Origin of the sequence: Mycobacterium sp. ACS1612 (assembly GCF_001667505.1) — a bacterium.
Classification (GTDB): Bacteria; Actinomycetota; Actinomycetes; order Mycobacteriales; family Mycobacteriaceae; genus Mycobacterium.
Window position 1 is genome coordinate 173,015 of record NZ_LZHZ01000022.1, and the last position, 41,613, is coordinate 214,627.

The following is a 41,613-nucleotide window of genomic DNA, read 5'->3' on the forward strand; positions in this document are numbered from 1 at the left end:
GTTTCGCCACCGTGCTGCGGACCGGCACCGAATTGCTATTGCGGGGCACCGACGCGGGCGCGCCATGCGTCATCGTTCGCCGCGGCGCGTGTACCCGATTCCTCGGTGCCGCCTATCACGCCCAGGACGAGGCAGACCTGTTGCGCCTTGCCGAGGCGACCGGGGCCCATGCCGAGCCTCTGCCCGAAGCCATCGGCGGATTGACCGTCGATCTGGTCGACCCCAGCGGCGTTCCGATCCATGTCGTAGCCGGCATCCACCCACTCGACTCGCTGTCGCCGCAGACTCCGCACACCTACAACGTCGGACACGAACTGCGACGGGTGAACGCGACGCAGCGCCCGCCCCGTGAACCCGCGAAGGTGCAGCGACTGGGACACCTGGTGCTGCAGACCACGAAATACCTCGAGACGTTGAACTTCTACCTCGACAACCTCGGCATGATCGTCAGCGACTTCCTCTATTACCCCGGGCAGCGCGACCGCGGACCGACAATGAGTTTCATCCGCTGCGACCGCGGCAGCGTCCCCGCCGACCACCACACGCTTGCCCTGGCGCTCGGGCCTCAGAACCGATACGTGCACTCGGCCTACCAGGTGTGCGATCTGGACGCGCTGGCCGCAGGCGGCGAATACCTCCGGGAGCGCGGCTATTTCCGATCTTGGGGCATCGGCCGGCACATCCAGGGCAGTCAGTTGTTCGACTACTGGCGCGATCCGGACGGCTTCATGGTCGAGCACTTCGCCGACGGGGACATGTTCGACTCATCGCTGGAGCCGGGCTGGGCGCCGTTCACCGCATCGGGCTTGGCCCAGTGGGGGCCGCCCGCGAGCAAGGACTTCCTCGGTAGCAATCCCAAAGCCCTTCCCGATGAGGCGCGGTCGATGATCGCCGCGCTGCGTGGGGACAACGAATTCGATGTCAACCGCCTGATCGGCCTCCTGAAAGTAGTTCGTTCATGACCATTTCCGTCCTTCGCACCGCTGATGCCTGGTGGGTCCAAACACCCACGGGCGCAGCCAAAATCGATACTGCTGCGACCACGACTGGTGAGCTGCTGGGCGACCGAGCCGCGATCGATGCCGCGGCCCACAGTTCCGGCACCGTCCCCGTCGACGGCCTCGATCTGCTCTCCCCCGTCACAGCTCCATGCCGTGTGGTAGCCCAGATGACGAACTTCGTCTCACACGTCGAGGACGCGGGTATGGATCCAAAGACGATCCCACTCACCTTTTTCCGTAAGTCATCCGCCTCCATCAGCGGTCCGTTTGATGACATCGTCAAACCGCAGCACGTCAAGTTCCTGGACTACGAAGTGGAGATCGGTCTGGTCGTCGGTCGGGACATCCCGGTCGGAACTGAGATCACCGAGTCGAACCTGGCTGATTACATCGCCGGCCTCGTCGTGACGAACGACGTGTCCGCCCGCGACATCCAGTTGCCGCAAACCCAGTTCTACGAGGCGAAGTCATACCCGACGTTCACGCCTGTCGGCCCCGCCCTGGTGCTCGTCGACGCCGACGAGCTCAAGCGGTTCGGCGATCTCCGGCTGCAAACGCGCGTCGGCGGCGAACTGCGACAAGACATGCTGGTCGAGGGCGACATGATCTACGGACCGTTGCAGGCTCTGCAGTCGCTGTCGCGATTCCAGGACTTGAGGGCAGGCGATCTCATCTTAACGGGCACGCCCGTCGGCACCGCGCTCAGCGCTCCACCGAAGGTGATCCAGATGATCTCTTCGCTGTTGCCACCCCAAGTGAAGTGGAAGGCGTTCTTCAAGCAGCAAGCCAAGAACGACAAGTATCTGCAGCACGGCGACATAGTCGAACTGTCCGTCGCGACCGACGACGGCGCCATCGACCTCGGCACCCAGCGCACCAGGGTGAAACACGCGTGACCGATCTACTATGGCCGAGCTACGCCGCGCCGGCCGACCTCAAAGACATCGAGTCGATTCCGTTGGAGCACAGGGGCTTACCTGAATCCACCTACGCGCTGCTGACAAGGGCGGCCACGCTGTGGCCAGAGCAAACCGCAGTGACAGTACTGCCCGACGCGACCCGCTGGGACAAGCCGGCGCATCGGACCTTCAGTGAGTTGCTCAGTGACGTGCACAAGACGGCCAATTTCTTGCGGGGCATCGGCGTGGGCCGAAACAATGCCGTTGCGCTGATCTCCCCCAACTGCGACGCGCTGCTCACCGCCACCTTGGCTGCTCAGCTCGCCGGTATCGCCGCGCCGATAAACGGCGGCCTGTCTTCGGAGCACGTCGCAGAGCTTCTGACACGGTCCGGTGCACGAGTGCTGATCGCCGCTGCACCCGAACTGGACGCGGCCAGTTGGGAAATGGCCGAACAACTCGCGACTGCCGGCGTTGTCGACACAGTGCTGGCGCTGCCTGCAACCGGCGGAATCCGTCAGTCGGCGATGTATGACGGGTCAGCTTTCCGCGGAAAGCTACCGGCCCCCGGCGATCTGGCTGCGATCTTCCACACCGGCGGCACGACTGGCGCACCGAAGCTGGCCGCACATACCCATGCCAACGAAGTAACCGACGCGTGGATGATCGCGGCCAACTCCGTCCTCGACGAGAACGCAACGATCTTCGCAGCGTTGCCGTTGTTTCATGTCAACGCGCTTGTCGTCACCCTGCTGGCACCGATGATGCGGGGTCAGCGCGTGATCTGGGCAGGCCCGCTCGGTTATCGCGATCCGGCGCTCTATGCCAACTTCTGGAAGATCGTTCAGCGCTACGCCATCACCTCGATGAGCGCGGTACCGACTGTCTACGGCGTTTTGGCGCAGTGCGCTGTCGACGCCGACATCTCCAGCCTGCGCTTCGCTCTGGTCGGCGCCTCAGCGCTGCCCGTCTCTGTGCGACGGGATTTCGAGGCGCACACCGGCATCCGACTACTCGAGGGCTACGGGCTGACCGAGGCGACGTGCGCAAGCGCGCGCAGCTTCCCCGATGACCAGCGCCCAGGATCCGTCGGGCAACGCCTCCCGTACCAACAGGTCAAGACCGTACGCATTGACGCCGACGGTTTGTGGCACGACCTTCCCACCGGCGAGGTAGGCCACTTGGTCATCAGCAGCCCGACGGTGTTTCCCGGTTACGTGACCGCCGGTGGCAGTGATGGTTTCGTTGTCGATGGCCAGGGCAAGCTCGTCGACGGCTGGCTGGATACCGGTGATCTGGCGCGGATCGACTCCGATGGCTTCATTTACCTGACGGGCCGCGCGAAGGATCTGATCATCAGAGGTGGTCACAACATCGATCCGGCCACCATCGAGGACGCGCTCCTGCAGCATCCCGATGTCACCGGTGCGGCGGCGGTGGGCAGACCCGACACTCATGCCGGGGAGGTCCCCGTTGCCTACGTGACCCTCAGGTCGGACTGCGCGGTGACGGGCGATCAACTACGTGCATGGGCGAGCGAGCATGTCGCCGATAAAGCGGCCGCGCCGAAAGTCGTCACCATCATCGACACGCTGCCGGTCACCGCCGTCGGCAAGCCGTACAAGCCGCCGCTACGTGCTGACGCCGCACACGCCGCAGCCACCGACGCCCTAGCCGACCAAAACGGAATCGAATCCATCGCCGCCGCAGTCGAAGACGGTTCACCTGTGGTCACCGTCACGCTCAATTCACTAGCCGACCACGTGGCTGTCGAGGAGGCCCTCGGCCGCTACCCCATGACATCGCGGGTGGAGAAGACGCCATGACGACCGTCCCCGTCGTCATCGTCGGTGCCGGCCCGACGGGTATCGCCGCGGCCACCTTGCTGGCGCAGTACGGCGTCGAATGCGTCGTTCTGGATCGGTGGGCCAGCGTGTATCCCCAGCCTCGCGCTGTCCACCTCGATGACGAGATCTACCGAATCGTGGCGCGTCTCGGTATTGCTGAGGAGTTCGCCGCGATCTCCCGCCCGGCACTGGGCTTGCGGTTACTCGACAACACCACACGAGTGTTGGCCGAGTTTCAGCGCGATCCGGCACGCAGCGTGCACGGCTTCCCGCAGGCGAACATGTTCGATCAGCCCGACTTCGAGGCGCTGTTGCGCACGAATCTCGGGCGCTACCCGTCTGTGGAGTTTCGTGGCGACGCCGAGGTGACGCACATCGCCGACGAGGAGAATGGCCGAATCCTGGTCACGTATGGCGATCGCGCGAGTGGCGCAGAGCATGTCGTCGAAGCGAATTACGTGCTCGGGTGCGACGGCGCGAACAGTGTCGTGCGGTCATCCATCGCCGCATGCATGCGCGACTTGAAGTTCGACCAACGGTGGCTGGTCGTCGACATCGCCACAACCGCGGACCTCGGTCAGTGGGAGGGCGTACATCAGGTGTGCGACCCGGGCCGCGCCGCGACCTACATGCGCATCGGAAACGCCCGTTATCGCTGGGAGTTTCAGTTGTTGCCCGGCGAGACCGCCGAGGATTTCGGCACGCTGCATGCGCTGCGGTCGCTCATCGCCCCGTGGGCCGGCCACGTCCCTGGGGCGGACCTAACGCTGGTGCGCGTGGCGGAGTACACCTTCCGAGCCAAGTTCGCCGATCGGTGGCGACGGGGAAACGTATTCCTGCTCGGTGACGCGGCCCATCTCACCCCACCGTTCATCGGCCAAGGGATGGGCGCAGGGTTGCGCGACGCGATGAACCTCGCGTGGAAGCTTGCCGCAGTACTACACGGCGACCTTCCTCCGAGTGTTCTCGACACGTATGAGCAAGAGCGAAAACCGCATGCCCGCTTCATGGTCGGGATGGCGCTGAGCATAGGTTGGGCGATGACTGCGGGCGGGGACCTCGGCAACGCCATCCGCCGACTGGTCGTCCCGCGGCTGCATCTGGTCCCCGGCTTGCGTGACAAGCTCGTTGAGGGTAGGACACCTTCGCTGCACCGTTCTGCGTTGATCCATAAATCGCGGCGGTCGCGGCAATTGGCCGGCAGACTATGCCCGAATCCCGTTGTGGCAGACGGAAAGCGTCTCGACGCGGTGGTGGGGACTGGCTTCTCGCTCGTCACCACCGCCCGACCGCTCGCATTCCAGCAGGCCGCGCTCGACGAGCTGGGCGCTGTTGTCCACGTCGCCGAACCGGGCAGCGAGTTGGCGCGCTGGCTTCGCCGCGGGCGCGCAACCGCCGCGATCATCCGGCCCGACCGCACCGTCATGTGCGCGGGCCGCGATGTTTCTCGGTTGTGCGCCATGATGCCCAAGTTTTCGGCGGTCGTTGCGACCACCGACGCTCCGAAATGCTGAAAGGACGACCGATGCGTCGTAACACCGCCCGTGTCCCGGTCTACAAGCCAGACATCTACTCCGTCGAGGCCATCCTCGATCCTTATCCCCACTACCAGCGGCTCCGCGACCTGGGTGCCGTGGTGTGGTTGTCGAAACAAGAGGTGTATGCGCTGCCTCGCTACGCCGAGTGCAAGGCGGTGCTGCGTGACGACGAAACGTTCCTGTCGGGAGCGGGCGTCGCGCTCAACCGCATCACCAACCGGCTGTCCCGCGGCACGACGCTGAATAGCGATGGAGCCGAACACGATCAGCGACGTAAGCAGGTGGCGCATCGGATGTTGCCGCGTGCATTGCGCACGATCAGCGACACCGTTGATGCGACAGCCGCCGCGGTCGTCGATGCGGCAGTCAACAAGGCTGAGATCGATGGTGTTAACGACCTTGCCGCGGCGCTTCCGCTTGCCGTAGTGCCTGATCTGATCGGCTGGCCCCGCGACCAACGCGATCACCTCATTGCTTGGGGTGGGGCGACCTTCGACGTCCTCGGGCCACTGAATTGGCAAGCCATCAAAGCGGTGCCGGGCACAGTGAGGATGCTGCGCTTTGCCCGCCGCGTCGTACGCGAGCGCAACGTAATCGAGGGCAGCATGGCCCACGAACTGCTGATCGCCGCCGACGAAGGCAAGTTGAGCCACGAGGAGTGTCCGCCGCTTATGGTGGACTATCTCGCCCCGTCGATTGACACCACCATGAGCGCTATCAGCAATGCGCTGTACTTGTTCGCCATACACCCGGAGCAGTGGGAGTTACTCAAGAACGAACCCAAACTCATGCCGAACGCCATCAATGAAGTCGTTCGGTACGAGCCGCCGTTGCGGGCATTCGCTCGCTGCGTGCGCAGTCAGACCGAAATCGGTGGCGCCCGCGTGATACCCGGTGACCGAGTCCTTGTGATGTATGCCTCGGCCAACCGTGACGAACGCGAGTGGGACGAACCTTCCGTATTCGACATTCGCCGTGACGCCGGCCGACACATCGGCTTCGGACAAGGGGCCCATGCCTGCGCGGGTCAGGCCCTGGCTCGTTTGGAAACCGGAGCCATCCTGCGCGCGCTCATCGAACGGGTGGACCGCTTTGAACTCACCGGCCCGCCGACGTGGGCGATCAACAACGTTATCCATCGTCACGAACGCTTGCCACTCAAACTCATTGCCGCCTAGGGCTATCCACCTTCCCCCATTGGAGTGTCATGCGTATTGCATTCATCGCTATGTCGGTCCTATTGGCACTGGAGATGGCCGTCACTGGCGCACCAAAGTTCGTACAGATCAGGGCGGCTCGCACGGCCGCCGACCATCTAGGCATCAGCGTCGCCCTGGACAGGGTGATCGGCACAGCCCAGATAGCCGCTGCCGTCGGTCTCTTACTCGGAATCGCATTCCCAGCGCTGTCCGTTGTCACCGGTGCCGCGGTGTGCCTGTTGATGTGCGGCGCCATCGGCTATCACGCCAAGGCCAGAGACAGATTGCTCGCCATGGCTCCGGCCGTACTCACCGCAGCGCTCGCAGTCGCGGTCGTCGTACTTGCCGCCAACGCCGCACCGATCCCGATCCTCTAGCCCTTCCCCCAACGATTGAGAGAAGCGTCGCAATGACGGACCGGCGATGTCGATCGTCTATTACGTACCCACCCAAGACGACGAGATATTGGTGTCCACCATGGCCGGACGTGCCAAGGCGAAAGCCGTGGCGCAGAATGGGAAAGTGAGCCTCTGTGTGCTCGACGAGCGGTGGCCGTTTTCCTTCCTGCAGGTGTACGCGGACGCGGTCATCGATCGTGATCCCGAGCTCGTCGTCGACGTGATGTTGGGTGTCGGCTGGCGGATGTCCGGACAGCAGGCCGGTGATGAAGCCCGACCCTTCGTCCGTGGGATGGCCGAACGGGAGGACAGGCTGGTGATCCGCTGCCGTCCCTATGCGACGTTCGCCACGCCGCCGCGTCACCTACACGCCAACGACGAAGCAGGCGAGCTGACGCACTGGGGATCGTCCTCGGTCGCCTGGAATGCCCCGGACCCGGTCGTGCGTGTGCTGTCAGAGGAAGAGAAGCATTGAAGCAATGGCGGCGCTGCGCACAACCTTTCTGAAGCTGATCGCCGCGGACCTACAGCGCGACGGCGCCGTAGGAGCCGATGCGGCCGATCAGCGTGCGCAGTTGATCGTCAGTGGTGCCCAAGGTGTTTCCGATGGCGGTGAGCCGGGCGGCGTAATGGCCGACCGGGTATTCGGCCGTCATCCCGATACCGCCGTGCAGTTGGATGGCTTCCTGTGCGATGTGTCGTCCCGACCGTCCGATCTGCAGCTTGGCCCGTGCGGCGATCACCGGGTCGAAGGTGCCGTCGGCGATCGACATCGCCGCGTAGAAGTTCATGCTGCGGGCCAACTCGAGCGAGACGTACATGTCCGCCGCGCGTTGCGTCAACGTCTGGAACTTGCTCAGCGTCACCCCGAATTGCTTTCGGCTGGTGAGGTATTCGGTGGTCAGCCGCAGCGCCTCCTCCATCGCCCCGACAGCCTCTGCGCACAGCACCGACTGGTAACGGATCACCGCCCGCACGATGTGTTCGCCTGCGTCTCCGCCATCGCCGAGCGGTTCGGCGGCGGTTGAATCGAGGTGGATGTCAGCGCCGCGCTGGCCGTCGAACGTTCGATAGGCCCGCCGCTGCGCGCTCGCCCCTTCGACGAGGAACAGCCCGACGCCGCCGCCCGGCAACTTCGCGCTGACGATCACCACGTCAGCGCAATCACCTGCCAGCACAGGGTTTTTGCGGCCCGTGATCGTCCACGGGTCAGAACGCTGCGCCGTGCTGCCGATCTCGTCCGACGGCTGACGCATTCCGGGCTCCAGATGCGCAAACGCCAACAACGTGCCGCCCGACGCGACGTCGTCGAGCATCTGCTTCTGCTGCTCGTTGCCCAACTCAGCGATGAGTGCACCGGGGACCAGCGCGGCGTGTGCCACCGGTTCCGGGGCCAACCGCCTGCCGATCTCGGTGGCGACGACCATGATCTCGATCTGCCCGGACTCACTCGGGTCGAAGCCAAGGCCGAGAATCCCCACCTCGGCGAGTTGGTTCCACACCTCACGGCTCCAGCCGAGGTCGGTGTCGGCCACCTTGTTGAGGCGCTCGATATCGTAGCTACGCGACAGCAATTCACGAGTCGTGTCCCGCAACAGCTGCTGCTCTTCGGTCAGGTCGAAGTCCATGCTCTCGCTCACAATCCCAGAATCGTCGACGCGATGATGCTGCGTTGCACCTCGTTGGTGCCGCCGTAGATCGACGTTTTGCGGAAGTTGAGATACCTCGGCGCGGCTGCCTGCGCCCACACCGGCGTGTCGATGTCGTCACCGGCTTGAAACGGCAGCGCATCGGGTCCGGCCACCTCGACGAGAAGCTCCATCGCCGCCTGCTGCAGTTGACTGCCGCACAGTTTTAGGATCGACGACGCGGGGTTCGGCGCGCCGTCGGCCGAGGTGCGTGTGACGCGCATCTGCGTCAACTCCAGCGCAAGCAGTTGGTTCTCCACTTCGGCGACCCTGGCCGCGAAAAGCGGGTCCTCGAGCAGAGCGCCCGCGCGTTCCTTCACCTGCGCCAGCCACACCTTGGTGGTGCCGATCCTGGCGATGCCGGTGCGTTCGTTGCCGAGCAGGAACTTCGCGTACGTCCAGCCCTGGTTCTCCTCACCGACGAGTTGGTCCGCAGGCACCCGCACATCTTCGAAAAACACCTCGTTGACCTCGTAGCTGCCGTCGATCAGCTTGATTGGTCGCAGGGTGATGCCAGGGGTGGACATGTCCGCCAGCAGGAACGAGATGCCTGCCTGCTTCTTGGGGGCGTTCGGGTCGGTCCTGGCGAGCAGGAAGATCCAGTTCGCGTACTGGCCGAGCGTCGTCCACGTTTTCTGGCCGTTGACGACGTAGGTGTCTCCGTCGCGCACGGCGGTGGTGCGCAGTGAGGCAAGGTCGGACCCAGCCTCCGGCTCGGAAAAGCCTTGGCACCACCAGATGTCCAGGTTGGCGGTCGGCGGCAGAAACCGCTGCTTGAGCTCCTGCGAGCCGAACTGGGCGATCACCGGGCCGACCATCTTGGCGTTGAACGCCAGCGGTTCCGGCACGCAGGCCAGTTGCAGTTCGTCCATCCAGATCTGCCGCTGCAACGGAGTCCAGTCCTTGCCGCCCCATTCCACCGGCCAGTTCGGCACGGCCAGCCCGTGGGCATTGAGGATCCTCTGGCTGGTCACCATGTCATCGGGAAACTGCGGGTGGCCGGCCCGCACCCGGTCCCGGATCTCGGCCGGTATCTCGGTGGTGAAAAGTTCGCGCAGTTCCTCGCGGAAGGCAGCATCTTCGCTGCTCAACGCCAGTTTCAAGGTAAACCCCGATCTATCGCGGACGTGCTGGGCAGTCTCCTTTGATTGTGCAGGGCGTGTTTCCTGTCAGTGACGCCGGGCTATGTTCAGCCGCCCGCCCCGATGACCGACTTGCCGAACCGTTCGATGGTCTCCAGCGCATGTGCCAGGCTGTCCCCCGGCAAACCGACTTGCAGCCAGGTAACGCCCAGTGCGGCAAGCTTTTCCATGCCACTGAGATAAGCGTCGGCGTTGAAGTCGTCGGCGCCGGGACTTCCGCCCTCCGCATTGGTGAAGCAGACGTCGACGGTCAGGGGATCCCGGGCCGCCGCCTCCAGACGACGGCGCAGATCGTCGATGCCGCCGCCGAGGGTGCCCGAATCCATCGGGGCAGTGCGCGCCGTCTGCGCCAACACGGCGGGCGCCGGGAACGGGCACCAGCCGTCGCCGTGGGCGGTCACCCGCCTGCGCGCCGCAGCGGTGTTGCCGCCGATCCAGATCGGCGGGTGCGGGTCGCTCACCGGCCGCGGATGTGCCGTGATTCCCGTGGCGGTGAAATGCTTCCCCTCGTACGCATAGTCGTCGGTGGTCCAGATGCCGCGGATCACCTCCAACGCCTCGTCGAACAACTCCGCGCGCTCGTCGAAATCCACACCGAGCGCGGCGAACTCACGCTTGAGGTATCCGACTCCGACACCGAGGGTGAACCGGCCGTCCGACAGCAGATCCAGCGTGGCGCCCGACTTCGCCACCACGAACGGGTTGCGGTACGGCAACACCACGATGTTCGGAATCAACCGCAGCGTCGTCGTGTGCGCCGCCGCGAAGCCCATCGCCACGAACGGGTCGACCGCGTCGTGCCCGCCCGATGCCAGCCACCGCTGCGTCGGCGCGGGGTGATCGGTGAACCCGAACCCGTCGAACCCTGCCGCCTCCGCCGCCGCGGCGACGGTCGCGATTCCTGACCCGGTGACCAGCTCCGGGTTGTACGGATGGCTGTGCATCGGGTGTGTGAACGTGAACTTCATCCGGGTGCTCCGCCTCAGAACAGTCTTCTCGATTACTGAGAATGTCGTTACCATGCGGATCACCGAATGTACAGAGTGCAGGCACCGAAAGGGGTGACGGGCCCATGACCAAGCCGGAGATCGGTGTCTACCTGCCGCAGATGGGTTTCACCTACGAGCAGATCCTGCACCGGGCGCAACAGTGCGATGCGCTCGGCATCGACTCGCTGTGGCTCTACGACCACCTCTACGGGCCCGGCGCTCCCGGATACCCGTCGATGGAAGCGTGGACGTTGGCGACCGCGCTGCTCAGCCGGACCGACCGCATCCACGTCGGGCACATGGTGTTGTGCAACCAGTTTCGCCATCCCGTGGTCCTGGCGAAGATGGCGACTACCCTCGACCAGATCTCGGCGGGTCGGCTTCGACTCGGCATCGGCAGCGGGTCGATCGACGACGAGCACATCAGGGCCGGACTCGGGTGGGGATCGTTTCGTGAACGCTCGGAGAAACTGGGTGAGACGTTGGAGATGCTGCATCAGGCCTTCGCGAACGAGGTAATCGACTTCACCGGTAAGCATTTCACCGTTCGCGACATGCCGATCAAACCCGGGGCCGCTCAGCAACCGCGGCCGCCGATCGTCGTCGGCGGGGTCGGCGAGAAGTTCACGCTGCCGCTGGTGGCGCGTTACGCCGACGTATGGAACGTGCCCACGTACGCGTTGGGTGAACTCGAGCGCAAGATGTCGGTGCTGCGCGCGCTGTGCGACGACGTCGGCCGCGACCCGGCGAGCATCGTGCTGTCGGTCGAGGCGGTGATGGCGCTTGCCCCCGACGACGCAGCGCTGCCCGCGGTTCGCGAGCTGGCCGAAAAGCGGTTCGGCGTACCGGCATTCGGTCTGCACGAGGGCGGGCTGATCGGCACGCCGTCCGCGATCGTCGACCGCCTGCATCAACTACATCGCATGGGCTTCGGCCAGATCGTGCTGTTCACTCACGACCGCGGATCCGACGAAACACTCGAACTACTGGCGGCCGACGTGATCGCTCAGCTGTAGCGCGGCCTGCCCAACCCGAGCGCGTGCTGGGCGATCATGTTGCGGAACACTTCCAGTGTGCCGCCATAGATGCCCGTCGGCCCGGCGAGGCGGAAGATGTACTCGGCAGGCTCATTCGACAGCGCCGCGGCCGTGCCCATGATGTCCATCAGCTCCGGTGCGACGTCGCGCATGGTCTGCGCGATCGCCACCCGGCCGAACATATCCGGAGTGCTCATCGCCGCCTCCATCCTCGCGATGCTGCGGCCCAGCCGATAATTCACGGCGTCGTCGTCGCCGGCGCGGGCCGCCACGTGGTCGACGGCGTCGGCCAACAACAGCAGATGTTCGGTCATCGCGGCGAGCTTCTGCAGGCCGTCGTCGCCGCGCTCGACCGTGCCGTGCTCGTCGTTGAGCGCGTCCCGCAAGACGGTCCACCCGCTGTTGACGTCGCCGACGCGATACTTGTCCTCGATGCGGACATCGCTGTAGTAGGTGATGTTGGTGCGGTCGCCGTCGACCGTGCGGAGGGGTTGGATCTCGACCCCAGGGCTGCCGAGTGGGACAAGGAACATCGTCAAGCTCTTGTGTTTTGGTGCATCCGGGTCGGTATTGGTGATCAGGTAGACATACTGCGCGTTGTGTGCGTTCGACGTGAACATCTTGGAGCCATTGATAACCCAGCCCTCGTTATCGCGCACCGCGCGTGTCTTACAGGTCGCCACATCAGATCCGCCCTCGGGTTCGGTATAGCCCAGGCACAGCCGCACGTGGCCGGACAACACCTTCGGCAGCACCTCCTCCTTCAGTTCTGGCGAGCCGTAATGCTCGACCGCCCGCGCCACCATCGCCGTGATGCCCCAGTGGAACCACGGTGTGTGCGCCCGCCCGATCTCGAGATTCCAGATGCGGCGACGCAGCCTGCTGAAGCCGCCGTCGGCTTCGTCCTTGAAATCGGCAGCCAGATATCCGGCGTCGCCCAGCGCGAGATGTACGCCCTCATCGAAGTTCTCGCCCGTCTCGCGATCACGAGCGATGACGTCGTCGGTCACGATGGCGGCCAGGAACGCCCGGAGCTCATCCCGAAAGGCCCGGTCGTCGTCGGACAGTTCTACACGCGCGAAGTCCAACTCGGCTCCCTTTCGTGCAGTGCTCGTCGCAGCGCGGCACCCTGTAGTTCGAATAGCCGCTGGCTTGTTTCCCAGTCCGGTAGCAGCGAGTCAAATCCGTGGCATGTCCCAGGGAAGACATGCAACTCGGTCGCGACGCTCGCCCACATCAGCCGCAGCGCATAGTCGATCGCCTCGTCGCGCAGCGGGTCGAGCTCCGAGCATGAGACGAAAGCAGCTGCCACGCCTGATAGTTCGTCGCAGCGCGCCGGAACAGCGTCGGCGGGCACCGCGTCGTCGGCAAGGTAGTGCTGCCACATCTGGGTCACGGCGGGACTGTCGAAGCCCGGTGTGGTGAGGAATTCGTCCTTTGACGGCGTCGGCCGGTCGTCGAGCACCGGCTGGTGTAGCAGTTGGAACACGACGGGGACCGTCCCGCGTTGTGCCAGCAACGCCGCCAGCGCGCCACCGGCGCTGCTGCCCGCGACCGCGAGACGCGTCGGGTCGATGCCGAGGTTCGTCCCGTTGTCGGCCGCCCACGCCAGCACGGCGGCCGCATCGTCGAGTCCGGCGGGATACGGCTCGTCGGGTGCCAGCCGGTAGTCCACGGATATCACCGTGCACCGTCCGCGCCTGGCGAACTCGACGCACTGCCGATGGTCGGTGTGGAGGTTCCCGAGGACGAACGCCCCTGCATGGCAATAGATCACCGCGGGCGCGGGTGCTGCTACCCCACGGTAGATGCGCACGCCGATCGAGGCGGCCTGCCGTTCTTCGATTTCGACACCGACGGTGTTGACGTGCCGGGCGGCCTCCGCCCTGCGCTGGTTGAGCGAATCACGCACGACGCCGAGCACGCTGGCGGACAGATCGATGCGGGCCGCCGCGAACTGTCGCAGCGCGGGGTCTAGGCGGTGCTCAACCATGCGTGGTTCACCTCCTGCACGGGCTCGAACACAAAGTCGGCTGGTTTGAACCTGCGCGTCATCGCCCAGAAGACGCGGGCACTGCGCGGCCACTGCGTGACCACCCGACCGTTGGCGGCACGGAAGTAGTTGCTGCACCGGGTCAGCCACACGGTGCCCCGCATCCATCCGTCGATCTTCGCGATGAAGTCGGCCATCGCGGCGGGTCGCACGGCGACGTAGCGTGTGCGCTTGCGCCGCAAACATTTCAGCGCCCGCACGATATAGCGCGCCTGCGCCTCCAGCATGAAGATCACGCTGTTCGACCCGACATTGGTGTTCGGGCCGTAGAGCATGAAGAAGTTGGGGAAGCCGGGCACCGCCATGCCCAGATAGGCGTATGCGCCGTCGCGCCACGTTTCCCGCAGGGTCATTCCATGTTCGCCGACGACGTCGATCTGGCCGAGGTAGTCGGCCGCCGCATAGCCGGTGGCGCACAACACGACGTCGACGTCGAGTTCGGTGCCGTCCTCGGTCACCAGCGACCTGGCCCGCAGTGTTCGGGCCGGACTCGACACCACCTCGACGTGCGGTTGTGTCAACGCCTGCAGATAGTCCGTCGCGAAGACGAGTCGCTTGCAGCCGAACGGATGATCGGGAGTCAGCTTGCGGCGCAACGTCTCGTCGGGCACCGTCGTCTCCAGCGTCCGCAGCGCGATGGCTTTGAACTCCTGCGTCTTGTCGCTGCCGTTCTCGATCACGGCGATGTTGGACTCGCTGCGCAGCCACAGTCGCGTGCGGTAGAGCCTCTTCGCGAACGGCACGTGGGCGAAGATCCACTTCTCCCGGTCAGTGTAGGGCCGGTCGGGTTTCGGAAGGATCCAGGTGGGTGAGCGTTGCACGGAGTACACCTGCTCGGCCACCTTGGCCACCTCGGGCACCAACTGCGCGGCGGTCGACCCGGTGCCGAGGACGGCGACGCGGGCACCGCGCAGGTCGACGCTGTGGTCCCAACGCGCCGTATGCATCAGCGTGCCGGTGAACGGTTCGGTCTCAACGAGATCCGGCAGCACCGGCTGGGTGAACAGGCCGATCGCCGACACCACGACATCGAAGGTGAACTCCTCGCCGCTGCTCGCCGTCAGCTGCCACGCCGTGCCGTTCCACCGCGCGGCGGTGATCTCGGTGGCCAGTCGCAGGTTCGGACCGAGCCGATACCGCTGAGCGCAGCGCTCGAAGTACGCCAGAATTTCTGGTTGCGCCGACCACAGCCGCGACCAGTCGGCGTTCAGGTCGAACGAATAGGAATACAGGTGCGATTTCACGTCGCACGCCAGGCCGGGATAGGTGTTGATGCGCCACGTCCCGCCAACGCCGTCCTCGCGGTCGAAGATGGTGAAGTCGCGAAAGCCAGCCTTGCGTAACAGGATTCCGAGCGCCAGGCCGCCGGGGCCCGCGCCGATGATGCCCACCGACAACCTCATCCGATCTGAAGGCATTGGCCTCCGTCCACGACGAGTTCGGATCCGGTGATGAAGGACGCCTGCGCGGACACCAGAAACGCGACGGCGTCCGCGATCTCCATCGGCTTGCCCAACCGTCCCATCACCGACCGCTCGGCGAGTCGCGTCTGCGTCGCGTCGTCGAGCATCGGCGTCGCGACGGGCCCGGGGAACACCGCGTTCACCCGGATACCCGATGCCGCCAACTCGGCCGCGGCGACCTGCGTCAAACCGCGCAGCGCCCACTTCGCCGACCCGTAGGCCGCATGGTTCGCAAACGCGCGAATGGCGCCTGTGCTGCAGGTGTTCACGATGGCGGCGCCCTCGGCGTCGCGCAGATGCGGTAGCGCGGCGCGGATGCCGAGGAACGGTCCGAGGCAGTTGACCCGCCAACTGCCTTCGAAACCGGACGGCGTCTCGTCGTCGAGCGAGGCGCGGTGCAACACACCGGCGTTGTTCACCAACGTGGTCAGGGCGCCGAACCGCCCGACGGTCGCGGCGACGGCCGTGGTCCACTGGTCAGGGTCGGTCACATCGAGCGACAGCGCGATGACGTCGTCGTCGTCGACGTCAATGGTCAGCACGTCGCAGGCCGCGACGCAGTATCCGTCTGTGCGCAGGCGGTTCACGATCGCCGCGCCCTGACCGCGGGCGGCACCCGTCACCAATGCGATCCGATCCGTTGTCATGACTGCCCTGTCGCTTCGCCGAGATGGGCGGCGGCGCCGCGCCGCAGCACCTGCGATTCTGATGCCAGGGTGATCATCTGAAAACCCGCTTCCGCCAATGCTTTACCGCGAGTGCCAGTACTGGCATGAATGCCGGCCACCAATCCCGCCGCCGTCGCGGTTTTCTGGATGTCTGCGATGGCGGCGCTGACCTCGGCGTCAGTCCACACGTCGGCGAGCCCGACACCGAGCGAGAGCGCGAGGTCGGCAGGCCCGACGTAGACGCCGGTCAGCCCTGGCACAGCGCAGATCTCGACCGCCGCGGCCAATCCGGGAGCGGTTTCGATCATCGCGAACACGCTCACCCGTGACTCGAGCGCGGCGGGATCGAGGCCGAGGCTGGCCCGCAGCGGACCGAAGCTGCGTACCCCGGCCGGGGCGTACCTGGTGGCGGCGACCGCGGCCGCGGCCTGATCGGCGGATTCGACCATCGCGATAACGACCGCGTCGGCGCCGGCGTCGAGCACTCGGCCGATCGGCGCGGGGTCCGCCGACGGCAACCGCACCGCCGTGGCGATCGGGACGTGCTCCAACCGGCGCAGAGTCACGGCGACATCGGCATCGTCGAGATAGCCGTGCTGCACGTCGAATCCGACGTAGTCGTATCCCGCGGCGGCGAATTCCTCCGGTCCGATGATGGTCGGGCCGACCACCCAACCGCCCCACACCTGCGGTTTTGCGGCCAGCGCGTGCTGCAGTCTGCTCGGTGTCATGCGACGATCGCGACCTTGATGCGTTCGCGATCCGGCCTGCAGGCCAACTCGAACGCGGCCTGCACGTCGTCGACGCCGAAGGTGTGAGTGACATACGCGGCGAGCAACTCGGGGTGCTTACGCGCGAACCCGTTCGCCGACATCAGCATGCGCCTGCGGTCCAGCGTCACACCGGATTTCAGCGTCAGGTTGTTGCGCAACATGGTCCGCATGCTGATCGGGTAGCTGTCGTCGTCGGGCACGCCGAAGTAGAAGACGGTGCCGCCGAACGCCGCGGCCGCCACGGCGTGGCCCAGCGTCGCGACCTGATGGCCGACGGCCTCGATCACGATGTCGGGGCGGCCGCTGGTGTCGAGGTGGCTCACCCAGCGGTCGCTGGTGGCGCGCACGATGGTGTCGACGCCGAACTGCTTGCCGATCCCGTCGCGGTCGACCGGATCCACGCCCGTCACATGGCGAGCCCCGAGAGCCTTTGCCGCATACGAGAACAACAGCCCGATTGAACCCTGCCCGATCACCGCGACGTGGCTGCCGTCGAGGGTGGGAAGTTGTTCCAGCGCGTAGAGCACACATGCCAGTGGCTGCAGGGCGACGGCACGTTGCGGGGGCAGTTCCAGCTCGAACGGGGCCAGGCCGTCGCCGTCGGTGACGACATATTCCATCAGCCCGTCGAAGCCCGACGCCCACCCGACAACGCGATCACCGACGGCATGGTCGCGGTGCCTACTGGCGATCACGTCACCAACCACCTCGTGGACCGGGAAGCCGTCCATCTCCGCGGCGCTGACCCCGGTGTCGCCGGGCAGCCTGCCCTTGGCGCCGCGGAACGCGGGCAGGTCGCTGCCGCAAACCCCCGCAGCAAGGAACCGCAACAAGACCTGACCGTCGCCGAGGCTTTCCGGTGCCTTGTCCGGAATATCGGATCGCTCAAAGGTGTACGGCGCGACGAGCCGGTATGACCACACCGTCAGACCTCCACCGGAAGGGTATTCCAGCCCCACTGGAAGCTCGACGGTGGCCGCGACGCGGCGTCCTCGTCGATCTGCCAGTCGTCGACGCGGTTGAGCCATTCGGTGACCATGATCGCGATCTCCATGCGCGCGAGATGGACGCCGAGGCAGAAATGCTGGCCGCGGCCAAAGGCCAGCAGCCGTTCGATCTTGCGGTTCCAGATGAACTCGTCGGGATCGACGTACTCGCGCTCGTCGCGGTTGGCCGACGCGAGCAGCGCGATGATCCGTTGGCCCGGTTGAATTGTGATGCCGTGCAGGTGGAACGGTTTGCGCACGGTGCGTGCGAACCACTGCGCGGGCGCGCAGTAGCGGATCATCTCCTCGCGCGCGACGGCCACGTTCGCGTCAAGGTCGGCGTGCACCGCGGCGAGTTGGTCTGGCCTGCGGCCGAGTTCCCACAGCCCGTGCGCGACGATCTTCGGGACGGTTTCCGTCCCCCCGATGAACACGCCGAGCATCTGGGTAGCGGCTTCGATGTCGTTGAACGCCGAACCGTCGGGCAGTCGGTAGCCGATCAGGTTGTCGGCGATCGATCCGTCGGAGGCCGCCGCGCGCCGCTGCTGCTGCACGATCGGGATCAGGTATTCGAGGTAGCCGGGCCTGGCGTTGGCCACTTCCACGCCGCTGCCCGGCTGCGCCAGGCTGCCCGCATTGACCGTGGCGAGCACCTCGGGCGCGAGATCGACCGGGAGGCCCAGTATTTCGCACACCACGGATGCGGCGACGATCCCGCCGTACTCCTGGGTCAGGTCGAATGTGCCGCGCGGCAGCAGTTCGTCGAGTCGTTCGTTGGCCAGGGTGCGGATGCGGTCGGCAAGCGCGGACACTGATTTCGGCCGGAACGGAGCCGAGGTGCAGCGGCGCACCTGGTCATAGATCGGGGCGTCGAAGTTCGCGTGGAACGGCATCGGGTGCAGCGGCGGATCGGGCACCGGGCCGTTGTTGTGCCGCGCCAAAACCGTTGCCGCGGGCAGTGTTCCCTCGGACGCGACGAACGTGCCGTCGTTGATCTCCAGTACCTGCCAGATGTCGGAGAACCGGGACAGCGCGTAGGTGTCCCACTTGTCGAGATAGTAAACCGGATGCGCGTCGCGCAGCCTCCGGTAGTACGGCAGTGGATCGGCCATCACCGCCGCGTCGAACGGATCGTACGAGAAGTCCTGCAGCGTCGGTGCGTTCATTGCAGCGGCGACGGTGGCAGGGCAGCCAGAATGGAGTCTTCCCAACCGTCGCGCAGGGCGGGCGCGACGCTCATCCAGGTGACGATCTCGGCGGGTGGGCTGTCCTTCCAGGACGGGTAGTGGTTCTCGAAGCAGTCCCAGTCACCGTCGAGCGCCCAGTAGTGGATCACCTCGTTGAAGCGGAAGGTGGTGATGAAGGAGCCGAGCCAGCGCTTGCCGGTGCGTTCCGACCACGGCACGTAAAGCCGCTCCAGTTCGCGAATGTAGTCGTCCTGGCGGCCCGGCTTGGTCTGCATGATCTCCTGGATCACCAGTCCGGCGGCGAAGTTCGACCGCTTCAGTTGGGCGAGCGTCTTGTTACTTGCGCCGGCGTACATGATGCGGCCCTCCCCCGACGCGCCGATCTCGGACAGGAACGTCGCCCACTTCACGGCGATGTCCCGGTGGCTTCCGCCATGGGCTTGTGCGCGGCCGATGCGGGCGTAGTCGGCGAACTCGTCGATCTCCCAGATGATCGTCACCTGCGGCCAGTGCCCGTTGTACGGCGTCGTCTCCCATATCGCGAACAGCCGCGCGCCGAGGTCTTCCATCATCGGGTGATAGACGTCGCCGAACACGTCGGTGAATCGCTCGCTGCGCCCGCTGCCCAGGTCGATGGTCTCGTGCAGATAGAGCAGCGTGTGGCCGTGATAGCGCTTCATCGTCACCAAACGTCGCAGGTGGTTGACAGTGGCACCTTTGGAGCGTGACACTTGGTGCGTGATTTGTAAAGGTGCGACGCTGACGCCGCTGGCCAACGGTTTCTGCTTCGGCGAGGGGCCGCGATGGTTCGAGGGGCTGCTGTGGTTCTCCGACATGCTCGGCGAAGCAGTGCACACGGTCAACCTGCACGGTGACATGACCAAACTGCCGCTCGCGGGGGACGCGCCGTCGGGGCTGGGCTTCCGCCCCGACGGGTCATTGTTGATCGCGTCGACCGAGAAACGTCAGGTGCTCCGCTACGACGGCGAAACCATCGCGGCCGTCGCGGACCTGTCCGATCTGGTGCCCGCGAACCTCGGTGACATGGTGGTCGACGCCGCGGGCCGAGCGTATGTCGGATCGCAGGCCCGTCAGGCCGGCGTCATCGCGCGGGTCGATGTCGACGGCGCCGTCGCGGTGGTCGCCGAGGACCTCGACTTCCCCAACGGGATGGCCATCACACCCGACGGCGCGACACTGGTGGTCGCCGAATCGACGGGCCGACGGCTGACGTCGTTCACCATCGCCTCTGACGGATCAATTTCGGGCCGACGGGTTTTCGCCGACGATCTGGACGGGCCACCCGACGGCATCTGTCTCGACGCCGAGGGCGGAGTGTGGACCTCGATGACGTTGGCGCACCGGTTCGATCGGATCGTCGAAGGCGGCGAGGTCACCGATCGCGTCCCGATCGGTGACCGTATCGCGATCGCGTGCACGCTCGGCGGGCCCGAGCGCCGAACACTATTCATGCTGTCGAGTACCAGCGCCTACCCGGAGCGACTGGTCGGCACGAGGCTGTCACGCCTGGATGCGACCGTCGTCGACGTTCCGGCGGCAGGCCTGCCGTGAGCGACTCCTATTACGAATTGATCGATGCGACAGACGAACTCGGGGAAAAATTCATAGCGACGGACATGGTCCGCAGTACGTGGTCGGCGGCGATTCAGCATGCTGCGCCGGTATCGGCGTTACTGGTACGGAGTTTGGAACGCTGCGAGCAACGCGACGACACCCGGTTGAGCCGCGTCATGGTCGACCTGTTGGGCGGCATTCCCGCTGAGGGCGGCCTGTGGGTGCGCTCACGAATCGAGCGGTCCGGCAAGCAGATTGAATTGGTCAGCGCGGACATGCTGGCGACAGGCCCCGACGGTGAGCCGCGGCCCGTCGCGAAGGCCAGCGGATGGCGGCTGAAGACACTGGACACCGCGGGGCTCGTCCATGCACCGGCACCACCGCTACGCCCGATCGCGGACGCGTGGAGCCGGGACATGAAGAAGGACTGGGACCCCAACTACGTGCACAGCCTGGATTGGCGGTGGCTGACCAAGCCGATGAGCGAGGGCCCCGGCGAATCCTGGATCCGTCCGCAGGTCGACCTGGTCAAGGGCGAGGCGATGACATCGCTGGAACGGCTGTTCGCTGTGGCGGACTGCGCCAACGGAATTGGCACGAAGATCGAAATCAGACGCTGGACATTCATGAACACCGACCTCATCGTCCACCTGCACCGAATCCCCGAGGGCGAGTGGACCGGCTTCCGCGCGGAGACCAACTACGGACCCGACGGCATCGGCACGACGATCGGCACACTGTTCGACGAGACAGGAGCGGTCGGCGGGATCCAGCAGTCGGTGCTTGTCCGCCCGATGAGGGGTCGCTAGTCGACCAACCGCAAAGCCGCTGCGGGGCATCGGGTCACGGCTTGCTGCATTCGTTCACGATCCGACTCGTCATGGTTGTGGATCAGCACGGTGCCGTCGTCCTGCACCTCGAACACGTCGTCGGCGATCGACTCGCAGATGCCGTGCCCTGTGCACTTATCGAAGTCGACTTCGACCCGCATGGTGTCTCCTATCGGACGAACGCAGGAACACGCTTGACGCCGTGCACGAAGCTGCTGTGCAGCAGGTCGGGCTCACCGAACTCGACCGTCGTGAGGCGGGTGAGCAACTCGCGGAAGAGGTTTCGCAGTTCGGTCCTGGCGAGCTGATTGCCAAGACAGAAATGCGGTCCGCCGCCGCCGAAGCCGAGATGCGGATTCGGCGACCGCTGCGGGTTGAATCGGTGTGGCTCGTCGAAGACCGCCTCATCGCGGTTCGCCGAACAGTAGAACAAGCCGACCTTGTCGCCCGCGCTGACCGGCTGCCCGTTGATCTCGGTGTCCTGGGTGACAAAGCGCGCGAACTGCAGTACCGGCGACGCGTACCGGACGAACTCCTCGACGGCCTGCCCGATCCGGTTGTCGAAGTCGTCCATCAGCCAATCACGTTGGTCGGGATTCTCGGTCAGAGCCATCATCGCGTGTGTGGTCGCCTGTTTGGTGGTGTCGTTGCCCGCCGACGCCAACAGGATCAGGAATGCGCCGATCTCTTCGTCAGTCAGCCGATGGCCGTCCACTTCGGCGTTGACGATGCTGGTCATCAAGTCGTCGCCGGGATTGTTGCGCCGGAACTTGGCCAACTCTTGTCCCGTGGTGTTGAGCAGCATGATCTCGTTGACGGTGTCCTGCGCGCGTTCCTCGAGCGAGCTGTACTCATCGTCACTGAGACCGAACAGCTTCTCGGCGGCCTTCGCCACCGCAGGCTGGTCGGCCTTCGGGACGCCCAGCATCTCCATGATGGTCACCATCGGAAGCCGTGCGGAACACGCCTCGACGAACTCGATGTTGCCCGCGTCGACGAGGTCGTCGACGATGCTCACCGCGTTGCGGTGGATCTGCTCTTCGATCTGGCGCACATTGCGCGGGGTGAACGCCGAGCTGATCAGGCGCCGATAGGTGGTGTGTTGCGGCGGATCCATGGTCAGGAAGAACGACGCGAAGCGCTGGATCTCGGCGGGCATCGGATCCAGCGCCACGCCCTGGGCCGACGTGAACAACTCAGGGTGCTGGCTGACGTAGGCAATATCGGCGCGCCGCGTCAACGCCCAGTAGCCCGGCTCCTCCATCGGGAACATCGACGGAAACGGCCGGTGCCAGGACAGGCCGGGACCCGCCCGAAGCCGGGCGAACGACTCGTCACGCTGCGCGAACGGCTGACTCCAGAAGTCGTGCGATGTGATGTCGATCGGGCTGTACTCACGCGCCTGCACCGCTGCCGCTGTCACGGAAACAGCGTGACACTTCGGTGGAATTTTGTAAAGCTATGACGATGCCGTCGGCAGACAGCTCCAGCCGCGAGCGGATCCTGGCCGCCACCGCCGAGGTGCTCGGCCGCCGCGGCATGTCGAAGCTGAGCCTGTCCGAAGTGGCGCTGCAGGCGCGCGTGTCACGGCCGACGCTGTACCGCTGGTTCGGCTCGAAGCGAGAACTGCTCGACGCGTTCGTGGTGTGGGAGCGGCAGTATTACGAGAGCGCCGTCGCCAGGGCCACCGCCGACCTGCCTGCGTCGGAGTGGCTGGATGCGGCGCTGCGAGTCATCGTCGAGTACCAGCAGTCCTACCCCGGGCTGCGGATGATCGACATCGAACCCGCCCAGGTCATCGGGCGGCTGGCGCGCGTCATTCCGGTGATGCGGGCGCGGCTGGAACGGCTGGCGACCGACGCGGATCCCGCGCTCGCGGTCGGGACCGCCGTGCGCGTGGCGGTCTCGCATTATCTGGTGCGCAGCGACGACGACGCCGACTTCCTGGCCCAGCTGCGACACGCCGCCCGCATCAAGCATTTCGCGCCTTGAGTTCGGCGAGCACTTCGTCGGTGTGTTCACCGAGTCGAGGCGCTGCAGAACGCGCCGCGCACGGGGTGCCGTGGAAGTCGGCGGGCGTTGCCACCATCGGTACACCGCCTTGCCCGTCGGGTACGTACACGATCCCGCCTGCGGCGTGAAACTGCTCGTCGGCCACCACGTCTTCGATGGAGTTGATCGGCGACCAGAAGAATTCGGGTTCTGCGGCAAAGACTTTCGCCCATTCTTCGAGCGGTTTGGTCGCGAAGATCTCGTCGAGCGCGGCGACGAGTTCGCCTGCGTTGGCGGCGCGGGCGTGCGCCGATTCGAACCGCGGATCGGTCAACCAGCCGGGTCGGCCGACGACCCGGCACAGCGATGGCCAGTGCCGACTGCCCTGCAGGCCGACGATCCAGAACCGCCGCCCGTCGCCTGCCGTGTAGTTGTTCATGCAGGGGTTGGCCATGTTCTCGCGCTGGCCGATGGCGATGGAATGGCCGGTCATCAGGAAGGTGTTGAGGTCGAAGCTGATCGTGTACGCGCCCTGCCGGTACAGCGACGTGCTGACCAGTTGACCTTTGCCGGTTCGCGTTCGCGCGACCAGAGCAGCGCACACCGCGGCGGCCAGGGTCATGCCCGCGGAGTGGTCGCCCATCCCGCCGCGCTGAAACGGCGGCGTGTCGCCTGGGCGAGTCAGCAAGTGCGCCAACCCCGCTCGCGCCCAGAACGCGGCGACGTCGTAGGCCGCCCGGTCGGCGTCGGGCCCGTCGCGGCCGTATCCGGTGATCAGGCCGTAGACCAGTCCGGGGTTGCGGGCGGCGACGGTGTCGAAGTCCAACCCGATCCGTGTCAACGCGCCTGGGCGGATGTTGGTCAGGAAAACGTCTGCGCCGCTGAGTAATTCGAATGTGGTGGCGCGGCCGTCGTCGCTGCCGAGGTCGAGCACGATGCCGCGTTTGTTGCGGTTGTCCATCTCGAACGGTGGGCTGCTGCCGTCTTCGATGCCGAGCATCCGACCGAAGGTGCGTGCGGGATCGCCGTCAGGTGGTTCTATCTTGACGACGTCGGCACCCCAGTCAGCGAGAATTCCTGCCGCCGCCGGACCGGCGACCCAGACGCCGAGTTCGACGACCTTGACTCCATCCAGCGGTCCGGACACGGTGTACAACGTATCGCCGCTGTGGCGCTTGTCGGCCGGGTTCGCTCATCGCGACCGATGCACCATTTAGGATGTGTGCACCACACGAGTGAGGTCTCCGACGTGAATGAACCGCTGCCCGACGCATCCGGCGCCGTCGAGGACACTTCGACGCGGCACCGGATCCTTGTCGCGACCGCGGAAGTGCTCGGCCGCAGCGGTCAGACCAAGTTGAGCCTCTCGGAGGTGGCGTTGCAGGCCGGCGTGTCGCGGCCCACCTTGTACAGGTGGTTCGCGTCCAAGGGTGAGTTGCTCGACGCGTTCGGTGTGTTCGAGCGCGAGATGTTCGACGGCGGCATCAGCCGGGCCACGTCGGGGCTGCGGGGCACCGAGAAGCTGGACGCGGCGCTGCGGTTCATCGTCGAGTACCAGCAGTCGTACTCAGGGGTGCGGTTGGTCGATATCGAACCCGAGGTCGTCATTGCCCAGTTGAGCCGGATCATCCCGGTGATGCGGGCCCGGCTGCAGAAGCTGATGCCCGGCCCGAATGGCGCGGTGAAGGCGGCGACGGCGATCCGGGTCGCGGTATCGCATTACATCGTGCGCAGCGACGACGGGGATCAGTTCCTGGCGCAGCTGCGGCATGCGGCCGGAATCAAGCAGAACGGGTGACACTTCGCCGATAGTTTGTAAAGCTGTCTGCCATGGCGGGAGTGCAGACGGAATCCGGCGTGCTGGCCGGCGACGAGCGGATGCTGATTGACGGCGAACTGCAGATCACAAGCAGCAAGGCGACATTCGACGTCGTTCATCCGGCGTCTGAGCAGGTCGTCGGCCAGGCGACCGATGGAACGGTCAGTGACATGGGGCGGGCCGTTTCAGCGGCCAAACGTGCCTTCGACGAGACAGACTGGTCGCGAGATCTGGATTTCCGTTATCACTGCCTGACGCAGTTGCACGAGGCGCTGGAGCGCAACAAGGAGCGACTGCGCCGAGTGCTGGTCACCGAGGTGGGGTGTCCCGTCACCGTCACGGGCAGTCAGATCGAGAGCCCGATCGCGGAGGTCAAGCACTGGGCCGAGCACGGTCGTGCGTTCGAGTATCTGGTCGACAACGGGGTACACGAGACGCCGCTGGGTCCGGCGCGACGCAAGATCCACTACGAGCCCGTCGGGGTGGTCGGGGCGATCACGCCGTGGAATGTGCCGTTCTATCTCAATGTGGCCGAGACGGTGCCTGCGTTGATGGCGGGCAACACGGTGGTCTTGAAGCCTGCGCAACTGACGCCGTGGTCGGGCAGCGAGTACGGCCGGATCGTTGCGGAGGAGACGGATATTCCGGCCGGGGTGTTCAACGTCGTGGTGTCGAATGCGAACGAGGTGGGCGCGGCGCTGTCGGCGGACCCGCGGGTCGACATGATCACGTTCACGGGTTCGACGGCGACGGGGCGGGCGATCCTGGCAGCGGGAGCGCCGACGGTGAAGAAGACGCTGCTGGAGTTGGGCGGGAAGTCGGCGCACATCGTGCTCGACGATGCGGACTTCAATTCGGCGCTGCCGCTGGCAGCGATGATGGCGTGCGTGATGTCGGGCCAGAGCTGTATCTTGCCGAGCCGAATCTTGTTGCCGCGCAGCCGCTATGACGAAGGTCTGGCGATCTTGAAGGGTGCGATGGAGAACTTCCCGATGGGCGATCCGTGGACGCCGGGGAATATGCAGGGGCCGCAGATCAGCGAGACGCAACGGCAGAAGGTGCTCGGGCTGATCCGAAGCGGGCTGGATTCGGGGGCGCGACTGGTGACGGGTGGCGGTGTGCCGGAGCACTTGCCGACGGGTTACTACGTGCGGCCGACGCTGTTGGCTGACGTCGACCCGGATTCGAAGGTGGCGCAGGAGGAGATCTTCGGGCCGGTGCTGACGGTGACGCCGTACGACGGCGACGACGAGGCGGTCGCGATCGCGAACAACACGATCTACGGGCTGTCGGGTGAGGTCAGCAGCGTCGACGTCGACCGGGCGTTCGAGGTGGCCAGGCGGATGCGGACCGGCAACGTCACGATCAATGGCAAGAGCCACTTCGGTATTGGCAGCCCGTTCGGTGGGACGAAGCAGAGCGGGCTTGGCTATCGCAACGGCGAGGAGGGCTACAAGGAGTACCTGGAGGCCAAGACGATCGGAATGCCGGATTGACCGACGAGGCCGAGATCGCCGCGTTGCTGTACCGGTCGGTGTTCACCGAGGACGCGTACATCGACTATTCGTCCGCGGGTGCGGTCGTGGGGAGCCGAGACGAGGTCGTGGACTGGTTCGCGGCGAATTTCGGTGTGATCGCGTGGAGCATGCACTACATCACGAACATCGAAAGCGTTGTCGACGGTGACACGGCGACGGCGCGGGCGATGTTCTACAACCCGATGCAGTTACCGGGGATGGCGTCGATGAGTTCGTGCGGTGGGTACTACCACCATGAGTTGGTGCGGACGCCGGACGGGTGGCGCAGTCGACGGTTGCGTGAGGAGAATGTGTGGTTTCTGAATGCGCCGGCGGAGCCTGCGCAAACCCACATGTAAAAATGCCCACGTACCGAGCGACAACGCCCGCTGGCACACACATCGACACCCAACGCTCCACAAGCCCACATCTGAAAATGCCCACGTACCAAGCGACAACGCCGGATCTGTCGGATGTGCGTGCCACGGTTCGGCAATGGAAACCAGGCACGTTCTGCGGGGCATAGAACTTCGGTATGCGCTGACGATGTATCTGTTGCAGCACGGCCCTACTACGGTCGACGAGCTCATCGAAGCCTTGGAGTGGCAGGGTTTCGAGATTCCGGGCCGTGCATCGAAGCAAGTGTCGGACGCGCTGCGGTGGGAGCGGCGGCGCGGCAGGGTCCGTCGGATTGCGCGGGGGCTCTATGGCCCGGGGTTCGTACCGCGCGGCACCGAGCACCGGATCTACACGCGTGTGATGACTATGCGTGCCGCGGCGAAACCCCTGTGGTTTCGAGGTTTCCGGCTATGAGCTCGAGTTGTCGCTCAGTACGTGGGCATTTTGAGAAGTGGGTCCAGATACCGGGCGCAACTGTCGCTCAGTACGCGGGCACTTGCGCAAGTCGGTCCGGAAAGCCCGACGCTCAGCCCTCGGCCGCCAACTGCCCACAGGCCGCCGCGATTTCGCGGCCCCGAGTATCGCGCACCGTGCACGACACCCCGCGCTCCCGCACCCGCTTCACGAACTCTCGTTCGGCCGGCTTCGGGCTCGCGTCCCACTCACTGCCCGGCGTCGGGTTCAGCGGAATCACGTTCACATGCGCCAGCGGCCCCAGCGCCCCGTGCAGACGCTTGCCCAAAAGGTCTGCCCGCCAAGGCTGGTCGTTGACATCGCGGATCAACGCGTACTCGATCGACACCCGCCGCCCCGTCACGTCCGCGTAATACCGCGCCGCCTCGAGCGCTTCGGCCACTTTCCACCGATTGTTCACCGGCACCAGTGTGTCCCGGAGTTCGTCGTCCGGCGCATGTAGCGACAGCGCCAACGTCACGCCGAGCCGTTCGTCGGCCAACTTGCGAATCGCGGGTGCCAAGCCCACCGTCGACACCGTCACCGAGCGCGCCGAGATCCCGAAACCCTGCGGCGGCGCCTCGGTGATCCTGCGCACCGCCGCCACCACCCTGTTGTAGTTGGCCAGCGGCTCCCCCATGCCCATGAACACGATGTTCGACAAGCGTGCCCCGCGCGCGGGGCGCGCAATCCCGTCCCCGTCACGGTCTCGCAACTCCACCGCCGCGGCGCGCACCTGCTCCAGGATCTCCGCCGTCGACAGATTCCGCGTCAACCCGCCCTGCCCCGTCGCGCAGAACGGGCACGCCATACCGCAGCCCGCCTGCGATGAGATGCACACCGTGTTGCGCTGCGGATACCGCATCAGCACCGATTCGAACGTCGTGCCGTCCAGCGCCCGCCACAGCATTTTCCGCGTCTCGCCTGCGTCGCACTCGATCTCCCGCACCGCATTCAACAGCCGAGGGAACAACGCCGACGCCACCTGATCGCGCACCCCCGCGGGCAGGTCGGTCATCTGCTGCGGGTCGGCGATCAGTCTCCCGAAGTACTGATTCGCCAGCTGCTTGCCCCGAAACGCCGGCAGACCCAACTCCGCGACGGCGGCCGCCCGGCCCGCGTCGTCGAGGTCAGCAAGGTGCCGCGGCGGCATCGCACGTCGCGGGGCATCAAAGACGAGAGGTAAAGACATGTACAGCCAGTATCGCATCAGCAACGGAGCGAAATTGATTGGCGATGGCAGGCGTTGATCGCAACCATGGGAACCATGCCCCTGCCCCCGATGCCGCTGCGCGCCGCGTCGAACCTCACGTTCTTCTATGCTCTGGGCTATCCCATTGGCGCACTTGCTGTTTCAGCGATGTCGCCGATGGCGGTACTGCTTTTCCGGTTCGGGCTCGCGGGCGCCATCCTCTCGACATGGGCCCTGCTCTCGCGTGTGACCTGGCCCACTGGCCGCACTCTCGTCCATGTCCTGATCACCGGTTTGCTCACCAACGCGCTGCAGTTCATCTGCCTGTACCTGGCCCTGATGCACGGCGCACCCGCGGTGCTCGGCGCCGTCGTCATCTCAATGAACCCCGTCGTCACCGCCGTGCTCGCGACGCTGTTCCTCGGTGAGGGCCTGACGTGGGCCCGAACAGGGGCACTGGTCCTCGGCGTCCTCGCGGTACTCGCCGCCTGCGCGGGACGGCTGATCACCATCGGCGGCGTCGACACCGTCGTGCTGCTGCTCCTCGTCGCGCTGCTCAGCCTCGCCGCCGGCGGTGTCTACCAGCAGCGGTTCTGCTCCGGGGTGGACTTCCGTGCCACCGCGGCACTGCAGAACGGCGTCGCTTTGCTGCCCGTCGCGGTGCTTGCCACCGTCACACCCTTCACCGTGACGAACCCGTGGAAGGCGGCAGGCGCGGTCGCCGCCGTCATCCTCCTCAACGCCACGCTCTGCATGACCCTCTATGTGCGCGCGATCAACAACTACGGCGCCGCGGCGGTCGCGATGCTGTTCGCGGTCATCCCCGCCGTTGCCGGCCTGCTGTCCTGGCTGATGCTGGGCCAACGACCGGACATCGGAATCGCCGTCGGGCTAGTGGTCGGCGCGGCCGCCTGCTGGCTCAACGCCCGGGTGTCACGCCAGCAGCGTCAGAACGATCCAACCGGCGACGGCGGACGGCAGCATCGCGTCGATCCGGTCCATGATGCCCCCGTGACCGGGTAACAGCGTGCCCATGTCCTTGATGCCGAGGTCGCGCTTGACCTGCGACTCGACCAGATCGCCGAGCACCCCGGTGATCACCAGCATCAGACCCAGCGGCACGCCGACCCACGCGGGCCGGTCGAGCAGGAACGTCACCGACAGGACTGCGGCGGCGATGCCGAACACCAGCGACCCGCCCAGTCCCTCCCACGACTTCTTCGGGCTGATGGCCGGCGCCATCAGATGCTTGCCGAACAGCACGCCGGCCACATAGCCGCCGATATCGGCGAACACCACCGTCGCGATCACGGTGAACGTCCTGCTGCCACCGTGGTCCTGGAAGATCAACAGCGCACTGAAGCCGGCGAACAGCGGTACCCACGTCGCGAGCAGCACGGTGGCCGACATGTCGCGCAGATAATTCACCGGCTGCTCGCGGAGTCCCTGGCCGAGCAACCGCCACACCATGCACACGACGATCGTCCCGCCGTAGGCGCCCAGCAGCCCGGCCGGGCCGAACCACGTCAGCCAGATCATCGCCAGCCCGCCGAGCAACAGCGGTATCGCCGGAAGGTCGTAGCCCGCCTCGCGCAGTCGCCGGATGACCTCGTGTGTGGCGATCGGAATGAACACCGACAGCACCGGCAGCCAGCCGATCGGCGCGAACAACAGCACCGCGATCGCCAGGCCGCCGAGCACGACGCCGACGCCGATCGCCGCGGGCAGATCTCGGCCTGCGCGGGATGTCTTTTTGGGCGGCTCGGTCGGGCCGGCGTCAGTGTCTGCCACGGGAGTCGCGTGCTGTTCGGTCACTAGACCTCCAGCAGCTCGCCTTCTTTGTGCTTGACCAACTCGTCGATCTGAGCGGTGTAGGTGTGCGTGGTCTTGTCGAGGTCCTTCTCGGCGCGGGCCACCTCGTCCTCGCCTGCCTCGCCGTCCTTCTTGATGCGGTGCAGTTCCTCCATCGCCTTGCGACGGATGTTGCGGACGGTGACTCGCGCGTCCTCACCCTTGGCCTTGGCCTGCTTGACGAGGTCGCGTCGGCGCTCCTCGGTCAGCTGCGGGATCGCGACCCGGATGACGTTGCCGTCGTTGGTCGGGTTGACCCCGAGATCGGAGTTGCGGATCGCGTCCTCGATGTTGCGCAACTGGTTGGCCTCGTAGGGCTTGATGACGACGAGGCGGGCTTCGGGAACGTTGATGCTCGACAGTTGGGTTATGGGTGTCATCGAGCCGTAGTAGTCGACATTGACGCGGGCGAACATGCCGGGGTTGGCCCGTCCGGTGCGGATCGACGCCAGGTCGTCGCGCGCAACCGACACCGCCTTCTCCATCTTCTCCTCGGCGTCGAAGAGGGTTTCGTCGATCAAGGTGACTCCTTGTCAGGTGGTGACCAGTGTTCCGATCTTCTCACCTGCCACCGCCCGCGCGATATTCCCGTCGGTGAGCAGGTTGAACACCAGGATCGGCATGCCGTTGTCCATGCACAGACTGAACGCGGTGGCGTCGGCGACCTTCAGGCCGCGGTCGATGACCTCGCGGTGGCTGATCGCGGTGAGCAACTGCGCGTCGGGGTCGACGCGCGGGTCCGCGGTGAAGACCCCGTCGACGGCCTTGGCCATCAGCACCACCTCCGCGCCGATCTCCAGCGCCCGCTGCGCGGCGGTGGTGTCGGTCGAGAAGTACGGCAGTCCCATGCCCGCCCCGAAGATCACCACGCGGCCCTTCTCCAGATGCCTGCGGGCCCGCAGCGGAATGTAGGGCTCGGCGACCTGCCCCATGGTGATCGCGGTCTGCACCCGCGTCGCGATGCCTTCCTTCTCCAAGAAGTCTTGCAGCGCAAGGCTGTTCATCACGGTGCCGAGCATGCCCATGTAATCGCTGCGGCTGCGCTCCATGCCGCGCTGCTGCAACTGCGCGCCGCGGAAGAAGTTGCCGCCGCCGATGACGACCGCGACTTGCACCCCGCTGCGGACCACTTCGGCGATCTGCCGGGCCACCTGGTGTACCACGTCCGGGTCAAGACCCACTTCCCCGCCGCCGAACATCTCGCCGCCGAGCTTGAGCAGCACGCGGGAGTACATCGGCCGGATCAGAGATGGTTCGTTGCCGTTGGGGCTAGTCGGGTCCGCCATCCGACTCCTTCGAAATCCTCGCTGTGATCGCACCTAATCCTGCCCCATAGCGGCCCAAAAGCCGCTATGGGGTCGGCGGCGCGTGGCGGATCAGCTTTCGGGCAGGTGTGCGGTCAACAGGTGGGCGGGCACCGACTTGCGGCCGTTGCCCTCGTCGCGGACGTCGCCGAACGGCAGCGGAGCCCCCTCGAGATTCGGCAAGTTGGCGTGGATGCGGGCGGGCCGGATCTCGTCGATCGTCCAGTACTTCGACACCACCTCGCGCAGTTCTTCCTCGGTGACCGGGTTGGCGGGACCGTCGGGCAGGCCGGCACGGTCGAACACCAGCACGAAGTACGACGCTCCCGGTGCAGCGGCGCGCACGATGGACCGCTGATAGCCCTCGCGCAACTCGACCGGAATGGAGTGGAACAGCGTCGAGTCGACGATGGTGCCGAACCGGCCGTCGTAGCCGCCGAACGCGCTGATGTCGGCGACCTCGAAGCTGGCGTTGGTCAGGCCCCGCTTGGCCGCCTCGGCCTTGGCGAGTTCGATCGCGGTCGGCGAGAGGTCCAGTCCGACCGTGGTGAAGCCGCGTTCCGCCAGATAAAGGTCGACAGCCGCCTCGCCGCAGCCGACATCCAGCACGTCTCCGTGGAATTTGCCCTGCTCGATCAGGGCCGCGATCTCCGGCTGCGGTTCGCCGATGCTCCACGGCGGCTTGGCGCCGAGCCCGAGTTCCTCGGCCTCGCCCTTGTATGCGTTTTCGAAAAGATCTTGCGTCGGTTGGGTCATGCGGCCGGTATATCAACCAGATTGATATGTGTCAATATGGTTGATATGAGTGACCACCGCGAGGACGAACCACTGGGTTATCTGCTGCACCGCGTGCTGCTTCCGTTGAAAGCGGACGTGACGGCGAGCGTCCTCGAACCGTTGAACGTGGCGTTTCCGGAGTACCTGTGCATGCGGGTGCTGTCGAAGTATCCGGGGCATTCGAACGCCGAGTTGGCCCGTGCACTGAACGTGTCGCCGCAGGCGATGAACATGGTGCTGCGCGGCCTCGAGGACCGCGGGTTGGTGGTCCGGCCGGCCAGCGTGTCGTCGGGGCGCTCGCTGCCCGCGCAACTGACCCGCGACGGGGAGCGACTGCTCGAGCGCACCGACGACGGGGTGCGCGCCGCGGAGCTTCGACTGATGACCAATCTGACCGACGAGGAACGGCGCGAGTTCAAACGCATCCTCGTCGCGCTCGGCACCGACCCGATCTAGGACGGCGATGATCTACGTTTCCCGGCTGTTGACCGACCGCGCGATGGCGCATCTGCACTCGCTCGGGTTCGACGTGCGGGTGGGCAACGAGGATCCGCCGAGCCGCGCCCAACTGGAGGCGGGCATCGCCGGAGCCGACGCCGCCGTGATCACGCTCACCGAGCGAGCGGACGCCGCGCTGTTGGCCGCTGCGGGCGACCAGTTGAAGGTCATCGCGAATGTGGCTGTGGGCTACGACAACATCGACATCGCCGCCGCACGGGCCGCCGGTGTCGTCGTCACGAACACGCCCGGCGTGCTCGATCGCGCCACCGCCGATCACACCTTCGCGCTCATCCTCGCCGCCACCCGGCGGGTGGCCGAGGGTGACCGGTTCCTGCGCTCCGGACGGTCGTGGGTGTGGGGGCCGCGCATGCTCGTCGGCCTCGACATCAGCGCCGGCGCGACGCTGGGGATCCTCGGCTACGGCCGCATCGGACGCGCGGTCGCCAAGCGTGCCAAGGCGTTCGACATGACGGTCATTGCGTCGGCGCGCAGCCGCCAACCCGGCACCGAGGAGGACGGCGTCACCTTCGTCGACAACCCGACCCTGCTGGCCGAAAGCGACGTCGTCAGCGTGCTCACCCCGTTGACCCCCCAGACGCAGCACCTGATCGACGCCGCGGCGCTGGCAGCCATGAAACCCACTGCCTACCTGATCAATACGGCCCGCGGCGGCGTGGTCGACGAAGCCGCGCTCATCGAGGCGCTCACCGCGGGCCGGATCGCGGGCGCGGCACTGGACGTCTTCGAGGGCGAACCACACGTCAACCCTGCACTGCTCGATGCGCCCAATCTCGTCGTCACGCCGCATATCGCCAGCGCCGGCGAGGCGACACGTGACGCGATGGGCATTCTGGCCGTCGACAACGCCGCAGCAGTGCTAGCGGGCAACCCGCCGCTGACCCCGGTGAATTAGCGGTGGTGGCACGCCGCAGGAGGTGACGGCGGAATGTCGAGCGCCGGGTTGCCGTCGAAGAAGCCGACGGGCTTCAGATGGAATCCGGTGTACGCACACGGCATCACCGGCCAATCCTCAGGCCGCACCACGTGATGCGCGCCTACGGTGTACCAAAGCACCACGTCGGTGTCCTCCAACGGCGCGTCGTCGGCGATGTACTGCGGGAGGCCCTGCGCATCGGGCGACTGGTACATGTAGTCGCCCGCCGCGAACTTCTCCGCCGGGTCGTAGCGGGTCACCCACAGGTTGTGCTGCACGAACCGAGCGCGGTCGTAGATAAAGGAACCTTCCTGCACCATCACCGGCACGACGTCTTGCGGCGTCAGCTTGTACGCCACCGGACTGCCTAATTCGTTGCGCTTCGACGGGTTGGTGATCTTCCAGTAGCGGCCCTTCGACCAATCCCAGTCCCGCGCCCCGTCGGCCTCCGACGCGACCAAGGTGTCACGGGTGACCCACGCGTTGTGATGCGGGTTCAGGTCCGGATCCGGTTCGGGGATCGAGTCCACCTCGTAGACACTGTTGTTCGCACCGTCGACGCTCATGTCCAGCCGGAAGCTGAAGAAGTGTTGATGATTCGGGCCGTAGATGTTGGGCGCCACCAGCTTTCCCCACCTGGGCTCCTCACCGTCCTGCACCGCACCGGTGGTCAGCACGCCGGAGAGCTTGACCTCGACCTCCATCGACGCGTCGTTGTAGAAGTACCAGAAGAATCCGTACTCGTAGTTGCCGACCGTGCAGATCATCGAGATCACCAGCCGCCGGGCGCGGCGCACCTCGACCTCACCGGTCCGGAAATCGGTGTGCTTCCAGGAGATCCCGTAGTCCTCCTCATGCATGCAGATCGCATTCGGAATCGTGACCGCGTTGCCCGACGAGTCGTTGACCGTGCCGTCGAAGTAGTAGATCTCGCCGAGGCAGTCGCAGCCGAGCGTCAACGGGTTCGCCGAGAACCCCATGCCGACCTCGCCCATGTCGAAGACGTTCTTGTTCCAGTGTGTCGGCGCGGTATCGCCATACGGCACCACCATTTCCGACAGCGACGCCCGATAGATGATCGGGCGGGTCTGACCGCGGTCGGTGTAGGTGACCTCATGCAGGGTGATGCCTTCGCGCGGGTTGAAGCCCACCCGCATTGACCACTTCTGCCACTGCACCTTCCAGCCGTCGACGGTGAAGCTGGGACCGTCGGGCTGGGTGATCTCGATGGGCTTGACGTCGTCGCGGAACTGGGTGAACGCCGGGCGGTTGTTCGCGTCGAACATGAACTTCTCGGCGTAGTTGCCCGCGGTCGGCGGCAGCGGCACCACCCCGTGATCCTCGATGTCGATCACCTTCATGGCGTCCAGGTCGAAGGTGACGATCAGGCCCTCCACCGGTCGCGCATAGCCGTGCTCGGACGGCGCGGCACGCACGAAGGTCAGCGGCCGACAGATCAGCGGCGAGTTGTCGTAGTGATCGCCTGAGCCGTAATAGCCTGCGGGCCAGGGGTCGATCATCGCCAGGCTGAAATCGGTGACACCGCGCTTGCGCATCGCCTCCTGCCACCGCGGGTCGGCCCGCACCACCTCTTCGACGCCGGTCATGTGCTCGACCAGATACGAAGGGAACCTGCCCGGCACGGCGTTCCACGAGTCGATGACCCGCGCGGTGAGATCGACGATCGCCTCGTACACCAGTTTGGCCGCGCCGTCGTACATCGTCAGGAACGCCCGCCGCGGCACTTCGACGGCGGAATCGAACGTCAGGTCCGCGGGCTTGTCCGGCTCTGCCAACTGGATCATCACGAATTTCAATGTGGACGTGGCATATTCGGAATCGGTGATCACCGCGGCTGCGGACTGGATCTCGGCGCCGGTCAACGGGTCGAGCGGATACCGGGGCGGGCAGTCGGTCGCGTCCGTGCCGGGCACGGTGCTTTCCATTGTCATTTGGCTTCGTCCTTCAGTTCCAGTACCGCCAGATGGGCCAGGGCATCTTCCTGGCTGACCTTGGCCGCCGAGCGGCGACCGAAGATGTAGACGAGCGCACCCAGGATGCACATGCCGACCGAGATGCTGCCGGTCCACATCATCCAGGTGCTGTCCGGCACATCGTGAATCCAGGACTTCGCGAACGAGTAGTACACGCCGCCGATGGTGCCGAGCGTGCCGACGATGACGGTGATCCAGACCCCGACGGTGCCGCCGGGGATACGCCAGAACAGTTCGTTGGCGTATCGATCGGCGTACTTCTTCCTGGCGATGATCACCGGGAACAGGAAGAAGAATCCGGAGATCAGCCAGACCGTGGAAAGCCCGCCCTGGATGAAGATGGTGACGTTGGCCATGCTGCTCTGCGAGTACAACCCGACCAGAATCAGCGACGACAGCACACCCTGGATCAGCACAGCGGTCACAGGGTTGCGGGTGCGCGGGTTCAGGTGGGTGAAGATGCGCGGCAGGTGGCGCTCGAGACCGGAGACGAAGATCAGCCTCGAGTAGGTGACCTGGTAGGTCATCAACGCGACAAAGATGATGCCCGCCAACACGATTGCGCAGACTTCCATCACACCCTTTGGTGCTGCGGTGCCGAGCATGCCGATAACCCCGGTGACCGGGTCGATCTGGTCACCAGGCAGCACCATCATCGTGCCCAGGGTGGTCAGCAGGTAGATCACCACCAGCGCGGCCGAACCCCACACCACCATCTTCGGGCCACTCTTGCGCACTGACAGGAACTCCGCACCCATGTTGTAGGGCGTCTCGACGCCCAGCAGGTACAGCAGCACGGTGCCGTACAGGAATCCGGCGCCCGCGAAGTCGGGCACCAGCGCGGCGTGCGCGGTGAACGGTGTCGCCGATCCGTTTTTCAGCGCGTACGTCAGGCCTGCGACGAAGATGACGAGGGTCAGCACCCCGTACACCATGAACACGACATTCATGATTCGTTGATTGGCAGCGAGTTTCGCCAACGCCAGGCCGATCACGCCCCAGAGGATGACCAACTGCAGGATGATGCTCAACGTCAGACCGAGTTGCGCGTGGAACGCCAGCAGCACGAACTGCAGGACGATCGCGGGCGACGACGCCGCGTTGAGGATCACCGGTATCCACGACAGGTAACCGCCGACGAAGCCCCAGGTTTCGCCCATGGTGCGGGTGGCCCAGATGTACACGCCGCCTTCACCGGGCCACAGGTTGCCCAGTTCGGCGACCGCCATGCCGGCGGGCACCAGGAAGGTGATGATGCCCAGTACCCACATCGGGATCGCGGTCCAACCGCCCGCCGCCATCACCGACGAACCGGTGAGCCAGCAGATGATGAACACGTAGGTGGCGACCAGGCCGAAGGTCGTCATCACCTTGGGCAGTACCTGTTCGGGAACGAGTTCGGTGGTCAGGAGCTTGTCGCGCGCCGGCGCCGCTTCCAGTTCTTGGGTCATGCGAATATCCTTCGAATGCCGTTGGGTCAGTTGACGATTTGTCCGTCTTTCATGCGGACGACACGGCTCGCTTCGTCGGCCACCGTGGGGTCGTGCGTGCTGGCGACCACGGTGACGCCCAGCGTGGAACACAGGTCGCGCAGCATGCGCACCACCGTCTCCCCGGTGCGGTGGTCCAGATTGGCAGTCGGTTCGTCGGCGAGCACCAGCGTCGGACTGCTGATGAGCGAGCGCGCGATCGCCGTGCGCTGCTGTTCGCCGCCCGACATCTTGGTCGGCTGGTGGTGCACGCGATGTCCGAGACCGACGAGTTCGAGCAGTTCGAGCGCCCGCTTGCGCAGCGACTTACGGTCATACGGCTCGAACATCAATGGCAGTTCGACGTTTTCCACCGCCGACAGGAACGGGATCAGGTTGTAGCTCTGGAAGATGAACCCGATGGTGTCGTGACGCAACGCGGCGAACTGGCTCTCGGTCAGCAGCGACGTGTCTCGACCCGCCAGCGTGACGGTGCCCTTGGTGGGCCGGTCGAGTCCGCCGATGATGTTGAGCAGCGTCGACTTCCCGCTGCCGCTCGGCCCCATCAGACAGACGAATTCTCCTGGCATGACTTTCAATTCGGCGGCCACCAGCGCGCGGACCACTTCGTCGCCGAGCTTGTGCAACTTCCACACATCCGAGATCTCGATGACGGGCGCGCGGTCCTGCCCAGCGTCGGTGGTGTCGGCGGTTTCGTCGATTGCGGTCATCGTCAGGCTCCTGCGGTCAGCGATCGGATGGGCGGCCGCGACGCGGCTCGCCAGGTGGGCACGATGCTGGTGGCCAGTGCCGCGACGACGCTCACCACGAACGCGATCGCCACGCCGAGCGTCAACCCCTCAACCGACACTCCGGTGGCCGCCAAACCGACTGCGTCGAGCAGTAACCCGGTCACCGCGGCCAGCAACGCCCCGACCGCCGCGCCGAGCACCGCCGCGATCACCGGCTCGACCAGCAACGCCGCGACGACCGGTGCGCGCGGCACACCGTTGGCACCGAGCACACCGAGTTCGCGTGTGCGATGGGCGACGGTGCGGGTGGTCGCCACCGCCACCTCGACCACACCCACCAGCAGCACGGTGACGGCGATCAGCACGACGGCGCGGCCGATCTCATCGGCGTGCCCCAGTGACGCCGACTGCGCGCGAATCCCGTCGGACATCCCGAACACGATCACCACGAGGAAGGCGCCCGTCGCCGTCGTGATGACGGGTAGTACCGTTTCGGCGATCCGCCGCCGCGCGGCCAACCACCCGTATGCCAAGCCGTGTCGCACCATCACCTGTCTCCCAACAGTGAGACGGGCCGTTGTTGCAGTAGCCGGTGCACGGGCACCAACGCGCCGACGATCGCCATCGCGGGCAGGAAGGCCGCGACCATGCCCGCGGCCTGCAGCCAGGCCGTCGGGGTGGCGATGCCGGGAATCACAAGCGCCACAGCAGCTCCCGCGCCGAGCACACCGAGCAGGTAGGCCGCCACGAACACGATGCCCGATTCGACGAGGAAGAAGTAGAGCACTTCGTCGGCCAGCCCGATGCTGGACATGATGCCGAACTCGCGCCGTCGTTCCTGCACGGCCGCCAGGAACGACGACACCGCGATGACGAAGCCGAGGCCCAACCCGATCGTCGAGATGAGGCCGAGCGTCGAACTGGTCACCTTGCCGGAGAACAGCGCGGAGAATTTCTGCTCGAATGTCAGTGGCCCGGAACCGCCCACGGTGTCGTAGATCAGGCCGCGTCCGGCCGGGTCCGGTTTGACCGAGGGGTCCGACGTCGACGGCAGACCGACCGCGTCACCGAAGGTCTGTCCGAGGTCGCGCCGCTTCTCGTCGCCGGGCGGGACGACGATCGTCCACCAGGCGTTGTCACCGACCACCGACCGGGCGAGCGGCGTCGCCACGGTCACTGACTGCCCGCCGCCTTCGACGCCGACGACCAGATTCCGCCCGCCGACGACCACCCGGTCGCCTGGCTGCAGATCCAGTCGATCGGCCACTGCCGTGCCGAATCTCGCTTGATCACTGGGTATTTCGTCGTTGCCCCGCAGCGACACCGTGCTGCCGTTGATCTCGGTGACCCCGGAGATGACCCGGGCCGCGGTCCATCCCGGCGGCACGGTGATGGCGGGCGCGGCGCCGTCGGCGACCAGAGCCTGCGCGTTGCTGTCATAGTGGATGCCCGCGGCGGGCACCGCCCACAATTGAGCACCGTTCAACACGTCGGTCACCGAATCTGCCCCGGTGATCGCGAAACTGGCCGAGATGGTGCGGACCACCGTCACGCAGGCGATCGCCAGCGCGATGCCGAGCACGGCAAGCGCGAACCGTTCGGGCCTGCGACGGATGTTGGCCAACGCGAACCGGACGAGGCACACGAATGTGTTACCGGGGGCGGTGGCGATCGCCGGTGAACCGACCTGGATGGTCTCCACAGCAGGGATCGTCGGGCCGAAAAGTTTCACCCGAAGCTACGCAGAATGTCCACAGCGTTAAGACAGCCGCGTTGTCGTTACGGCGTTATTGCGCCGTCAGGGCCGCCCTCATTGAAACCCTGATCGAGGATGTATCGCGGGTCATGACTGGATTCTGGCCCAGGGCCGCGCCTCCTCGAGCTCATATGCCAGTTCCAGCAGCCGGGATTCTCCGCCCCAAACCGTCGACAGCATCATGCCGACGGGCATGCCCGACGCGGATTCGCCGAGCGGCAGCGAGATCGCGGGATCGCCGGTGGCGTTCTGCAACGGGGTGAACGCCACCCATTCCAGAAGCCGGTCCATGATCTGGTCGTAGTCGGCGGTGGGGTCGAGGTAGCCGACGGGCGGGGTGTCCTCGGCCAGCGTCGGCATCAGCACCACGTCGAACTCGCCGGACAGCCGCTGGGTGAGCCGACGGGACCGAGCCAACCGCGCGATCGCCAACGGAACCTTGTGCAGATTCCTGGCCGCCAGGCGGTCCAGGCCGAGCGTCAGGTTGTCCAGCTTGCTGCGGTCGAAGCTGGGGCCGAACATCCGCCGTCCGCCTCGGACAATGGAGAACGCCAGAAACGCCCAGTACGTGAGGAATTCGTCCTTGAAGCGGTCAGGTACCGGGTTGTCGATCTCGGTGAGAGTGTGCCCGAGTTCCTCCAGCAGCGACGCCGTCTTCAACGTCAGTTCGCGTATCTCGGGACTGGCGTCTCGCACAATCGATTTCGTGCAGAACGCGATGCGCAGCCGCTGCGTGCCAGGTCCGGTAATATCGCCGATCGCAGGCAACTTGGGGTTGCGATAGATGCGTTCGGCCTCGCGCAGGAATGCCGCGGTGTCGCGCACCGAGCGGGTCACCACCCCGTTCGCGACGAGGTGCAGCGGCATCTTGGCGGTCTCCTTGTCCAGCGGCAGCCGCCCGCGTGTCGGTTTGAGGCCAACTAATCCGTTGCAGGACGCCGGGATTCGGATGGAGCCGCCGCCGTCGTTCGCGTGCGCCATCGGCACCACGCCCGCCGCCACGAACGCCGCCGATCCCGACGACGAGGCGCCGGCGGTGCGCTCCGGGTTCCACGGATTGCGCACCGGACCGATGCGCGGATGCTCGGCGGCCCCACTGAAGCCGAACTCCGACATCTGCGTCTTACCCAGCGGGACAAGGCCGGTGCCCAGGAACAGCTTCGCCCATGCACCGTTTGCGGGCAGCGGGCGCGGCTCCCAAGCGTCGGAGCCCTGCATCGTCGGCATACCCTCGACGGCCACGTTGTCCTTGATGAACGACGGCACGCCGTCGAAGTAGCCGCCGTGCGGTCGCCGCGCGTCGGCCCTGGCCCGCGCCCGGTCGTAGGCCTCGAACGCCAGCCCGTTCAAGGTCGGGTTGACGGCCTCGGTGCGGGCGATCGCGGCCTCGACCAACTCCCTGCGCGACACCTCGCCTGCCCGCAGTTTCTCGACAAGTCCGACGGCGTCATGGTCGCCAAGGGCGTCGTCGCCAAAGGCATGCATGCGATTCATGCCCAGACGGTACCAAGTCGTACCGCGCCTGTGGTCACCGATGCAGAAGGCCCCCGGGATGAAGTGGTCCCCGGAAGTTGGACCGAGAAATTTGGTTCCTTCTTCTGGGGAGTACTTTTTTGCATCCGTGTAGTTC

At 65.7% G+C, this 41,613-nt stretch carries 43 protein-coding genes (1 of these 43 running past the window's edge); 18 read left to right on the plus strand and 25 right to left on the minus strand.

From position 1 onward, the window contains the following. The 7 genes in view from A5724_RS09335 to A5724_RS09365 are tightly spaced (at most 50 nt apart) and all read left to right on the plus strand, a layout consistent with a single transcriptional unit that may run on beyond the window. Positions 1–962, plus strand: the 3' portion of a protein-coding gene (locus A5724_RS09335) for a VOC family protein (protein WP_067799675.1). It extends 169 nt beyond the left edge of the window; only the last 962 of its 1,131 coding nucleotides appear in the window; its start codon lies off the left edge, out of view; the stop codon is at positions 960–962. Then, a complete protein-coding gene (locus A5724_RS09340; protein WP_067799678.1) occupies positions 959–1,897 on the plus strand; it encodes a fumarylacetoacetate hydrolase family protein in 939 nt (312 codons plus the stop codon). Before A5724_RS09335 ends, A5724_RS09340 begins: the two co-directional genes overlap by 4 nt. Then, positions 1,894–3,726 carry an AMP-binding protein gene (locus tag A5724_RS09345; RefSeq protein WP_067799681.1) on the plus strand — a complete coding sequence of 611 codons (1,833 nt, stop codon included), beginning with the start codon at positions 1,894–1,896 and terminating at the stop codon, positions 3,724–3,726. The genes A5724_RS09340 and A5724_RS09345 overlap by 4 nt, the downstream gene beginning before the upstream one ends. Then, positions 3,723–5,261 (plus strand): bifunctional 3-(3-hydroxy-phenyl)propionate/3-hydroxycinnamic acid hydroxylase, encoded by a 1,539-nt coding sequence (locus tag A5724_RS09350; protein WP_067799684.1) that lies wholly within the window; start codon positions 3,723–3,725, stop codon positions 5,259–5,261. Before A5724_RS09345 ends, A5724_RS09350 begins: the two co-directional genes overlap by 4 nt. Positions 5,262–5,272: 11 nt before the next feature. Further along, the gene (locus A5724_RS09355) at positions 5,273–6,463 is read left to right on the plus strand and encodes a cytochrome P450 (RefSeq protein WP_067799877.1); all 1,191 of its coding nucleotides are present in this window, start codon (positions 5,273–5,275) and stop codon (positions 6,461–6,463) included. A gap of 50 nt (positions 6,464–6,513) precedes the next feature. Continuing rightward, positions 6,514–6,861, plus strand: coding sequence for a DoxX family protein (locus tag A5724_RS09360; protein WP_067799688.1), 348 nt, complete (start codon positions 6,514–6,516; stop codon positions 6,859–6,861). A gap of 46 nt (positions 6,862–6,907) precedes the next feature. Next, positions 6,908–7,357: a pyridoxamine 5'-phosphate oxidase gene (locus A5724_RS09365; RefSeq protein ID WP_067799691.1), complete on the plus strand. Its 450-nt coding sequence runs from the start codon at positions 6,908–6,910 to the stop codon at positions 7,355–7,357. 49 nt (positions 7,358–7,406) lie between these two features. Here the strand turns inward: A5724_RS09365 and A5724_RS09370 are convergent, their stop codons facing one another. The 3 genes from A5724_RS09370 to A5724_RS09380 all read right to left on the minus strand — a co-directional run bounded on the left by A5724_RS09370 (position 7,407) and on the right by A5724_RS09380 (position 10,680). Next, complete coding sequence (locus A5724_RS09370; RefSeq protein ID WP_067799694.1) at positions 7,407–8,510, minus strand: acyl-CoA dehydrogenase family protein; 1,104 nt, start codon at positions 8,508–8,510, stop codon at positions 7,407–7,409. Positions 8,511–8,518: 8 nt separating this feature from the next. Beyond that, complete coding sequence (locus A5724_RS09375; protein ID WP_067799697.1) at positions 8,519–9,673, minus strand: acyl-CoA dehydrogenase family protein; 1,155 nt, start codon at positions 9,671–9,673, stop codon at positions 8,519–8,521. 86 nt (positions 9,674–9,759) lie between these two features. Beyond that, entirely contained in the window at positions 9,760–10,680 is a 921-nt protein-coding gene (locus A5724_RS09380) for an LLM class F420-dependent oxidoreductase (protein WP_067799700.1), read from the minus strand. Between the two features lie 104 nt (positions 10,681–10,784). Here A5724_RS09380 and A5724_RS09385 point away from each other — a divergent pair, with 104 nt between their 5' ends. Then, positions 10,785–11,717: an LLM class flavin-dependent oxidoreductase gene (locus A5724_RS09385; protein ID WP_067799703.1), complete on the plus strand. Its 933-nt coding sequence runs from the start codon at positions 10,785–10,787 to the stop codon at positions 11,715–11,717. Here the strand turns inward: A5724_RS09385 and A5724_RS09390 are convergent. Genes A5724_RS09390 through A5724_RS09425 form a run of 8 tightly spaced genes read right to left on the minus strand, consistent with a single transcriptional unit; the run spans position 11,708 to position 19,548 of the window. Then, complete coding sequence (locus A5724_RS09390; protein WP_067799706.1) at positions 11,708–12,826, minus strand: acyl-CoA dehydrogenase family protein; 1,119 nt, start codon at positions 12,824–12,826, stop codon at positions 11,708–11,710. The two genes, A5724_RS09385 and A5724_RS09390, sit on opposite strands and share 10 nt — an antisense overlap. Beyond that, positions 12,808–13,731, minus strand: coding sequence for an alpha/beta hydrolase fold domain-containing protein (locus A5724_RS09395; RefSeq protein WP_067799709.1), 924 nt, complete (start codon positions 13,729–13,731; stop codon positions 12,808–12,810). Before A5724_RS09395 ends, A5724_RS09390 begins: the two co-directional genes overlap by 19 nt. Next, positions 13,713–15,209 (minus strand): NAD(P)/FAD-dependent oxidoreductase, encoded by a 1,497-nt coding sequence (locus tag A5724_RS09400; protein WP_067799712.1) that lies wholly within the window; start codon positions 15,207–15,209, stop codon positions 13,713–13,715. Before A5724_RS09400 ends, A5724_RS09395 begins: the two co-directional genes overlap by 19 nt. Beyond that, positions 15,191–15,901, minus strand: coding sequence for an SDR family NAD(P)-dependent oxidoreductase (locus A5724_RS09405; protein WP_067799715.1), 711 nt, complete (start codon positions 15,899–15,901; stop codon positions 15,191–15,193). The genes A5724_RS09400 and A5724_RS09405 overlap by 19 nt, the downstream gene beginning before the upstream one ends. Further along, a complete protein-coding gene (locus A5724_RS09410) occupies positions 15,898–16,653 on the minus strand; it encodes an HpcH/HpaI aldolase/citrate lyase family protein (RefSeq protein WP_067799718.1) in 756 nt (251 codons plus the stop codon). Before A5724_RS09410 ends, A5724_RS09405 begins: the two co-directional genes overlap by 4 nt. Beyond that, a complete protein-coding gene (locus tag A5724_RS09415) occupies positions 16,650–17,618 on the minus strand; it encodes a zinc-binding dehydrogenase (RefSeq protein ID WP_067799721.1) in 969 nt (322 codons plus the stop codon). The genes A5724_RS09410 and A5724_RS09415 overlap by 4 nt, the downstream gene beginning before the upstream one ends. Before the next feature lie 2 nt (positions 17,619–17,620). Then, positions 17,621–18,847 carry a cytochrome P450 gene (locus tag A5724_RS09420; RefSeq protein ID WP_067799724.1) on the minus strand — a complete coding sequence of 409 codons (1,227 nt, stop codon included), beginning with the start codon at positions 18,845–18,847 and terminating at the stop codon, positions 17,621–17,623. After that, positions 18,844–19,548 carry an NIPSNAP family protein gene (locus tag A5724_RS09425; protein WP_067799727.1) on the minus strand — a complete coding sequence of 235 codons (705 nt, stop codon included), beginning with the start codon at positions 19,546–19,548 and terminating at the stop codon, positions 18,844–18,846. Before A5724_RS09425 ends, A5724_RS09420 begins: the two co-directional genes overlap by 4 nt. Positions 19,549–19,606: 58 nt before the next feature. Between A5724_RS09425 and A5724_RS09430 the strand changes: the two genes are divergently transcribed. Both A5724_RS09430 and A5724_RS09435 read left to right on the plus strand, forming a co-directional pair. Beyond that, complete coding sequence (locus tag A5724_RS09430; RefSeq protein ID WP_197518595.1) at positions 19,607–20,440, plus strand: SMP-30/gluconolactonase/LRE family protein; 834 nt, start codon at positions 19,607–19,609, stop codon at positions 20,438–20,440. After that, on the plus strand, positions 20,437–21,252 hold the full coding sequence (locus A5724_RS09435; protein WP_067799730.1) for a thioesterase family protein: 816 nt from the start codon (positions 20,437–20,439) through the stop codon (positions 21,250–21,252). Before A5724_RS09430 ends, A5724_RS09435 begins: the two co-directional genes overlap by 4 nt. On the opposite strand, the gene A5724_RS09440 is transcribed toward A5724_RS09435, so the two are convergent. Both A5724_RS09440 and A5724_RS09445 read right to left on the minus strand, forming a co-directional pair. Further along, a complete protein-coding gene (locus A5724_RS09440) occupies positions 21,249–21,434 on the minus strand; it encodes a ferredoxin (RefSeq protein WP_067799733.1) in 186 nt (61 codons plus the stop codon). The two genes, A5724_RS09435 and A5724_RS09440, sit on opposite strands and share 4 nt — an antisense overlap. Positions 21,435–21,442: 8 nt before the next feature. Next, positions 21,443–22,696 (minus strand): cytochrome P450, encoded by a 1,254-nt coding sequence (locus A5724_RS09445; RefSeq protein WP_067799736.1) that lies wholly within the window; start codon positions 22,694–22,696, stop codon positions 21,443–21,445. A gap of 38 nt (positions 22,697–22,734) precedes the next feature. Between A5724_RS09445 and A5724_RS09450 the strand changes: the two genes are divergently transcribed. After that, the gene (locus A5724_RS09450; protein WP_067799740.1) at positions 22,735–23,265 is read left to right on the plus strand and encodes a TetR/AcrR family transcriptional regulator; all 531 of its coding nucleotides are present in this window, start codon (positions 22,735–22,737) and stop codon (positions 23,263–23,265) included. Here the strand turns inward: A5724_RS09450 and A5724_RS09455 are convergent. Further along, a complete protein-coding gene (locus A5724_RS09455; protein ID WP_067799882.1) occupies positions 23,246–24,412 on the minus strand; it encodes a CaiB/BaiF CoA-transferase family protein in 1,167 nt (388 codons plus the stop codon). The genes A5724_RS09450 and A5724_RS09455 overlap by 20 nt on opposite strands. A gap of 102 nt (positions 24,413–24,514) precedes the next feature. Between A5724_RS09455 and A5724_RS09460 the strand changes: the two genes are divergently transcribed. The 4 genes from A5724_RS09460 (at position 24,515) to A5724_RS09475 (ending at position 27,414) form a co-directional block, all read left to right on the plus strand. Then, the gene (locus tag A5724_RS09460; protein ID WP_067799885.1) at positions 24,515–25,063 is read left to right on the plus strand and encodes a TetR/AcrR family transcriptional regulator; all 549 of its coding nucleotides are present in this window, start codon (positions 24,515–24,517) and stop codon (positions 25,061–25,063) included. Positions 25,064–25,095: 32 nt separating this feature from the next. Further along, a complete protein-coding gene (locus tag A5724_RS09465; RefSeq protein WP_067799743.1) occupies positions 25,096–26,580 on the plus strand; it encodes an aldehyde dehydrogenase family protein in 1,485 nt (494 codons plus the stop codon). Continuing rightward, positions 26,577–26,960 carry a nuclear transport factor 2 family protein gene (locus tag A5724_RS09470; RefSeq protein WP_067799746.1) on the plus strand — a complete coding sequence of 128 codons (384 nt, stop codon included), beginning with the start codon at positions 26,577–26,579 and terminating at the stop codon, positions 26,958–26,960. The genes A5724_RS09465 and A5724_RS09470 overlap by 4 nt, the downstream gene beginning before the upstream one ends. A 136-nt stretch (positions 26,961–27,096) precedes the next feature. Then, a complete protein-coding gene (locus A5724_RS09475) occupies positions 27,097–27,414 on the plus strand; it encodes a hypothetical protein (protein ID WP_067799750.1) in 318 nt (105 codons plus the stop codon). A 112-nt stretch (positions 27,415–27,526) separates the two neighbouring features. On the opposite strand, the gene rlmN is transcribed toward A5724_RS09475, so the two are convergent. Then, the gene (rlmN, locus tag A5724_RS09480; RefSeq protein WP_067799888.1) at positions 27,527–28,645 is read right to left on the minus strand and encodes a 23S rRNA (adenine(2503)-C(2))-methyltransferase RlmN; all 1,119 of its coding nucleotides are present in this window, start codon (positions 28,643–28,645) and stop codon (positions 27,527–27,529) included. Positions 28,646–28,711: 66 nt separating this feature from the next. On the opposite strand from rlmN, the gene A5724_RS09485 reads away from it, so the two are divergent. Then, the gene (locus A5724_RS09485; RefSeq protein ID WP_082964936.1) at positions 28,712–29,668 is read left to right on the plus strand and encodes a DMT family transporter; all 957 of its coding nucleotides are present in this window, start codon (positions 28,712–28,714) and stop codon (positions 29,666–29,668) included. Here the strand turns inward: A5724_RS09485 and A5724_RS09490 are convergent. The 4 genes from A5724_RS09490 to A5724_RS09505 form a co-directional block, all read right to left on the minus strand. Further along, complete coding sequence (locus A5724_RS09490) at positions 29,579–30,460, minus strand: phosphatidate cytidylyltransferase (RefSeq protein ID WP_067799756.1); 882 nt, start codon at positions 30,458–30,460, stop codon at positions 29,579–29,581. The genes A5724_RS09485 and A5724_RS09490 overlap by 90 nt on opposite strands. Further along, positions 30,460–31,017, minus strand: a complete 558-nt coding sequence (gene frr / locus A5724_RS09495) for a ribosome recycling factor (protein ID WP_067799758.1) — start codon at positions 31,015–31,017, stop codon at positions 30,460–30,462. Before frr ends, A5724_RS09490 begins: the two co-directional genes overlap by 1 nt. A gap of 12 nt (positions 31,018–31,029) precedes the next feature. Beyond that, a complete protein-coding gene (gene pyrH, locus A5724_RS09500) occupies positions 31,030–31,782 on the minus strand; it encodes a UMP kinase (protein ID WP_067799761.1) in 753 nt (250 codons plus the stop codon). A gap of 90 nt (positions 31,783–31,872) precedes the next feature. Further along, positions 31,873–32,556, minus strand: a complete 684-nt coding sequence (locus A5724_RS09505) for a class I SAM-dependent methyltransferase (protein ID WP_067799763.1) — start codon at positions 32,554–32,556, stop codon at positions 31,873–31,875. Positions 32,557–32,601: 45 nt separating this feature from the next. On the opposite strand from A5724_RS09505, the gene A5724_RS09510 reads away from it, so the two are divergent. Next, positions 32,602–33,033 (plus strand): MarR family winged helix-turn-helix transcriptional regulator, encoded by a 432-nt coding sequence (locus A5724_RS09510; protein WP_369830618.1) that lies wholly within the window; start codon positions 32,602–32,604, stop codon positions 33,031–33,033. 7 nt (positions 33,034–33,040) lie between these two features. After that, positions 33,041–33,991 (plus strand): D-glycerate dehydrogenase, encoded by a 951-nt coding sequence (locus tag A5724_RS09515; protein ID WP_067799769.1) that lies wholly within the window; start codon positions 33,041–33,043, stop codon positions 33,989–33,991. Here A5724_RS09515 and A5724_RS09520 read toward each other — a convergent pair. The 6 genes from A5724_RS09520 to A5724_RS09545 all read right to left on the minus strand — a co-directional run bounded on the left by A5724_RS09520 (position 33,988) and on the right by A5724_RS09545 (position 41,477). Then, positions 33,988–35,964, minus strand: coding sequence for a primary-amine oxidase (locus A5724_RS09520; protein ID WP_067799774.1), 1,977 nt, complete (start codon positions 35,962–35,964; stop codon positions 33,988–33,990). The two genes, A5724_RS09515 and A5724_RS09520, sit on opposite strands and share 4 nt — an antisense overlap. Beyond that, a complete protein-coding gene (locus A5724_RS09525) occupies positions 35,961–37,457 on the minus strand; it encodes an APC family permease (protein ID WP_067799778.1) in 1,497 nt (498 codons plus the stop codon). Before A5724_RS09525 ends, A5724_RS09520 begins: the two co-directional genes overlap by 4 nt. 26 nt (positions 37,458–37,483) lie before the next feature. After that, positions 37,484–38,206, minus strand: a complete 723-nt coding sequence (locus tag A5724_RS09530) for an ABC transporter ATP-binding protein (protein WP_067799781.1) — start codon at positions 38,204–38,206, stop codon at positions 37,484–37,486. Positions 38,207–38,208: 2 nt separating this feature from the next. Next, positions 38,209–38,775 carry an ABC transporter permease gene (locus A5724_RS09535; protein ID WP_067799784.1) on the minus strand — a complete coding sequence of 189 codons (567 nt, stop codon included), beginning with the start codon at positions 38,773–38,775 and terminating at the stop codon, positions 38,209–38,211. Next, positions 38,775–39,929 carry an ABC transporter permease gene (locus A5724_RS09540; protein ID WP_082964937.1) on the minus strand — a complete coding sequence of 385 codons (1,155 nt, stop codon included), beginning with the start codon at positions 39,927–39,929 and terminating at the stop codon, positions 38,775–38,777. Before A5724_RS09540 ends, A5724_RS09535 begins: the two co-directional genes overlap by 1 nt. A gap of 141 nt (positions 39,930–40,070) precedes the next feature. Next, positions 40,071–41,477, minus strand: a complete 1,407-nt coding sequence (locus tag A5724_RS09545) for an amidase (protein ID WP_067799788.1) — start codon at positions 41,475–41,477, stop codon at positions 40,071–40,073. Positions 41,478–41,613 lie beyond the last annotated feature (136 nt).

What these genes read in the sequence shown, in the direction of transcription:
- A5724_RS09400 (WP_067799712.1), bottom strand. Translation starts at nt 15,209, where the DNA reads ATGCCTTCAGATCGGATGAGGTTGTCGGTGGGCATCATCGGCGCGGGC.
- A5724_RS09505 (WP_067799763.1), bottom strand. Translation starts at nt 32,556, where the DNA reads ATGACCCAACCGACGCAAGATCTTTTCGAAAACGCATACAAGGGCGAG.
- pyrH (WP_067799761.1), bottom strand. Translation starts at nt 31,782, where the DNA reads ATGGCGGACCCGACTAGCCCCAACGGCAACGAACCATCTCTGATCCGG.
- A5724_RS09425 (WP_067799727.1), bottom strand. Translation starts at nt 19,548, where the DNA reads ATGAAGCGCTATCACGGCCACACGCTGCTCTATCTGCACGAGACCATC.
- A5724_RS09440 (WP_067799733.1), bottom strand. Translation starts at nt 21,434, where the DNA reads ATGCGGGTCGAAGTCGACTTCGATAAGTGCACAGGGCACGGCATCTGC.
- A5724_RS09420 (WP_067799724.1), bottom strand. Translation starts at nt 18,847, where the DNA reads ATGAACGCACCGACGCTGCAGGACTTCTCGTACGATCCGTTCGACGCG.
- A5724_RS09385 (WP_067799703.1), top strand. Translation starts at nt 10,785, where the DNA reads ATGACCAAGCCGGAGATCGGTGTCTACCTGCCGCAGATGGGTTTCACC.
- A5724_RS09520 (WP_067799774.1), bottom strand. Translation starts at nt 35,964, where the DNA reads ATGACAATGGAAAGCACCGTGCCCGGCACGGACGCGACCGACTGCCCG.
- A5724_RS09545 (WP_067799788.1), bottom strand. Translation starts at nt 41,477, where the DNA reads ATGAATCGCATGCATGCCTTTGGCGACGACGCCCTTGGCGACCATGAC.
- A5724_RS09365 (WP_067799691.1), top strand. Translation starts at nt 6,908, where the DNA reads ATGTCGATCGTCTATTACGTACCCACCCAAGACGACGAGATATTGGTG.
- A5724_RS09410 (WP_067799718.1), bottom strand. Translation starts at nt 16,653, where the DNA reads ATGACACCGAGCAGACTGCAGCACGCGCTGGCCGCAAAACCGCAGGTG.
- rlmN (WP_067799888.1), bottom strand. Translation starts at nt 28,645, where the DNA reads ATGTCTTTACCTCTCGTCTTTGATGCCCCGCGACGTGCGATGCCGCCG.
- A5724_RS09405 (WP_067799715.1), bottom strand. Translation starts at nt 15,901, where the DNA reads ATGACAACGGATCGGATCGCATTGGTGACGGGTGCCGCCCGCGGTCAG.
- A5724_RS09510 (WP_369830618.1), top strand. Translation starts at nt 32,602, where the DNA reads ATGAGTGACCACCGCGAGGACGAACCACTGGGTTATCTGCTGCACCGC.
- A5724_RS09465 (WP_067799743.1), top strand. Translation starts at nt 25,096, where the DNA reads ATGGCGGGAGTGCAGACGGAATCCGGCGTGCTGGCCGGCGACGAGCGG.
- A5724_RS09525 (WP_067799778.1), bottom strand. Translation starts at nt 37,457, where the DNA reads ATGACCCAAGAACTGGAAGCGGCGCCGGCGCGCGACAAGCTCCTGACC.
- A5724_RS09360 (WP_067799688.1), top strand. Translation starts at nt 6,514, where the DNA reads ATGTCGGTCCTATTGGCACTGGAGATGGCCGTCACTGGCGCACCAAAG.
- A5724_RS09340 (WP_067799678.1), top strand. Translation starts at nt 959, where the DNA reads ATGACCATTTCCGTCCTTCGCACCGCTGATGCCTGGTGGGTCCAAACA.
- A5724_RS09485 (WP_082964936.1), top strand. Translation starts at nt 28,712, where the DNA reads ATGGGAACCATGCCCCTGCCCCCGATGCCGCTGCGCGCCGCGTCGAAC.
- A5724_RS09530 (WP_067799781.1), bottom strand. Translation starts at nt 38,206, where the DNA reads ATGACCGCAATCGACGAAACCGCCGACACCACCGACGCTGGGCAGGAC.
- A5724_RS09370 (WP_067799694.1), bottom strand. Translation starts at nt 8,510, where the DNA reads ATGGACTTCGACCTGACCGAAGAGCAGCAGCTGTTGCGGGACACGACT.
- A5724_RS09380 (WP_067799700.1), bottom strand. Translation starts at nt 10,680, where the DNA reads ATGAAGTTCACGTTCACACACCCGATGCACAGCCATCCGTACAACCCG.
- A5724_RS09350 (WP_067799684.1), top strand. Translation starts at nt 3,723, where the DNA reads ATGACGACCGTCCCCGTCGTCATCGTCGGTGCCGGCCCGACGGGTATC.
- A5724_RS09450 (WP_067799740.1), top strand. Translation starts at nt 22,735, where the DNA reads ATGACGATGCCGTCGGCAGACAGCTCCAGCCGCGAGCGGATCCTGGCC.
- A5724_RS09355 (WP_067799877.1), top strand. Translation starts at nt 5,273, where the DNA reads ATGCGTCGTAACACCGCCCGTGTCCCGGTCTACAAGCCAGACATCTAC.
- A5724_RS09395 (WP_067799709.1), bottom strand. Translation starts at nt 13,731, where the DNA reads ATGGTTGAGCACCGCCTAGACCCCGCGCTGCGACAGTTCGCGGCGGCC.
- A5724_RS09535 (WP_067799784.1), bottom strand. Translation starts at nt 38,775, where the DNA reads ATGGTGCGACACGGCTTGGCATACGGGTGGTTGGCCGCGCGGCGGCGG.
- A5724_RS09515 (WP_067799769.1), top strand. Translation starts at nt 33,041, where the DNA reads ATGATCTACGTTTCCCGGCTGTTGACCGACCGCGCGATGGCGCATCTG.
- A5724_RS09475 (WP_067799750.1), top strand. Translation starts at nt 27,097, where the DNA reads ATGGAAACCAGGCACGTTCTGCGGGGCATAGAACTTCGGTATGCGCTG.